The 54,313-nt window shown below is 68.3% G+C and carries 50 protein-coding genes (1 of these 50 running past the window's edge); 21 read left to right on the top strand and 29 right to left on the bottom strand.

Annotated features, from left to right (window positions below):
• Nucleotides 1-116: 116 nt before the first annotated feature.
• A complete protein-coding gene (locus ACIA58_RS10405; protein ID WP_396403286.1) occupies nt 117-734 on the top strand; it encodes a TMEM175 family protein in 618 nt (205 codons plus the stop codon).
• Here the strand turns inward: ACIA58_RS10405 and ACIA58_RS10400 are convergent.
• Complete coding sequence (locus tag ACIA58_RS10400) at nt 718-1,350, bottom strand: response regulator (protein ID WP_396403285.1); 633 nt, start codon at nt 1,348-1,350, stop codon at nt 718-720. The two genes, ACIA58_RS10405 and ACIA58_RS10400, sit on opposite strands and share 17 nt — an antisense overlap.
• Entirely contained in the window at nt 1,347-2,018 is a 672-nt protein-coding gene (locus ACIA58_RS10395; protein WP_396403284.1) for a sensor histidine kinase, read from the bottom strand. Before ACIA58_RS10395 ends, ACIA58_RS10400 begins: the two co-directional genes overlap by 4 nt.
• A 237-nt stretch (nt 2,019-2,255) precedes the next feature.
• Between ACIA58_RS10395 and ACIA58_RS10390 the strand changes: the two genes are divergently transcribed.
• Both ACIA58_RS10390 and ACIA58_RS10385 read left to right on the top strand, forming a co-directional pair.
• Entirely contained in the window at nt 2,256-4,013 is a 1,758-nt protein-coding gene (locus ACIA58_RS10390; RefSeq protein WP_396403283.1) for an ABC transporter ATP-binding protein, read from the top strand.
• A 191-nt stretch (nt 4,014-4,204) separates the two neighbouring features.
• Entirely contained in the window at nt 4,205-5,038 is an 834-nt protein-coding gene (locus ACIA58_RS10385; protein WP_396403282.1) for a protein kinase, read from the top strand.
• On the opposite strand, the gene ACIA58_RS10380 is transcribed toward ACIA58_RS10385, so the two are convergent.
• Together ACIA58_RS10380 and ACIA58_RS10375 are read right to left on the bottom strand one after the other, a co-directional pair.
• Entirely contained in the window at nt 4,986-5,465 is a 480-nt protein-coding gene (locus ACIA58_RS10380) for a GNAT family N-acetyltransferase (RefSeq protein ID WP_396403281.1), read from the bottom strand. The two genes, ACIA58_RS10385 and ACIA58_RS10380, sit on opposite strands and share 53 nt — an antisense overlap.
• Nucleotides 5,466-5,475: 10 nt before the next feature.
• Nucleotides 5,476-5,832, bottom strand: coding sequence for an SIP domain-containing protein (locus tag ACIA58_RS10375; protein WP_396403280.1), 357 nt, complete (start codon nt 5,830-5,832; stop codon nt 5,476-5,478).
• 243 nt (nt 5,833-6,075) lie between these two features.
• Here ACIA58_RS10375 and ACIA58_RS10370 point away from each other — a divergent pair, with 243 nt between their 5' ends.
• The 7 genes from ACIA58_RS10370 to ACIA58_RS10340 all read left to right on the top strand — a co-directional run bounded on the left by ACIA58_RS10370 (nt 6,076) and on the right by ACIA58_RS10340 (nt 12,318).
• The gene (locus tag ACIA58_RS10370; protein WP_396403279.1) at nt 6,076-8,673 is read left to right on the top strand and encodes a GNAT family N-acetyltransferase; all 2,598 of its coding nucleotides are present in this window, start codon (nt 6,076-6,078) and stop codon (nt 8,671-8,673) included.
• A gap of 51 nt (nt 8,674-8,724) precedes the next feature.
• Nucleotides 8,725-9,051 carry a PadR family transcriptional regulator gene (locus ACIA58_RS10365; protein WP_396403278.1) on the top strand — a complete coding sequence of 109 codons (327 nt, stop codon included), beginning with the start codon at nt 8,725-8,727 and terminating at the stop codon, nt 9,049-9,051.
• Nucleotides 9,048-9,404 (top strand): DUF1048 domain-containing protein, encoded by a 357-nt coding sequence (locus tag ACIA58_RS10360; protein ID WP_396403277.1) that lies wholly within the window; start codon nt 9,048-9,050, stop codon nt 9,402-9,404. Before ACIA58_RS10365 ends, ACIA58_RS10360 begins: the two co-directional genes overlap by 4 nt.
• Nucleotide 9,405: 1 nt before the next feature.
• Nucleotides 9,406-9,723 carry a DUF1048 domain-containing protein gene (locus ACIA58_RS10355; protein ID WP_396403276.1) on the top strand — a complete coding sequence of 106 codons (318 nt, stop codon included), beginning with the start codon at nt 9,406-9,408 and terminating at the stop codon, nt 9,721-9,723.
• Nucleotides 9,724-9,814: 91 nt separating this feature from the next.
• The gene (locus ACIA58_RS10350) at nt 9,815-10,549 is read left to right on the top strand and encodes a Type 1 glutamine amidotransferase-like domain-containing protein (protein WP_396403275.1); all 735 of its coding nucleotides are present in this window, start codon (nt 9,815-9,817) and stop codon (nt 10,547-10,549) included.
• 129 nt (nt 10,550-10,678) lie between these two features.
• Nucleotides 10,679-11,470, top strand: a complete 792-nt coding sequence (locus ACIA58_RS10345; protein ID WP_396403274.1) for an aminoglycoside phosphotransferase family protein — start codon at nt 10,679-10,681, stop codon at nt 11,468-11,470.
• 17 nt (nt 11,471-11,487) lie between these two features.
• Nucleotides 11,488-12,318: a nucleotidyltransferase domain-containing protein gene (locus ACIA58_RS10340; protein ID WP_396403273.1), complete on the top strand. Its 831-nt coding sequence runs from the start codon at nt 11,488-11,490 to the stop codon at nt 12,316-12,318.
• A gap of 56 nt (nt 12,319-12,374) precedes the next feature.
• Here ACIA58_RS10340 and ACIA58_RS10335 read toward each other — a convergent pair whose 3' ends face one another.
• On the bottom strand, nt 12,375-13,190 hold the full coding sequence (locus ACIA58_RS10335; RefSeq protein ID WP_396403272.1) for an SAM-dependent methyltransferase: 816 nt from the start codon (nt 13,188-13,190) through the stop codon (nt 12,375-12,377).
• A gap of 144 nt (nt 13,191-13,334) precedes the next feature.
• Between ACIA58_RS10335 and ACIA58_RS10330 the strand changes: the two genes are divergently transcribed.
• Entirely contained in the window at nt 13,335-14,003 is a 669-nt protein-coding gene (locus tag ACIA58_RS10330; RefSeq protein WP_396403271.1) for a LuxR C-terminal-related transcriptional regulator, read from the top strand.
• Between the two features lie 107 nt (nt 14,004-14,110).
• Here ACIA58_RS10330 and ACIA58_RS10325 read toward each other — a convergent pair whose 3' ends face one another.
• The 4 genes from ACIA58_RS10325 to glgX all read right to left on the bottom strand — a co-directional run bounded on the left by ACIA58_RS10325 (nt 14,111) and on the right by glgX (nt 20,704).
• Nucleotides 14,111-14,308: a hypothetical protein gene (locus tag ACIA58_RS10325; protein WP_396403270.1), complete on the bottom strand. Its 198-nt coding sequence runs from the start codon at nt 14,306-14,308 to the stop codon at nt 14,111-14,113.
• Nucleotides 14,309-14,464: 156 nt separating this feature from the next.
• Nucleotides 14,465-16,192: a malto-oligosyltrehalose trehalohydrolase gene (gene treZ, locus ACIA58_RS10320; RefSeq protein WP_396403269.1), complete on the bottom strand. Its 1,728-nt coding sequence runs from the start codon at nt 16,190-16,192 to the stop codon at nt 14,465-14,467.
• A gap of 1 nt (nt 16,193) precedes the next feature.
• Entirely contained in the window at nt 16,194-18,590 is a 2,397-nt protein-coding gene (treY, locus tag ACIA58_RS10315) for a malto-oligosyltrehalose synthase (RefSeq protein WP_396403268.1), read from the bottom strand.
• Nucleotides 18,587-20,704 (bottom strand): glycogen debranching protein GlgX, encoded by a 2,118-nt coding sequence (gene glgX / locus ACIA58_RS10310; RefSeq protein ID WP_396403267.1) that lies wholly within the window; start codon nt 20,702-20,704, stop codon nt 18,587-18,589. The genes treY and glgX overlap by 4 nt, the downstream gene beginning before the upstream one ends.
• A 380-nt stretch (nt 20,705-21,084) precedes the next feature.
• On the opposite strand from glgX, the gene ACIA58_RS10305 reads away from it, so the two are divergent.
• The 5 genes from ACIA58_RS10305 to ACIA58_RS10285 all read left to right on the top strand — a co-directional run bounded on the left by ACIA58_RS10305 (nt 21,085) and on the right by ACIA58_RS10285 (nt 26,517).
• A complete protein-coding gene (locus ACIA58_RS10305; RefSeq protein ID WP_396403266.1) occupies nt 21,085-21,837 on the top strand; it encodes a S1 family peptidase in 753 nt (250 codons plus the stop codon).
• Nucleotides 21,838-21,842: 5 nt separating this feature from the next.
• Entirely contained in the window at nt 21,843-22,211 is a 369-nt protein-coding gene (locus ACIA58_RS10300; RefSeq protein WP_396403265.1) for a cupin domain-containing protein, read from the top strand.
• Nucleotide 22,212: 1 nt separating this feature from the next.
• Complete coding sequence (locus tag ACIA58_RS10295; protein WP_396403264.1) at nt 22,213-23,520, top strand: hypothetical protein; 1,308 nt, start codon at nt 22,213-22,215, stop codon at nt 23,518-23,520.
• Nucleotides 23,521-23,593: 73 nt separating this feature from the next.
• Nucleotides 23,594-25,357 carry a hypothetical protein gene (locus ACIA58_RS10290; RefSeq protein ID WP_396403263.1) on the top strand — a complete coding sequence of 588 codons (1,764 nt, stop codon included), beginning with the start codon at nt 23,594-23,596 and terminating at the stop codon, nt 25,355-25,357.
• Nucleotides 25,358-25,383: 26 nt separating this feature from the next.
• On the top strand, nt 25,384-26,517 hold the full coding sequence (locus ACIA58_RS10285; RefSeq protein WP_396403262.1) for a DegT/DnrJ/EryC1/StrS family aminotransferase: 1,134 nt from the start codon (nt 25,384-25,386) through the stop codon (nt 26,515-26,517).
• Here ACIA58_RS10285 and ACIA58_RS10280 read toward each other — a convergent pair.
• The 12 genes from ACIA58_RS10280 to ACIA58_RS10225 form a co-directional block, all read right to left on the bottom strand.
• Entirely contained in the window at nt 26,452-27,456 is a 1,005-nt protein-coding gene (locus ACIA58_RS10280; protein ID WP_396403261.1) for a phosphotransferase enzyme family protein, read from the bottom strand. The two genes, ACIA58_RS10285 and ACIA58_RS10280, sit on opposite strands and share 66 nt — an antisense overlap.
• Nucleotides 27,457-27,728: 272 nt before the next feature.
• The gene (locus ACIA58_RS10275; RefSeq protein WP_396403260.1) at nt 27,729-28,505 is read right to left on the bottom strand and encodes an ATP-binding cassette domain-containing protein; all 777 of its coding nucleotides are present in this window, start codon (nt 28,503-28,505) and stop codon (nt 27,729-27,731) included.
• Nucleotides 28,498-29,475 (bottom strand): ABC transporter ATP-binding protein, encoded by a 978-nt coding sequence (locus tag ACIA58_RS10270; protein WP_396403259.1) that lies wholly within the window; start codon nt 29,473-29,475, stop codon nt 28,498-28,500. Before ACIA58_RS10270 ends, ACIA58_RS10275 begins: the two co-directional genes overlap by 8 nt.
• Nucleotides 29,472-30,416, bottom strand: coding sequence for an ABC transporter permease (locus ACIA58_RS10265; protein WP_396403258.1), 945 nt, complete (start codon nt 30,414-30,416; stop codon nt 29,472-29,474). Before ACIA58_RS10265 ends, ACIA58_RS10270 begins: the two co-directional genes overlap by 4 nt.
• The gene (locus tag ACIA58_RS10260) at nt 30,403-31,380 is read right to left on the bottom strand and encodes an ABC transporter permease (RefSeq protein WP_396403257.1); all 978 of its coding nucleotides are present in this window, start codon (nt 31,378-31,380) and stop codon (nt 30,403-30,405) included. The genes ACIA58_RS10265 and ACIA58_RS10260 overlap by 14 nt, the downstream gene beginning before the upstream one ends.
• Nucleotide 31,381: 1 nt before the next feature.
• A complete protein-coding gene (locus tag ACIA58_RS10255) occupies nt 31,382-33,178 on the bottom strand; it encodes a peptide ABC transporter substrate-binding protein (RefSeq protein ID WP_396403256.1) in 1,797 nt (598 codons plus the stop codon).
• A 139-nt stretch (nt 33,179-33,317) separates the two neighbouring features.
• Nucleotides 33,318-34,883, bottom strand: coding sequence for a malate synthase A (gene aceB / locus ACIA58_RS10250; RefSeq protein WP_396403255.1), 1,566 nt, complete (start codon nt 34,881-34,883; stop codon nt 33,318-33,320).
• An 11-nt stretch (nt 34,884-34,894) separates the two neighbouring features.
• The gene (locus ACIA58_RS10245; protein ID WP_396403254.1) at nt 34,895-36,895 is read right to left on the bottom strand and encodes an alpha-amylase family protein; all 2,001 of its coding nucleotides are present in this window, start codon (nt 36,893-36,895) and stop codon (nt 34,895-34,897) included.
• Nucleotides 36,896-36,915: 20 nt separating this feature from the next.
• Nucleotides 36,916-38,379: a hypothetical protein gene (locus tag ACIA58_RS10240; protein WP_396403253.1), complete on the bottom strand. Its 1,464-nt coding sequence runs from the start codon at nt 38,377-38,379 to the stop codon at nt 36,916-36,918.
• Nucleotides 38,376-39,191: a carbohydrate ABC transporter permease gene (locus ACIA58_RS10235; RefSeq protein WP_396403252.1), complete on the bottom strand. Its 816-nt coding sequence runs from the start codon at nt 39,189-39,191 to the stop codon at nt 38,376-38,378. Before ACIA58_RS10235 ends, ACIA58_RS10240 begins: the two co-directional genes overlap by 4 nt.
• Nucleotides 39,188-40,123, bottom strand: a complete 936-nt coding sequence (locus ACIA58_RS10230) for a carbohydrate ABC transporter permease (RefSeq protein ID WP_396403251.1) — start codon at nt 40,121-40,123, stop codon at nt 39,188-39,190. The genes ACIA58_RS10235 and ACIA58_RS10230 overlap by 4 nt, the downstream gene beginning before the upstream one ends.
• Nucleotides 40,124-40,128: 5 nt before the next feature.
• Nucleotides 40,129-41,442, bottom strand: coding sequence for an ABC transporter substrate-binding protein (locus ACIA58_RS10225; RefSeq protein WP_396403250.1), 1,314 nt, complete (start codon nt 41,440-41,442; stop codon nt 40,129-40,131).
• A gap of 135 nt (nt 41,443-41,577) precedes the next feature.
• On the opposite strand from ACIA58_RS10225, the gene ACIA58_RS10220 reads away from it, so the two are divergent.
• Nucleotides 41,578-42,582 carry a LacI family DNA-binding transcriptional regulator gene (locus ACIA58_RS10220; RefSeq protein ID WP_396403249.1) on the top strand — a complete coding sequence of 335 codons (1,005 nt, stop codon included), beginning with the start codon at nt 41,578-41,580 and terminating at the stop codon, nt 42,580-42,582.
• Here the strand turns inward: ACIA58_RS10220 and ACIA58_RS10215 are convergent.
• The 3 genes from ACIA58_RS10215 to ACIA58_RS10205 all read right to left on the bottom strand — a co-directional run bounded on the left by ACIA58_RS10215 (nt 42,579) and on the right by ACIA58_RS10205 (nt 46,968).
• Nucleotides 42,579-43,436, bottom strand: a complete 858-nt coding sequence (locus ACIA58_RS10215) for an LLM class F420-dependent oxidoreductase (protein WP_396403248.1) — start codon at nt 43,434-43,436, stop codon at nt 42,579-42,581. The genes ACIA58_RS10220 and ACIA58_RS10215 overlap by 4 nt on opposite strands.
• On the bottom strand, nt 43,433-43,996 hold the full coding sequence (locus tag ACIA58_RS10210) for a TetR/AcrR family transcriptional regulator (protein WP_396403247.1): 564 nt from the start codon (nt 43,994-43,996) through the stop codon (nt 43,433-43,435). Before ACIA58_RS10210 ends, ACIA58_RS10215 begins: the two co-directional genes overlap by 4 nt.
• A 95-nt stretch (nt 43,997-44,091) precedes the next feature.
• Complete coding sequence (locus tag ACIA58_RS10205) at nt 44,092-46,968, bottom strand: S8 family serine peptidase (protein WP_396403246.1); 2,877 nt, start codon at nt 46,966-46,968, stop codon at nt 44,092-44,094.
• A 159-nt stretch (nt 46,969-47,127) separates the two neighbouring features.
• Here ACIA58_RS10205 and ACIA58_RS10200 point away from each other — a divergent pair, with 159 nt between their 5' ends.
• Together ACIA58_RS10200 and ACIA58_RS10195 are read left to right on the top strand one after the other, a co-directional pair.
• Nucleotides 47,128-48,237, top strand: coding sequence for a glycosyltransferase (locus tag ACIA58_RS10200; protein ID WP_396403245.1), 1,110 nt, complete (start codon nt 47,128-47,130; stop codon nt 48,235-48,237).
• Nucleotides 48,155-49,384, top strand: a complete 1,230-nt coding sequence (locus tag ACIA58_RS10195; RefSeq protein ID WP_396403244.1) for a hypothetical protein — start codon at nt 48,155-48,157, stop codon at nt 49,382-49,384. Before ACIA58_RS10200 ends, ACIA58_RS10195 begins: the two co-directional genes overlap by 83 nt.
• Here the strand turns inward: ACIA58_RS10195 and ACIA58_RS10190 are convergent.
• Nucleotides 49,355-49,924 (bottom strand): TIGR03086 family metal-binding protein, encoded by a 570-nt coding sequence (locus tag ACIA58_RS10190; protein WP_396403243.1) that lies wholly within the window; start codon nt 49,922-49,924, stop codon nt 49,355-49,357. The two genes, ACIA58_RS10195 and ACIA58_RS10190, sit on opposite strands and share 30 nt — an antisense overlap.
• Nucleotides 49,925-50,090: 166 nt before the next feature.
• Between ACIA58_RS10190 and ACIA58_RS10185 the strand changes: the two genes are divergently transcribed.
• Both ACIA58_RS10185 and ACIA58_RS10180 read left to right on the top strand, forming a co-directional pair.
• Nucleotides 50,091-51,038 carry an aldo/keto reductase gene (locus ACIA58_RS10185; RefSeq protein ID WP_396403242.1) on the top strand — a complete coding sequence of 316 codons (948 nt, stop codon included), beginning with the start codon at nt 50,091-50,093 and terminating at the stop codon, nt 51,036-51,038.
• Nucleotides 51,035-51,379, top strand: a complete 345-nt coding sequence (locus ACIA58_RS10180) for a YciI family protein (RefSeq protein ID WP_396403241.1) — start codon at nt 51,035-51,037, stop codon at nt 51,377-51,379. Before ACIA58_RS10185 ends, ACIA58_RS10180 begins: the two co-directional genes overlap by 4 nt.
• Here ACIA58_RS10180 and ACIA58_RS10175 read toward each other — a convergent pair.
• The 4 genes in view from ACIA58_RS10175 to ACIA58_RS10160 are tightly spaced (at most 42 nt apart) and all read right to left on the bottom strand, a layout consistent with a single transcriptional unit that may run on beyond the window.
• A complete protein-coding gene (locus ACIA58_RS10175; protein ID WP_396403240.1) occupies nt 51,376-51,807 on the bottom strand; it encodes a GNAT family N-acetyltransferase in 432 nt (143 codons plus the stop codon). The genes ACIA58_RS10180 and ACIA58_RS10175 overlap by 4 nt on opposite strands.
• A 42-nt stretch (nt 51,808-51,849) precedes the next feature.
• Nucleotides 51,850-52,137, bottom strand: a complete 288-nt coding sequence (locus tag ACIA58_RS10170) for a hypothetical protein (RefSeq protein WP_396403239.1) — start codon at nt 52,135-52,137, stop codon at nt 51,850-51,852.
• Nucleotides 52,138-52,147: 10 nt separating this feature from the next.
• Nucleotides 52,148-53,281, bottom strand: a complete 1,134-nt coding sequence (locus ACIA58_RS10165; protein WP_396403338.1) for a VWA domain-containing protein — start codon at nt 53,279-53,281, stop codon at nt 52,148-52,150.
• Nucleotides 53,282-53,292: 11 nt separating this feature from the next.
• Nucleotides 53,293-54,313: the final stretch of a DUF5682 family protein gene (locus tag ACIA58_RS10160; protein ID WP_396403238.1), read on the bottom strand. 1,142 nt of this gene lie beyond the right edge of the window; the window shows 1,021 of its 2,163 coding nt (coding positions 1,143-2,163); its start codon lies off the right edge, out of view; it ends in the stop codon at nt 53,293-53,295.

Raw genomic sequence — 54,313 nt, 5'->3', positions numbered from 1 at the left:
CGCCTGGCTCCACCACTACAACCACCACCGACCCCACACCGCCACCAACAAACTCCCACCCATCACCCGCCTAACCAACCTCCCTGGGCAGTACAACTAGGTCAGACTGTGTGCTCGTGAGCACTCAGTCCGACCTTGCGGAGACCAACCGGCTGGAAGCGTTCAGCGACGGGGTCTTCGCGATCGCGATCACCCTCCTCGTCCTCGAGTTGCACAGTCCCGAGCTCGAGGAGGGGCAGCGGCTGTGGCCGGCGTTGCTGGCCGAGTGGCCGCAGTTCGCGGCGTACCTGACCAGCTTCGCGATCCTCGGCATCATGTGGGTCAACCACCACTCGATGTTCCGCCAGATCCAGCGCGCGGACCGCGGGCTGATGTTCCTCAACCTGTTGCTGCTGCTGTGGACGACGCTGCTGCCGTTCCCGACCAGCCTGTTCGCCGAGCACCTCGAGGACCACTCGATCAACGCCAACGTCGCGGCCGCCGTCTACAGCGCGAACCTGACGCTCGCGGCGATCGCGTTCAGCCTGATCTGGTGGCACGTCCTGCGCCACCACCTGGTCGAGCACGAGATGACCAAGTCGCAGATGCGCAGGTCCCTGGTCCGTTATTCGATGGGGACGGTGGTCTACGGAGCCTGCATCGGCATCTCGTTCATCTCGGCCCAGGCAACGCTGCTGATCGTCTTCCTGCTCGCCCTGTACTACGGCTTCGAGCAGGTCAGGACCCGCTCCTGAAGTCGGTGTGCCGTTGGGCCCAGAGCGCGGCCTGGGTTCGATCGGAGACGCCGAGTCGATGGAAGATGCTGGTCAGGTGCGCCTTGACGGTCCGTTCGCTGATACCGAGGCGCTGGGAGATGGTCCGGTTCGGCAAACCGGAACCGAGCATCTCGAGCACCTCCTGCTCACGGGTCGTGAAGCTGATCTCCTGAGGTGACAGGCGCCTGCTGGTCAGGAATTCATGGGCCGCCTTCGGATCCAGCGGCGAACCACCGGCGACCACTTCACGGATCGCGGTGAGAATCGCGTGTGCGCTGCTTTCCTTCAGCAGGTATCCCTCTGCCCCCGCGTCGAGCGCGGCCATGATCCGTTCGTGGTCGCTGAACGAAGTCAGCACCAGCACGTGCGTGCCGGGATTCTCGGTGACGATGCGCTCGGTGGCGGTGACGCCATCGGTGCCAGGCATCGACAGGTCCATCAGGACGACATCCGGATGGAGGTCGGCGGCCATCGCGATGCCGGCGTCGCCGTCTGCTGCGGTGCCTACCGGGTCGAGATCCTCGGCGCCGGCCAGCAACTGGTGCAGTCCGGCGCGGACGATGTCGTGATCGTCGACGACCAGCACGCGAATCATCCGACCGGGACCTCGACGTCGACCCTGGTGCCCTGGCCCGGCGCGGCCCGGACCCGCAGTACGCCGCCGCAGGCAGTCACCAGATCGCCGATCGACTGCAGACCGAAGTGCCCGGCATCGTGTCGTTCCAGCAGCCGGGCCTGGTCGAACCCCTGTCCGTCGTCCTCGACGAGCAGCGTTGCCTGCCCGCGCCGGCGTCCGGCCTTGATCAGCACCTCGTGCGCGCCGCTGTGCCTGGCGACGTTCCGGACGGCCTCCTGGGCGGCGCGGAAGATCAGAGCCGAGGTGACGGGTGGCAGGCATTCTGTCCGCGACACCTCGAGCCGGACGTCCATGCCGGCACGTTCGAGGGTTCGGGCCAGACCGGTAAGCGCGAGGCCGAGTCCCGCGTCGACCAGGTCCGGTGGGTAGCTGTCGATCAACAGGGTTCGGAGATTGCCGATGCTGTGCCGCAGCCGCACGGCGCTGTCGGCGATCACCTCGCCGCGCTGGTCGGCGGACACCCCGCCCAGCTGCAGCCGCTCCAACGCGTAGTTGATTCCGGCAAGGTCCTGCAGCACCCCGTCGTGCAGCTCACCGATCAGCCGCCGGCGTTCGACGTCGCGGACGTACTGATCGCGGCGGCACAGCCGCTCCCGCTGTACCCGCCGGATTCGTTCGAGCAACATGCCAACTACGAGAATGGCCGGTCCCACAATTGCGGCCCGGCCCCAGAGAATGGCCCCCATCGTTCAGTCCCCCATTGTCCCCACTCCGGATGATAGGCGCATTCCGCCCGGCTGAGCAGATGTCGGGCGATTACGGAATTCGCTGTAGCTGGGGGTTTACGGCAAGCAACACAATCCGTGAGGTGCTAGCCCAAATGTGCAATGGCGCAAGGGTGATCGCACCGCGATGGTGGAAGGATGAAGGCGCCGCTGAGCCTCAGCGTGGCGGGCCCCTCGGTCCGTCATCACTCCCCGGCGCTGGCTGCTGCCGCGATTCTCGTCGTACTGCAGGTAGGCATCACGCTGTTGCGTCCGTGGCCGTTGGCTTTGGCAGTGGACCATGCCCTCGGGGGCAAACCGCTGACCGGGCGCCTCGCATTCCTGGCGGGGACGGCGCCGGCCAAGTTGCTGGTACTTGCGGGCGCCGCCTCCGTCGTTCTCATTGTGGCCGACGGTCTGCTCGAGATGGTGATCATGCGTACCGCCGAAGGCGCGGCCGAACGGATCGGCACCGCGCTCCGCGCCACCATGTTCGAGCGGGCGATGACCCGATCGCTGCGATGGCACGACCGGGTGCGCAGTGGTGAACTCGTGTCCCGGCTGACCACCGACGTGGGCCGGGTGCTGGACGGCGTGGTCGCGATCACCACGTCCTTCCTGCCCGACGCCGTGATGCTGGTCGGTGTCCTGATACTGCTGCTGGCCTTCGATCCCGGTCTGCTCCTGATCGGGCTGGCGGTGGTGCCGGTCCTGGCCGGACTGGCCGTGCGTCAACGAGCCCGGATCAGAGCCGCCCAGCAAACGGCCCGGGCGGAGTCCGGGCGGCTGGCCGGAGCGACGACCGACCTGCTGCGCAACGTTCGCGCGGTCCAGGCCTTCGGCCGGATCGACCACGCCGCCGGCGAATTCGCCCAGCGCAACAACGCCGTACTCGATGCCGAGCTGCACGCGATCAGGGTGGACGCGCGCTGGACACCGGTCGCCGATGTGCTGTTGGCGATCGGCTCGGCGCTGGTTCTGGTGGTCGGCGGTATGTCCGTGCTCGACGGCGCGATGACCGTCGGCGAACTCCTGGTGGTGACTGCCTACCTGCGTGACCTCTATTCCCCGGTCCGTGGCCTGACCCGTCTGTCGGCCGTACTGGCGAAGGCGGCGGCCAGCGCCACCAGGGTGCGGGAAGTGCTGGAGTGCGACGAGGCGGTCACCGACCGCGTGGGCGCCTGGACCGCGCCGCCACTGGCCGAGGATGTCCGTTTCGAGAAGGTCGGTTTCCGGTACGACCCGGACCAGCCGGTGCTCGACAACTTCAACCTCCGGATCGCCGCCGGCGAGACGGTCTGCCTGATCGGGCCGAGTGGGATCGGCAAGAGCACAGTCCTCCATCTCCTGCTCCGGCTGTACGAGGTCAACACCGGCAGGGTTCTGATCGACGGCGTGAACGTGCGCTACTGCAAGCAACTCACGGTGCGCAGCCGGTTCGCCTACGTGCCACAGGATCCCTGGCTGCTCGACGCGACCGTCGCGGAGAACATTGCCTTCGGCAACCCGGCGGCTACCCGCGCCGACGTACTCGAGGCCGGCCGCAACGCGCAGGTCGACGAGTTCATCGGCCGGTTGCCGCACGGCTACGACACGCCTCTGGGGGAGAACGGCGTCCGCCTGTCGGGCGGCCAGCGGCGCCGGATCGCCATCGCCCGCGCCGTGGTCTCCTACGCCCCGATGGTGCTGCTGGACGAGCCGACGGCATCGCTCGATCCCCGGTCCGCCGCCGCGGTGGTCAGGGCGATCCAGACCGCCACAGCGCATCGCACGGTCCTGGTCGTCACCCACGACCGTGATCTGGCCGCCATCGCGGACCGCGTCGTCAGTCTCACCGGCGCGACTGTCCAGGACCGGATCGCGAAGCCCTCGACCGTCACAGATCTCCGACAGCGAACGGCAAGAGGAAGGGGGTGAACATCATGCCGCGCATCGCACCGACGATGTACCACAAGCGGCACAGACGGCACCACAAGCACAGTTGCTCGCGGAGCCGTAGCTGTAGCCGTAGTCGTAGCCGTAGCCGCAGCCGCTGCTGAGGTTCGGCAGTCCGCCGGCCGTCGGAGGTCCGTCGGCCGGCGGTCCACGTCCGTTCTTTGGAGGAACACATGATCGACCCGGAGGACGGTCAACCGGTGTGGGAGTTCGCGGAAGGTGCCGCGCTCCCGGGCGGAAACCTCGCGATCGAACGCCTCGGCGTCGGCGTGCGGTGTGAGACCTGGCTGGTCTGGAGTCCCCGCCTGTGGAGCCCGGCGGTGCTCAAGCTGGCCCGTCCCCACCAGGTCGATCACCCGCGCGGGGTGCAAACCCTGTGCCGGGAAACGGCCGCCCTGTCGGGGAACCTGCACCCCTCGCTGCCACGCCTGTTGATGGACGGCACGAGGGATCAGGTGCCGCACATCCTGGTCGAGTACGTCGACGGTCCGGCACTGGACGAGGAGATCGACGAGAACGGCGCGCTCGCCGCGGAGGAGGCCGCGGTACTCGGTGCGCAACTGCTGCCCGCTGTCGCCTCGTTGCACCAGCGAGGTCTGGCCCATCTCGATCTCAAGCCGGACAACGTCGTACTGCGCGACGCCCGCCCCATCCTGCTGGACTTCGGGACCGCGCGGCCGATCGGATCCACCCAACCTGCGGGTCACCCGGTCGGCACCACGGGCTACGCCGCGCCGGAGCAGGAGGCGTGCGAACCGGTCTCGGCCGCGATGGACCTTTACGGATTGGGAATGGTGCTGGCCGAGGCGGTGACCGGCGCACCGTTCGCGGACGATGGCGAACTCCCGCAATCGCCGCTCGCTTCCGTCATCCGGCAACTGCTGGCCGAGCAGCCTGATGAGCGCGGCACGACAGCCGAGGTGCTGGTCGCCCTCGCGGAGGTGGCCGCGGAACTCAGGCCTTGGCCGAAGTGGCTGGATCGGTACGCCGGCGCTGGAAGTGCGTGAGCTGCGTTCCTGGAGCGATCGTGGTGCGGCCGGTCTCGACGTAGCCGCGGGACTTGTAGAGGTTGACGGCCGGGGTGTTGGCGGAGCCGGTCGAGACCAGGCTGACCGGTCTCGGCTCGAGCTGGTCGAGGTGGTCGAGTAGCGCCTTGCCGTGGCCGCGGCGGGCGTGGGCGGGGTCGACGATCAGGCGGGAGATCTCGACGGTGTCGTCGTCCGGGAGCTCGTAGGCGACCGCGCCGACCAGCAGGGCTCCGTCGTATCGGCCGAGCCAGTCCTCGGTGGACTCGACGAGGCCGGCCAGGTCTTCCTGGAGCGGCGGGATGCCGTCGAAGCCGATCAGCTCGGCCTCCACGGCGTACGCGGCGTGCTGGATCTGCAGCAACCGCTCGGCGAGGGTGTGGTCGGTGAGGTCGAGCGGCGTGATCACGCCGGCAAGATTACGCGGCCTTCCAGTAGCCGAGGGACTTGACGCGATGCTTCGGTACGGCGAGATCCTTCAGGACGTACGACGTGAGCGCGCGCGTCGTCGCGGTGTCGCAGGCGATCCAGACGAAGGTGTCGGGAGTGATGAGCTTCTCGAGGTCCGCCTTGACGTGGTCGACCATCTGCGACCGCGGGACCGTCCTGAGCTCGTGATGCTCCTCGGTGCGGAACGGCAGCTCCTGGTCGAGGTCGTGAGTGGTCTCGAACCAGATCGTCGCCGGCTGAACGTGCCGGCCTGGAGGTCCGGATCGACCAGCGTGTACGCGCGCTGGTGCGGCTTGCCCGCGTTCTCGAACCAGAGCCGCACCCACATCGTCGGGTGGACGCCGACCGCCTGCAGGAGGCCGCCGTCGGTGAAATGCACCCGGCGGTAGCGCTCGGTGACCTGTTCGGCACCCGTCACGGTGAAGACGAAGTCCTTCCCGCGGAACAGCTTGAGCACCACGCCTTCCCAGCCGTGCCCCACTCCACACCTCCGGCGACAATTGCTGTTGCGAGACGGATCGCTGCTTTGTAAGTTAGCGCAGCCTAACCTAACCGAAACGAGGCACGTTGTGAATGCGAGAGTGTTCCGGGACACGTACGGCGTGCCACATCTCCAGGCCGGCGACCCTCTCGCGCTGGTGTACCTGCAAGGTGTGAACGCTGCCCGCGACCGGGCCTGGCAGCTCGAACTCGAACGCCGGCGCTACCTCGGGACGAGCGCTGCGTTCCTCGGCGCGGAGGCCGCCGGGTGGGACGTCTTCGCGCGGCAGGCGCGCTTGGCCGACACGGCTCAACGCTGCTTCGAGGCGCTCGACGACGAGACGCGGGAGTGGGTCAGGGCGTACGTCGAGGGCGTGAACCATGCGCTGCCGGGTGGGGCCGCACGGGCGCCGGAGTTCGCCGAGACGGGGTTGACGCTGCAGGAGTGGGAGCCGTGGGCGCCGCTCGGGATCTGGCTCGCGGTCCACGTGCTGTTCGCCGGGTTCCCCACGAAGCTGTGGCGGACTCACGTCGCGCGGCATCTCGGCGAGGAGCACGTCGACCTCTTCACGTCGGAGGGGCCGCACGGCGCCGGCAGCAACGGCTGGCTGATCCCGGGATCGCACACCGCCTCGGGGCAGGCGATCGTGGCGGGCGATCCGCATCGGTACATCGAGAGCCCGGGCGTCTACCAGCAGATCCGGCTGACGTGCCCGGAGTACGACGTACTGGGGCTTGCCGTGCCCGGTATCCCCGGCCTGGCCCATTTCGGCCACACCGGCGGGGTTGCCTGGGCGATCACCAACGCGATGGCCGACTACCAGGACCTGTACGCCGAGCAACTCCGCCGGACCGCCTCCGGAATCGAAGCCCTGGGACCGGACGGCTGGAAGTCCGCCGCGGCGCACACCGAGGTCGTGGAGGTCGCCGGCGCCGATCCGCTCGAGGTCGAGGTGATCGAGACCGAACGCGGTCCGGTGATCATGAGCGGCACCGCGGGCGCCGGGGCCGGGTCGGCGACCTCGCTGCGCTATCCACCCCGGGTCACGGGGCGGCTTGGTTTCGAGGTGATGGCTCGGTTGCTTCGGGCAACCACCGTGGCCGATGTCGACTCGGCGTTCGACGAGTGGGTGGAGCCGGTGAATGTCGTGCTCGCGGCCGACACGGCGGGTGGGCTGCTGCACCGTACGGCGGGGCTCGTACCGCGGCGGCACCCGAGCAACAGGTTGCGCGTCGTGCCGGCGTGGGAGGCCGACCATCAGTGGGACGGGTGGCACGACCCGATGCCACGGGAAGCCGTGAACGGGCCCGCAGTGATGGCGAATGCGCGCGAGCTGGCGGCGTCACTGGGTGTCGAGTTCGCCACGCCCCACCGCGCCGACCGGATCCGTGAGCTGGTGAACGCCCGCACCGACTGGTCGGTCGACGACATGCCGTCCATCCACACCGACACGTTCCTCGGCTCGGCCGGCGCCGTTCTCGACCTCCTCACCGACCTCGACGACCTCTCCTCGCAAGCCGTTGCCCTACGCACCGAACTGCTCGCCTGGGACCGGCACATGGACGCCGCGAGCACGACGGCCTCGTCGTACTCGGCGCTCCGCACGGCAATCGTCTCGCGGCTCACCGACCACTTCACCGTCCTCGAGAACGCCGAGGTCACCGAGTTGTTCGCACCGTGGATGGATCCGCTGACACACGTTTCGTACGCCCTGGAGAACCTCGTCGCCGCCCGGCTCCCAGGGATCGACCTCACCTGGTTGGCGCGCGAGGCGCTGGAAGAGGTTGCGGCCCGGAGACCTCGGCCACCGTGGAGCGAGACGCATCAGCTCTCGCCGCTGCATGCACTGCGTGGTCCGGTGTTCGCGCGGGACGAGGAGCCGCTCGATCTCGGGCTGTCGGGCGATCACCACTGCGTCATGTCGACGTCGAGCCTGCCCGGTCTGACCGATGTCTGCATCCGCGCGTCGGCGGCTCGGTACGCCTGGGACCTGGCGGATCGCACGTCCAGCCGGTGGGTGGTTCCGCTCGGCGCGTCCGGCGTACTCGGGGATCCGCATCATCATGACCAACTGCCGCTGTGGTTGCGCGGGGCATTGGCTCGGGCGGTCGGTGCGACGGAGCGTGAGGATCGCAGCTACACCGTTGCGGTGGACGGCTTCGGCACGGTCCGCGTCGAGGAGGCCGATCCGGAGCGGGACCTCGACCTGATTCACGAGTGGGTGACGGCCGAGCGCGCGACGTACTGGGGTATGGGTGAGCGTTCGCGTGCGGAGATCGCGGAGATCTACGAGTTCCTGGACTCGGTGCCGACGCATCACGTGTACGTCGTGCGGCTGGACGGCGCGCCGGTCGCGCTGTTGCAGACCTATGACCCACAGGCCGATCCGGCGGGTGCGGCGTACGACGTCGAGGCCGGTGATCTGGGGCTGCACCTGCTGATCGCACCCGGCGACCCGCGGCCGGGCTTCACCGCCGGCCTGCTGACGGGCCTTGCGCAGTTCGTATTCGTGCACCTCGGGCATCCACGCCTGGTGGTCGAGCCCGACGTCCGCAACACGCGCGCCATCGACCGTTTCCACCGCACGGGCTTCACCCTCGGCCCCGAAGCCAAGATCCCCCAGCCCGACGGCACGACGAAGACGGCCCGGTTCGCCTTCCTGCGCGCCACCTCAGCTACTCGGTGATACCGTATAGTGGTACTCGGTGCTACGCAGTACTGGGAAGAGGACAGCGCGATGGATGACCTGACCGAGATGTTGAAGGGCACGCTCGAGGGGTGCGTGCTCGAGATCATCGGCCGGGAGGAGACCTACGGTTACGCCATCACGCGCCGGCTGAACGAGCTCGGCTTCGTCGACGTCGTCGAGGGGACGGTCTACACCATCCTGCTGCGACTGGAGAAGAACGGGCTCGTGCAGGTGACGAAGCGGCCGTCCGGGGTGGGGCCGCCGCGCAAGTTCTATTCACTCAAGGACGCGGGGCGCGACGAACTCGGCAGATTCTGGGCGAAATGGGACTACCTCTCATCGCGAATCGACAAACTCAAGGAGGGTGAGAGATGAGTTTCTGGGACACCATTACCGGCAACGACCTCACCAGGGAATACAAGGCGTTCGAGGTCCGGGCCGCGGAACTGCCGGCCGACTACCGCGCCGCGTGGGAACAGATCAAGGCTCACCTCTCGCCGTACGCGGGCTTCACGGGTCGCAACCTGATGCCGATCCTCGACGGCGCTCTGGGACTGCTCGAGGAGACGGCGGCGGACGGGCAGAGCATTCACGACGTACTGGGTGACGACGTGCAGGGATTCTGCGCGGCGCTGGCCGGCGGAGAAGGCGCCCGCACCTTTCGCGACCGCTGGCGCGCGCAATTGAACCGGAACGTCGCACGGAAATTGGGCCGGCTAGGAGGCTGACATGGGCATCCAGGACATCATCGAAGGCAAGAAGCAGTGGCGAGCGCACCTGGCCCGGGTCAAGGCGCTCCCGGCTGATTACCAGATCGTCTACAAGGAAATGCAGAGGTACTTCTTCAAGGTCGGACCGACCGACCTGACGGACGGAAATCTCCTGTCCGGGATCGTCGACTTCTTCGAGGAGGGCGTCGCGGCCGGCAAGGGGGTCCTGGAGCTCATCGGTGACGACGTCGCCGCCTTCTGCGACGATCTGATCAAGGATTCGCGCACCTACGCCGACATCTACCAGGAGTCCGTCGCCAAGAAGTCCGGTAGCTAGGTTCGCCGGCGGTGTCGGATCGGGGCTGGGCCGTTCGTTGCAGGGGTGAGCGGCGTTCCCTGCCCTCGCCGGACAACCAAGGAAAGGCATCATGAAGCTTCTGCTGACTTCTGCCGGCATCAAGAACGCGAGTATCGAGGACGCGCTGGTCGAGCTGCTGGGCAAGCCGATCGCCGAGTCGAGCGCCCTGTTTGTGCCGACCGCCATCTACCCGTTCCCCGGTGGCCAGTTCGGGGCCTACCGGGCGATCTCCGGCACCGGCCCGTCGCGGTTGTCCAACCTGGGCTGGAAGTCGTTGGGGGTCCTGGAGCTGTCGGTGCTGCCGAGCATCGAAGAGTCGGCCTGGATCCCGACCGTCCGCGAGGCCGATGCCCTGCTGTTCTGGGGCGGCGACCCGCTGTTCCTCGCCAACTGGATGCGCCGCTCCGGCCTCACCGACCTCCTGCCGACCCTGCGCCCCGAGGCTGTGTACGTCGGGGTCAGCGCCGGCGCCATCGCCGCCGCCTCCACGTTCGTCGAGACCTACACCGAGCCGCCCCGCGGCACCGACGGACCGCTCAAGGCCGAGGACGTCGTGTTCAGCACACCTGACGGCGACCTCGACCGGACCCTCGTCACCGGTCAGGGAGCAGGCCTGGTCGAGTTCGCGGTCATCCCGCACTTCGAACACCCGGACCACACCGACGCCTCGTTGGCCAACGCCGAGATCTGGGCCTCGCACATCCCCTCGCCGACGTACGCGATCGACGACGACTCCGCCGTCAAGGTGGTCGACGGCAGCGTCGAGGTCGTCTCCGAGGGGCAGTGGAAGCTCTTCACTCCCTAGACCCCTACCCGTTGTCGTGCCAGGATCTCCGAGTGCGGGACGGGTAGAGGTGCAGGCGGCGCGCAGCCGACCGAGCGGACGTTGAGTTGGGCCGTCGATGCGATCGGCGGCGACGCGAGGATCACGTCGGTGCGAACGCTGCACGAGGATCAGGGTCCCTGGCGACTGAGCGTCGGTGGCACTACACGACATCTGGTACTGCGTGCGCCGACTCCACGCATCGACGCGGACCTGATCGCAACGAATGCCGCCGCGCTCGAGATCGCCGAGCGACACCAGGTGCCGGCTCCGCGGCTCGTCGCCAGGGACCTCCTCGGCGGTGCGGCCGGCGTGCCGGCAACGCTCGAGACCGTCGTCGCCGGTAGTACGACCTGGCCGCCGGCGTTGTCCGCCGTACGACGCCGCGCGGCCGGTGCCGCACTCGCCCGCGTCCATGCGATCCCGCTGGAGCCGAGCCGTCATCTGCCGCTCAGAACGCGCCCGATCGCTGTCGACGACTTCGCCAGGGACCGCCGGGAGGGCCGGATGGAGACGTCGCCGCTCCTGCGAAGAGCAGACGAGGTGATCCGCGGGATGGCTCCGCCGGGAGGCGAGACCGTTTTCGTTCACGGCGATGTCTGGCCGGGCAACATAGCCTGGGCGGACGGCCGCTGCACGCTGATCGACTGGAAGACAGCCGGTGTCGGCGACCCGGGCGTCGACCTCGGCGAACTCCGCAAGCAGATCGCCATCACATACGGGCCTAAGGCAACCAAAGGCATCGTCACCGGTTGGGAAGAGGCCGCCGGCGCGTCGGCGACTAACATCGCGTACTGGGATGCCGTCGCTGCTGTCAACACCCCGACCGTTCTGTACAGCCCGCTTGCCACCGTGAGGCGCGACGGCTTTCTCCAGGCTGCCCTCGAGCGTCTGCGGGCCTAGGAGCATCATGGGTGGTCATGACTCGCGATTACTCAGCAAGTGACGGTACGGCGGACCATGGGCAGCAGGACCTGATCGGACGAGCCAGACAGGTTCTCAGCCAGGACGATCGGGTGCTTGGCGTGTGGCTGGTCGGCAGTCATGGGAGGGGCACCGAGGATCAGTTCAGCGATGTCGATCTGTGGGTCGTCGTCTCTGCGGATGATGTCGAGGGTTTCTGCGACGACTGGCCGAAGATCGCGGACGAGATCGCGCCTACGGTGTTCCAGCGGGCGATCGGCCGGCGGATCTTCAACCAGATCACGCCGGACTGGCTCCGCTTCGACGTGACGGTCGGCACCCCGGACGCGATCGGCAACCGCAGCCGGTCGACCGCCAAGCCGCTGTACGACCCGAACGGCTTGAGCGCCGGCCTGGGCGAACAGGGCGCACCCAAGCAGCCGGACCCTGAGCGCGTCGAAGCGATCACCCGGGAGTTCCTCCGGGTACTCGGCCTGCTGCCGGTCGTCGTCGGGCGCGAGGAGTTCGTGGTGGGCGAGTCGGGCGCCGGTCTGTTGCGGCAGATGCTGGTCGACCTGATGCTCGAGGACGTCGCGGTCGAGGACCGAGGCGGGGCGCTACACCTCAACCTCTTGCTGCCGGTCGAACGGCAGCAGATCCTGATCGACCTCCCGCCGCTGCAAGCCACCCGTGAATCGGTGATCACCGCCCACGTCGCGTACGCCACCGCGTTCCTGCCGCTGGCCCGCACGCTCCACACCACCTGCGGCCGCCCGTGGCCCGAGGCCCTCGAAACCGCAGCCCGCCGGCACCTGTTCACAACGCTGTCGATCGACCTGCCCGCCTAGCTGTACGACGGCTCGACAGCACGCAACACCCGGCAGCAGCCGGGTGTTGCGGGGTGTCAGTTCTTGATGGCGAGGACCGCGGCGATGAGGCGTTGGTAGTCGTTGGGGTCCTCGGGGGGCTCGTCGTTGCGCCATTCGGAGGCGGGGACGATGCCGGGGGGCTGGACCGTGAAGCCGTCGCCGAAGAGGGCGAGGATCTGGTCGTCGGTGCGCCAGCGGCCGCGGCCGAGCGAACCCTGCAGGACGGTTTCGAGCTCCTGGCTGCGGGGGTCGTTCTCGCTGCGGAAGTGGCTGATGAAGACGTAGCTGCCGGAGGCGATCCGGTCGTGCCAGAAGCGGACGATGCCGGCTGGGTCCTCGTCGTCGTTCACGTGGTGGAGGGTGGCGCTGAAGATCACGCCGACGGGCTTGCCGAAGTCGATCAGCCGCACGGTGTCGGGGTGCTCGATGATCGCCTTGGGCTCGCGCAGGTCGGCCTGGATGACGGTGGTGTTGTCGTTCTCCGCGAGCAGCGCGCGGCCGTGGGCGAGCACGATCGGGTCGTTGTCGACGTACACGACCTTCGCGTCCGGTGCGTACCGCTGGGCGACCTGGTGGACGTTGTCGGCCGTCGGCAGACCGCTGCCGAGGTCGATGAACTGCCGCACCGGCGTGTTCGTGACGATCTCGCGGACCGCGCGGATCAGCGCGCCGCGGTTGTCGTACGCGATCATTCGGGAGCCGGGCAGCTCGTTGATGAACCGGTCCCCGAAGGCGCGGTCCACCGCGAAGTTGTCCTTGCCCCCGAGCAGGTAGTCGTACGTCCTCGCGATGCTCGGCTTGCTGGTGTCGAACGGGTACGGCGAGCTCGCCCGCTCGTCTGCGTCAGCCATCGCTCGGAGTCCTTCCTGTCGAGATAACTGTCACTCTATGCGACACCGAAATCACCGCGCTCCCGGCCCTGGCCTGTCGCCTCCAGATCGGCCCCGTTCGCGCGTGTCATCAAAATGTCATCGCCGCCACGGATCGTAGGCGGCATGACCGTGACCATGCTCAACCGGCCGTCCGGGTTCCAGCAGATCCCTGCCCACACAGGCGTAGCCGAGCTGCTCGCCTCCGCCGAGGACGAGGTGATCGCAATGAGCACGCTGACCCCGGCCGGGCCGGCGTTCGGGCCGCGCGAGGTCAAGCACGGCGTGCGCTACCGGGCGATCTACCCCGACCACGCACGGACCACGCCGACCGCGCGCCGGCGTCTCGGTGCGCTCTCGCCGGCGGGCGTCGCGGTGCGGACGATCCCGCACGTGCCGATGAACGCGATCGTCATCGACGGCGCGGTCGCGGTGCTGCCCGCCGACACCACCAACGGCAGCGTCGCGGTACTGCGGCTCACCAGCGTCGTGGTCACCGCTCTCGAGTTGTTCGAGCGGATCTGGCCGGCCGCCGTACCGCTGTCCGACAGCGACCTGCCGGACGACACCGACCTGTCCTTGCGGGAGCAGGAGATGCTCCGGTTGCTCGCCCTCGGCGCGACCGACGAGGTCGCCGCCGCCCAGCTCGGCATCTCGGTCCGGACGGTACGCCGGATGGTCGCCCAGCTCATGAACCGCCTCGGCGCCCGCAGCCGCTTCCAGGCCGGCATGAAGGCCGCCGACCGAGGCTGGCTGCAGGAGCGAGAGCCGTTCGGGCAGGCCCGAGCCGGGTAGATCCCGACGTGCCGAAGTGGCCGTCGGACTCGCGGCGACGGCCACCGTACGGCTGTTTCAGAGTTGGAACGGTGACCTGGTCTGGCGGGCCCTGTCACCGGTTGTCGTCAGTTCAGCGTGCTCTTCTGTACGTCGTGGTCGCGGCCGGGTGCGCGCCGCTCGCGGGTGGTGTCACGCGCCGCGTGGTCCGCGGTGCGTGGGGCCGGGCACACCGGGCCGCGACGGATCGGGCCGCCACCCAGCCTCCGGCTCTTCCACTGCTTTTCTTCGTAGTCGTAGTAAGTGTCGACGCCTCCGACTGTCATCCGGTCCTCCCGTCAAACCCCCGTCCCCTGCTGGCCCATCAACAGTCCGTCACGACAGCCCTACCAGACAAGCAATTCCGGAAATCACCATCGATCAACACGCTCGAACGCCGGGTTGTGTTGGTTTGCCCCACAAATTTGCAGCGTTGGAAAGTCTCAGACGGAGACGATCCCGACGCCGTGACCGGGCAACCACAGCCCGCCGTCGGTCAGCTCGGCCGCGCCGAACGCCATCACCAGGTACTCCGGGGGCGCGTCGACCGGCACCACGGCGTCCTCGGCGGCCAGATTCGCCACCACCCGCAGGCTGCCGCGCGTCACCACCAGCCAGGCCCCGGCCGGGTCGAACGAGATCCCGACCGACTCCAGCCGGTCGTCGCGCAGTTCCGGCATCCGGGCCCGAAAGGTGAGCAGATGCCGGTACCAGGTCAGCACCTCGTGATGCGGTGACTCGTCCGGCTCGGACCAGTCCAGCACCGAGCTGCGCCAGGTCTGCGGATCCTGCGGGTCCGGGATCTCGTCGGCGTCCCAGCCGAACTCCGCGAACTCCCGCCGCCGCCCCGTCCGGACCGCTTCGGCCAGCTCCGGCTCGCCGAAGTCGGTGAAGAACCGCCACGGCGTGGAGGCGCCCCACTCCTCGCCCATGAACAGCATCGGTGTGTACGGCGACGTCAGGACGAGCGCGGCGCCGATCGCGAGCTGTCCCGGGGTCAGCGCCGGCCGGTCGCCGAGCGCGCGGTTGCCGATCTGATCGTGGTTCGACGTGTACGCGAGGAACTCACCGCCGTGATGCTTGCGGGGATCGACCGGACGGCCCCAGACCTTGCCGCGGAACGTCGAGTACGTCCCGTCGTGCAGGAACACCCGCGTCAACGTCTTCGCGAATACGGCAGGGTCACCGAAGTCCACGTAGTACCCGAAGCGCTCGCCGGTCAGCAGGGAGTGCAGCGCGTGGTGGAAGTCGTCGCTCCACTGCGCGGTCATACCCATCCCACCGGTGGACACCGGCTCGACGGTCCGCGGGTCGTTGAGGTCTGACTCTGCTACCAGGGCCAGCGGGCGCCCGAGTCCGATCGAGAGCTCTGCGGTCTCCGTCGACAGTTGCTGGAGCAGATGTGTCGGGCTGTCGTCGACGAGCGCGTGGACGGCGTCCAGTCGCAACGCGTCGAGGTGGAAGTCGCGGAACCAGCGCAGCGCGTTGTCGCAGATCCACCGCCGTACCTCGGTGCAGCCGGTGTCGTCGAGGTTGACCGCCGGCCCCCACGGGGTGGAGTGGCGGTTGGTGAAGTACGGACCGAAGCCGGCGAGGTAGTTCCCACTCGGACCGAGGTGGTTGTAGACGACGTCGAGACAAACGGCCAGTCCGGCCTCGTGACACCGGTCGACGAAGCGCTGCAGTGCCTCCGGTCCGCCGTACGGCTCATGGACGGCGTAGAGGTCCACACCGTCGTACCCCCAGCCCTGTACGCCAGGGAACGCGGCGACCGGTAATAGCGACACCACCTCCACGCCCAGCACGGCCAGGTAGTCCAGATGCTCGGCGGCCGCGTCGAGCGTGCCCCCTGCAGTGAACGTGCCCAGGTGCAGCTCGTAGAAGACGGAACCGCGCACGTCCCGGCCGGTCCAGTTGTCGTCGGTCCACTCGAAACGGTCCGCGTCGAAGACCCGGCTGAACCCGTGCACGCCGTCCGGCTGCCACGGGCTGCGCGGATCGGGCATCGGCTCGCCACCGTCGACGGAGTACGCGTAGTCGGTGCCGTGGTGCGCCTCGACCACCTCCCGCTCCCACCAGCCGTCCGGGGCGAAGCGCATCGGCAGGACACCGTCGCGCAGTACCAGGTCGACGTTGGTTGCCTCAGGCACCCAGACACGGAAGGTGTGCATGTCAGCTCCTGACCAGCAGGGCGACCGGCAGGTCTGTCAGCAGATCCTCGATCCGGGCGGCGCCACTACCGACCTCGCGGCCGGTCAGAACGTTCTTCCACTGGCCGCTCGGCAGCACCACCGTGCTGTCGCCCCAGCCACCCAGCCGCTGCAACGCAGCGGGCAGTCGGGTCGCCACGGTGATGACCGCGTCGCCACGCGCAAAAGCGACCGCGTGTCCGTTGGACGTCGGCAGCGGCGCATAGCTCCCGGCGAACGCATCTGGGTACTGACGACGGATGCGGAGCGCGCGTGAGGTGATGAGCAGCTTCTCGTCGGACAGGTCCTCCGGCTTGCCGCCGCCGTCCAGATGCTGCAGCCGCTCGATACGCAGCTCGTAGTCCACCGGCCGCCGGTTGTCCGGGTCGACCAGGGACAGGTCCACCAGCTCGGTGCCCTGATAGACATCCGGTACGCCGGGCATCGTGAGCTGCACCAGCTTCTGCCCCAGCGTGGCTGCGCGGATATAGCCGCTCTGATCGTCGGCGAAGCGGCGTACCGAGTCGAGCACGCTGTCGTCGTGCAGCACCGCGGTGACGAACGCAGCGACCGTTTGCTCGTACTCCTCGTCCGGTGAGGTCCAGGAGGTGTTGCGCTTGGCTTCACGGATCGCCTTCAGCAGATAGGCCTGCAAACGGTCCTCAGCGAGCGGTCCGTCATCCCAGGTGCCGAAGATCGTCTGCCAGAAGAGGTACTCCGTGCTGCCGTCCAGCAACGGACTCCGGTGGTCTTCCGACAGCCGGCGCCACTCGCGGACCGCCTCGGACCAGGCCGCCGGCTGCTCGGACAGTACGCCGAGCCGCGCGCGCACGTCCTCGGAGCGCTTGGTGTCGTGCGTGGACAGCGTGGTCATCGTCTTCGGCCAGTGCCGGTTCAGCTGGGTCGCGTACCCGTGGAACTCCTCCGGCGTGACACCGAAGTGCTCGGGGTCGCCACCGACCTCGTTCAGCGACGTCAGCCGGAACCAGCGGTAGAACGCGGTGTCCTCGACGCCCTTCGCCATCACCGGACCGCAGGTCTGCTGGAAGCGCACGATCAGCTCGCTCCGCGCCCGCTCGTCGATCGTGCTGGTCTCTCGACCGAGCAAGAGATGCAGCACCAGGTCCAGCGTGGCCTGCCGGTCCTCGTCGAGGTTCGCCCGTGCCTTGTCCGCCGCCCGCTCCAGCGCGGCGACCGCCGTCGGCGACGGCTCCTCCCCTGGTACGACGTACGCCCGGTAGACGTCGAAGTGGACCAGCAGCTCGGCGACGACCTCGTGGAACGCCCGCCTGGTGTGGTCACGCAGTCGTACGTCGTCCTGGCAGATGCGGGCCAGCAGCTCGACCAGTCGATGCACCTCGGCGTACTGCCCGTGCTGGACGATCTCGCGCTTCGCCTCCTCCACAACCGGCCCGAAGTCGGCCGGCGCCCCTGTGAGCTCGGAGTGCAGGGCTGCGAGTGGTGCGGCACCGGACGGGTCGACGAACAGACCGCCGACGCGCAGGAGAGCGTCGTACCCGGTTGTGCCGGCGCAGGGCCAGTCGCGGGGCAGCTCCTCGTCGCCCTCGAGGATCTTCTCCACCACGACCCAGGCGCCGCCGGTGCGCTCGGCCAGCCGGCGCAGATACCCGCGCGGGTCGGCCAGGCCGTCCGGGTGGTCGATGCGGAAGCCGTTCAGCTTGCCTTCGTTCAGCAGTGCCAGCAGGAGCTGGTGGGTCGCGTCGAAGACCTCCTGCGTCTCCTGACGGATTGCGGCGAGGGTGTCGACGTCGAAGAAGCGCCGGTAGTTCAGCTCCTCGTCAGCGACCCGCCAGTGCGCGAGGCGGTACCACTGCTCGGTGACGAGCGCCGCGATCGGCAGGTCCTCGGTGCCCGGGCGGAGCGGGTACTCGTGCTCGTAGTACCGCAGTACGCCGTCGTCGACGGACAACTCACCGTCGGCCAGCACCTTGCCGATCCGCTGACCCAGCACAGCCATCAAGAGCGGCTGGTTGCCCGAACCCCAGTCCACGTCGAACCACTCCGCGTACTGCGAACCCGGGCCGAGCCGCAGCACCGACCAGAGAGCCTTGTTCAGGCTGGCCGGTGTCGGCACGGCGACATGGTTCGGCACGACGTCGGCCACCGCACCCATGCGGCTCTCGGCCAACCGCTCCGCCAGCCGCTCGAACGCGGGCCGCCCGCCCATCGGCTCGGACAGCCGGCTGTGGTCCACCACGTCGTATCCGTGGGTGGAACCGGGCGCGGCCTGGAGGATCGGGGACAGGTAGGCGTGGGAAATCCCGAGGCTCTGCAGGTACGGGACTACCGCGGCGGCGGCGTCGAAGCCGAACTCGGCGCGGAGCTGGAACCGGTAGGTGGCCTGCGGGACCCCCGTCATCCGGCGGCCTGCCTCGGGCGGGTGAGGACGAGCGTGCTGCGAGCCTCCAGCTGGATGGTGTTGCCGGCGGGATGCGGCTCGTCGCTCGCGCCACCGGTGGCGGTCGACGTGTCCACAGCCACTGTCCAGCTCTCGCCGTACTCCTCGGGCGGCAGCAGGAAGTCCACCGGCTCGTAGTTGCTGTTCATCAGCACCAGGAACGAGTCGTCGACCACCGGCTCGCCGCGTGGGTCCGGCTCGGAGATGGCGTCACCGTTCAGGAACACCGCGATCGCGCGGGCGTCGTTCTGCTGCCAGTCGCCGTTCTGCATCTCGGTGCCCTTCGGCGTGAACCAGACCAGGTCACCGAGACCGTCGACGCCGGTGTCGCCGTGGAAGAACCGGCGGCGACGCAGCACCGGGTGGTTGTTGCGCAGCCGGACCACGGACCGGGTGAACTCCAGCAGGTGCTTCTGCGGCTCGGACAGCTCCCAGTCGACCCAGGCGAGCTCGTTGTCCTGGCAGTACACGTTGTTGTTGCCCTGCTGCGTCCGGCCCAGCTCGTCGCCGTGGGCGATCATCGGCACGCCCTGCGAGATCAGCAGCGTGGTGAGGAAGTTGCGCTGCTGGTTGGCCCGCAGTCGCAGTACCTCGGGGTCGTCGGTCGGGCCCTCGACGCCGCAGTTCCAGGAGCGGTTGTGGCTCTCGCCGTCGTTGCCGCCCTCGCCGTTCGCCTCGTTGTGCTTGTCGTTGTACGAGACCAGGTCGCGCAGCGTGAACCCGTCGTGGGCGGTGATGAAGTTGATGCTCGCCAGCGGCCGGCGGCTGTCGTCCTGGTAGAGGTCCGACGAGCCGGTCAGCCGGGAGGCGAACTCGGCCAGCGTGTACTGCTCACCCCGCCAGAAGTCGCGCACGGTGTCGCGGAACTTCCCGTTCCACTCGGTCCACAGCGGTGGGAAGTTGCCCACCTGGTAGCCGCCGTCGCCGACGTCCCACGGCTCGGCGATCAGCTTCACCTGGCTCACCACCGGGTCCTGCTGGACCAGGTCGAAGAACGCGGACAGCCGGTCCACCTCGTGGAACTGGCGGGCCAGTGTGGCCGCGAGGTCGAAGCGGAAGCCGTCGACGTGCATCTCGGTGACCCAGTAGCGCAGCGAGTCCATGATCAGCTGCAGCACGTGCGGGTGCCGCATGAGCAGGCTGTTGCCGGTGCCGGTGGTGTCGTAGTAGTGCCGCTTGTCCTCGTCGACCAGCCGGTAGTACGCCGCGTTGTCGATGCCCTTGAACGACAGGGTCGGACCGAACTCGTTGCCCTCGGCGGTGTGGTTGTAGACGACGTCGAGGATGACCTCGATGTCCGCCTCGTGCAGCGCCTTCACCATCGCCTTGAACTCGGTCACCTGCTGGCCGCGGGTGCCGGTGGACGAGTAGGCGTTGTTCGGCGCGAAGAAGCCGATCGTGTTGTAGCCCCAGTAGTTGGACAGGCCGAGCTCCTGCAGGTGGCCGTCCTGGGCGAACTGGTGCACCGGCATCAGCTCGATCGCCGACACCCCGAGCTCCTTCAGGTGCTCGATGGTGGCCGGGTGGCCGATCCCGGCGTACGTGCCGCGGATGTTCTCCGGCAGTCCGGGGTGGGTCTTGGTGAGGCCCTTGACATGCGCCTCGTAGATGACCGTCTCGTGGTACGCGTGGCCCGGCGGGCGGTCGTTGCTCCAGTCGAAGAACGGGTTGGTGACCACCGAGAGCATCGTGTGCTCGCGGTTGTCCATCGTGTTCAGCTCGTCCGGCTTGGCGAAGCGGTAGCTGAACAGCGACTCGTCCCCGTCGATCTCTCCGTCGACGGCCTTCGCGTACGGATCCAGCAGGAGCTTGGACGGGTTGCACCGGTGACCCTCGGCAGGGTTGTACGGCCCGTGCACGCGGAAGCCGTACCGCTGGCCCGGCTGGACCGCCGGCAGGTACGCGTGGTGAACGAACCCGTCAACCTCGGTCAGCTGCACCAACTGCTCGGTCCCGTCGTCACCGATCAGGGCCAGATCCACTCGTTCGGCAACCTCCGAGAACACCGCGAAGTTCGTCCCGGCGCCGTCGTACGTGGCACCGAGAGGATAAGGACGACCAGGCCATTTCTGCACCTGACGACAGTAGCCACCTCCACCCCCACACGCCGAACGGGCGGGGTGATTTAGGTCCGGCAGTTCACCGTGTGATGCCGTCGAGGAGGCGGTGGAGGCCCCAGTGGTACTGGTGGTGATGAAGCGGGCCATGGTGGGCACGGCGGCGGCTGAGCGGGGGAAGACATCGGCCGGGATCTGCTCATAGGTGGCGCGCGGGCGGGCTACACGGGCAGCTTCGGACGGCAGCGGGCCTTGGTCAGCGTGCTCGTGCTGCAATCGGCTGCGTCCCGGTGTGGGATGCGGCCGGGCTGCTCGGGAGTTCGGCGTGGGGGCTGTGGACGATCTTGCTCGGTGTGGGAGTTTACTTGCAGCGATCGTTGTCTCACTTGGAGTAGTGAATGTTGAAGCGGGCTGCACTTGTTGCCGGGGTTCTGCTGGCCGTCACCGCCGGCGCGAAACCGGTGGTCGTCGGTGGGACGTTGGCGAGCGCGACGGAGGCCCCCTGGGCGATCGCGCTGAACAACACCCAGTCCGCAGACTCCAGCGGCCGGTACTGCGGGGCCGCGCTGGTAGCGCCGAACAAGATCGTCACCGCCGCGCACTGCATGGACGAGGACATCTCGACGTACTACGCCGTCCAGGGGCGGGCGAACCTCGCGGACGAGTCGGTCGGGCAGACGTCGGCGATCAGCAAGGTGTGGATCCACCCCGGGTACAACACGAAGGACAACCGCTACGACTTCGCCGTACTGACGCTGGCGAAGCCGTTCGCCGGAGTGCCGGTGTTGCCGCTCGAGACGCGGTCACGGGCCGACCGCAAGGGCGCTGTGCCGACGGTCTACGGATGGGGTGACACGGAAGGAACCGGGCTGGACGACACGCTGCAGAAGGCGGCGGTTCCGGACCTCGGGGACAACACCTGCCTGGCGGTCAAGAGCTACGTCACCAACGGGTACGCCGCGGCGACCAACGTCTGCGCCGGCTACCTCAACGGCGGCATCGACGCCTGCCAAGGCGACTCCGGCGGTCCGCTCGTCCTGAACGGCCGGCTGCTCGGTGTCGTCTCGTGGGGCCAGGGCTGCGCCCAGCCCGGCAAGCCCGGCGTCTACGCCGAGACCGCACCGGTCGCGAAGGGGTTGCTGCAACACTGAGAGGTATGCCCGACCCAGTCCGCGTCATCAAGGCCGGCGATCTGGTCGCCGCCGATCCCACCGACGGCATGCTCCGGATGCGAGCCTTCGAACTCCCGATCCTGTGGGCCAGCCAGGTCGTCACGCAGCCCGGCGCGATCTCCGGCTGGCACCACCACGACAAGAACGAGAGCAGTCTCTACATCGTTCGCGGCGTACTCCGCCTGGAATTCGAGGGCACCGACGAGTACCTCGACGCGGTGGCCGGCGACTTCGTGCACGTGCCGGCGTTCACGATCCACCGCGAGAGCAACCCCAGCCGCGACCCGTCGCTGGCGATCATCGCACGGGCCGGCGGCGGCATCCCGACCGTCAACGTCGATCCGCCGCGCTGACGTGGCGACCCACGAACAAGTCACGGTCGGGGTCGTCGGCGCCGACCAGATCGTGCACCGGATCATCGACCTGGCCCGCGAGCTCGACAACCCCGCCTTGCGGCTCGTCACCGCCGTGTACGCCGACGAGCACGACGCCGGCGAACAGGCGGCCAAGATCGCCTCGCGGGTCGACGTCTTCCTGTTCGCCGGACCGCTGCCGTACGACATGGCGGTCGCGGGACAGCTGCCCGTGCCGGCGACGTACGTGCCGAGCGGGGGGCCGGCGCTGTTCTCGACGCTGCTCCGGGGAGTGCTCGAGAAGGTCTTCGATCCGGCCCGGATCAGCGTCGACACCGTGTTGCGGCGCGACCTCACCCATGTGTACGAGGAGATCGGCCTGAGCGCGTCCGGCGTACGGCTGAAGGAGTACACCGGACCGGAGTCGGCCGAGGAGTTCCTCGAGTTCCATCGCAGCCTGTACGAGCGCGGCCGGACGACCGGTGCGGTGACCACGGTGCCGACCGTCGACGTCGCGCTGCGCAAGGCCGGCGTACCGACGCTGCGGATGACGCCGTCGTCGATGACGATCCGGCAGGCGTTGACCACGGCGATCCTGATGGGCAGCGGCGCGAAGCTCGAGGAGTCCCGGATCGTAACGATGATCGTCCGGGTACCCGCCGCGGCCCTGCCGGCGCACGCCAGCGCCAGCGCCTACTGGTACCAGGAGTTGAAGCTCTCGCTGCACCGGGAGTTGCTGCGCGACGCCCGGCCGATGGATGCCGCGGTGGTGCCGCGCGACGAGCACAGCTTCCTGATCGTCACGACGATGGGCTCGTTGCGGCTGGCCACCGACAACCTCTCGATGGCGCCGTTCCTCGACCGGATCTCCGAGGAGCTGGGGATCCGGCTCGAGATCGGCATCGGACTCGGTACGTCGACCCGCGAGGCGGAGGTGAACGCGCAGTCCGCCGTCGACAAGGCGACCGGCGGGGAGACCGCGTTCGTGGTCGGACCGCACGGCTTCGTACTGCAGGTCCCGGGTGAGCGCACCCGCGCCGCTGAGCGGCCCGCGCAGGCCGATTCCCGCGCCACTCAGATCCTTGCCACGCTGGCCGAGCAGCTGGACGACGCGAACGACACCGAGCGGATCGTCGACGCGGAGAAGGTCGCCGAACTGCTCGGCGTCACGTTGCGCACCGCGCGGCGGACCCTGCACACGCTCGTCGACGAGGGCTTGGCCTGGCCGATGCCGCCACCCCGGCGCTCGAGCAAGATCGGCCGGCCGCCGCGTCCCTACCAGCTTCTGGTCGAGAAGATTCTGCGCTAGTTGGTTATTACGGGCGTCCATAACTGATATTCGGGCCTTGCCGAAGGTCAGCGGGTACGGCAGGGTTGGGCGCGTGCCAGAACGTCATGCGGTCGCGGTCGTGGACAACCAGGTGGCGACGGAGCGGGCCCACCAGACGGGTCAGGACGCTTGGTGGGTCTACCTGGACGAGGTGCTCGGGCATCTGCGCCTGCCCTACCGCACTGTTGCTCCGGGCGAGGCGATCGACGACGTCGCCGTCGTGGTCTTCGCGACCACGCCTGACGCCGACGCCCCTGGGCTCGAGCAGTGGGTGCGCTCTGGCGGCATGCTCGTGCTGGTGGGCGATCCTGGCCCGCTCTCCGAGCTCGCCGGGGTGTCCGCGGACGGTTCAGTGTCGGAGGACCATGTCGCCTTGGCCGACAGCCCGGTCTGGTCGTCGCCGCCGCCGACTGCTTTGCATGCTGTCGGCGGGTGCAGGCTCGTCGGGGATGTCGAGGTGCTCGCCCACTGGCAGGCCGACGACGCTGCTGCGGTCACCCTCCGTCGGCTCGGTGCGGGTGTCGTACTGACGTACGGCGTCGACCTCTGGCAGAGCATCGTCCGGATCCAGCAGGGGTACGCCGTCACCGCCGACGGTGAGCCGGCCGCCGACGGCACCGCGCCGATCGACGACGGCCTCCTCAAGTGCGAGGACGGGATGACGCTCAGCTTCGACCGGGACCGCGCGATGCCGCCAGGCGAGCCGGAGCTGGTTGAGCCGTTCGAGCACACGTATCCACCGCCGAGCGCTGTACCGATGTTCGACCAGCCGCAGGCCGACTGGTGGTGCTCGCTGTTCGCGCAGAGCCTGTGGTGGGGCGCTGAACTGGCCGGTGCCGTGGTGCCCTGGCTCGGGTACTGGCCGGCCGGCGTCGACGCGGTCGCGCATATGTCACACGACTCCGACGGCAATATCGAGGCCGAGGGGCAAGCGGCCCTCGACGCGTTCGCCGAGGCGGACGTCGAGGTGACGTGGTGCCACGTGTTCCCTGGTGGGTACTCCGTCAATCTGCACGCGGCGATCACCGCCGCCGGGCATGAGAACGCCCTGCATTACAACGCGATGGGCGATGCCGACCTCGCGGTGTGGGGCTGGCCGCAGATGCGCGCGCAGTACGCCTGGGCGCAAGCCGTCACCGGTACGGAGCAGATCCGCTCGAACAAGAACCACTACACCCGCTGGGAAGGCTGGACCGAGTTCTACCTCTGGTGCGAGCGGCTCGGCATCCAGATCGACGAGTCGCGCGGGCCGAGCAAGCAGGGCGATATCGGCTTCCTGTTCGGCGCGGCGCACGTCTCGTTCCCGATGGGGCCAGTTGCTGAGGGCAACCGATTCTTCGACGTACTCAATCTTCCGCTGCACACGCAGGACCTAGCCTGGGCCGGGCACGCCGCCGTACGGGACGTCATCTTGGACGGTGCGCAGGCGGTGCACGGCGTCGCGCACTTCCTGTTCCACGGTCCGCATCTGCACAAGCGTCCGGTGACTCGGGCGGCGTGTATCGAGCTGGCTGCCGAGGCCCGGCGGCGCGGGATGCCGTGGTGGACAGCCGCCCGGATCAACGCCTGGGAGCGGAGCCGGCGCGGAGTCACGCTGTCGGTCGAGTCGCACCCGGACGGGATCGCGGTGTCTGCTCGGGCTGACGAGGCTGTGGAGGGCGCCGCGGTGCTGCTCGCCGTACCGAGTCCGGCGGCAAACCCGATCGTCAAGGCGGGCGAGGGATCGGCCCGGACGGTGGTCCGGCACGGCCGCTCCTTCGTCGAACTGACCGCGGACATCGTTGCCGGAGACAACAGATGGGTGATCACACCATGACATCGGGGACATCGGGGACATCGGGCATGCCGGAGTGGCCGGAGTACGGCGATGACGAGGCGAAGGCGCTGCTGGAGGTCCTGAACTCGGGGCACTGGGGCAGTACCAGTGGCGAGGTCGTCGCCACCTTTGAACGGGAGTTCGCCGCCTACCAGCAGGCCGACTTCGCGATCTGTCTGAGCAACGGGACGCTGGCGATCGCGGCCGCGCTGCGGGCCGCGGGCGTCGGCATCGGCGACGAGGTGATCGTGCCGCCGTACACGTTCATCGCGACCGCTTCGGCGGCGTTGTTCGTCGGTGCGGTGCCGGTGTTCGCCGACGTGGATCCGGAGACACACCTGCTCGATCCGGTCGCTGCGGAGGCCGCTGTCACGTCGCGGACGAAAGCGGTTGTCGTCGTCCATCTCGCCGGGCGGCCGGCGGACCTCGACGCCTTCACCGCGCTCGGTGCCCGGCACGGCCTGACGATCATCGAGGACGCGGCCCAGGCGCACGGCGCGGCGTACAAGGGCCGGCCGGTCGGCGCGATCGGCGACGTCGGCACGTTCAGCTTCCAGAGCAGCAAGAACATCACGGCCGGCGAGGGCGGCGCCGTACTCACCGACGACGACAAGCTGGCCGGGGCGCTGTATTCGCTGGTCAACGTCGGGCGGGTGCCGGGAGGTGGCTGGTACCAGCACGAGGCGGTCGGCTACAACCTGCGACTGACCGAGTTCCAGGCGGCGATCCTCCGCGTCCAGCTTCGGCGGCATCCGGCGCTGCAGGAGGTGCGCGAACGCAACGCGCGGCTGCTCACCGACCTGCTGAGTCGTGTCGAGGGGATCTGCCTGGCGCCGGAGGATCCTGCGATCACCGCCCACGGCCGGCATTTGTTCATGATGCGGATTCCCGGCCGGCGCGAGACCGTCCTGGAGTCCCTCACCGCGGCAGGCTTCGCCCGAGCTTCGTCCGGCTATGTACCCCTGCACCGGAACGCCGCCGTACTCCGCGAGTCGAAGGCAATCACCGACAAGCTCGGCCAGCCGTATCCCGAGGCGGACTGCCCGAACGCGGACACGGTCTCCACCGACACCATCTGGCTGCCGCAGACCTACCTACTCGGCACCGAAGCCCAAACCCGATCCATCGCCGACACCATCACCAAGGCGGTCACGGGCTAGCCCCGAGAGCGCCTCGAGCTTTGCGGGAAGCTCCCGCAGGAGGTCGGCGATGGCGGCCTCCCTCGCCGCGCGATCACCCATCCAGCCGATCGCCGTCGCCTCGCCGAGTGAGACCCGGATCTGCTCGGCCAGGACCTGGATGTGATGCCTGGCCACGCTGAGGAAGAGGTCAGGTCCGGTCCAACCCAGCTCGCCCCCGGCAGCGACGTACGCGTCGAGGATCCTGTTGGTCTGCTCGGCTTCACCGTCCCCGAAGATGTACGCCGCCCGCCCCGCCTCGAGCGCGGCGCTGTCTGTGCGCACGCTGTCCCAGTCCACGAGCACCGGCCCGGACGCGGACATGACGAGGTTGTGCGGCTTGAAGTCCCCATGGGTCGTGACGATGTCCGGAGCGACGTCGCAGAGCTCGGTTATGCGCTCCGTGACCGCAAGGATGTGCGGAACGCTGTCCGCACGCAGCCCTGCCCATGCCGCGCCACCTTCCTCGGCTCTCGCGAACCATCCCTCCCAGGTCGCCGCCGGGTGAACCGCCGCCCGCCACCACTCCGGCAACCCAACCTGTCCAACCGGCTGCACCTGATGAACCCGCGCCATCGTCCGCCCCAACCACACCGAGACGTCCCGCTCTCCCACACCCTCGACCCACCGATAAACCCGAACCGGCCGCGCCCCGATCCGAGCCACCCACCCCAGCAACGGATCGATCGGCGCGATCGGCTCCGGCACATCCACTCCCGCCTCCCGGACCCGCCCCTCGAACCCCATCCCGACCGCAACTCGCCGCCGGTCGAACCCCACGAAGCCTTTGACGAAGTAGCTCCCGCCCACCGTCTCAAGCCGCCAAGTGTCCGCGTCCCCACGCCTGACCCGAACCAGCTCCCCGACAGGCTCCCCCAACCCGAACGCCACCGCGATCTCCTCCGCCGCCGGCGTGTACAAGCTGTCCCTCCCGCCTCCCGAGTCCGTCACTGCTCCAACGACACCCCACGAGGGTTCCCTCCAGGGGTTATCCACGCGAGTTGCCCCTTCTCCCCCGGCATACAAGCAGACAACCGCCCACTAGAAGGGATAACCCCTCAAGTTGCCCAGGACTTGCGGCCGCTCCGCATACAAGCGGCCGGGCGATAAGCCGGGGGCGGGTGGAGTGCGTGTGTAACAGGGGCTGAGGGAAGCGCTGCTGAAAGGTGCGGGGGACTGTAGTACCCGGAGGGTTAGTCCTGGCGGACTGGGAGTACGGCGGATAGGAGTTGGCGGGTGTAGTCGTCTTTCGGGGTGCGGAAGAGGTCCGCGGTCGGGCTTTCCTCGACTACGCGGCCTTTGTTCATCACGGCGACCCGGTCCGCGAGGCGTTCGACGACGGCGAGGTTGTGGGAGATGAAGAGCATGGACAGGCCGAGGCGGTCGCGGAGGTCGGTGAAGAGTTCGAGGATCTGCGCCTGGATGGAGACGTCCAGTGAGGAGGTCGGCTCGTCGCAGACCAGTAGGTCTGGTTCGAGTGCGAGCGCCCGCGCGATCGCGATCCGTTGCTGCTGGCCGCCCGAGAACTGCCGCGGATACAACTCCGCGTTGTGCGTGTTGATGCCCACCAGGTCGAGCAGCTCGAGTGCGCGTGTACGGCGCGATGCCTTGTCGCCGCGCTCGTGCAACCGCAGCGGCTCCATAACGTTGCCGATGGCACTGAAATGCGGCAGCAGCGAACCGTACGGGTTCTGGAACACCATCTGCATCCGCGGTCGCAACACGCGCAGCTCGCGCGCAGGCAGCGTCCCGAGGTCATGACCGTCAAACACCACCCGGCCAGAAGTGCAGCCCTGCAGCCCCATGATCAGCCGCGCGACGGTCGACTTGCCGCTCCCGCTCTCCCCGACGAGCCCCAGCGTCTGCCCACGATGCACAGTGAGCGACACATCGTCGACCGCGCGGACCTCGCCAGCACGAGTCCGGAAGACCTTGCTGACCGACTCGGTGCGGACCAGTTCGTCAGGCATCGACAGTCACCTTCCAGCACGCGGCGTCCCGCCCGGGGCCGATGGTCAGGATCTCCTGCTCGGTCTGGCATCTCGGCAGTTCGGCCCGCGGGCACCGCGGATGGAACGCGCACCCGGCCGGACGCCGCGACAGGTCAGGCGGGCTACCCGGGATGGGATGCAACGCCAGTTCCCGTCCACCGACCTCGACGCTCGATCCGAGCAGACCGACGGTGTACGGATGGCGCGGGTCGTCGAGCAGCGAGGCCATCGGCGCCCGCTCGACCACGCGACCGGCGTACATCACGACCGCGTCGTCGCAGAAGTAGCGGGCGACCCCGAGGTCGTGGGTGATCATGATGACGCCGGTACCGCGGTCCTTGAGCCCCTTCAGCAGGTCGAGGATCTGCCGCTGCACGGTGACGTCGACCGCGGTGGTCGGCTCGTCGGCGATCAGCAGGTCCGGCTCGGTCACCATCGCCATCGCGATCATCGCCCGCTGCCGCATCCCACCGGACAGCTGGAACGGGTACGTGCGGATCCGCTTCTCCGGGTCGGGGATCCCGACATCGCCGAGGGCCCGTACGGCGCGCTTGCGGGCCTCGGCCTTGTTGCAAATGCCGTGCCAGAGCAGGTGTTCGGTGAGTTGGCGCTCCAGCGTCAGCGTCGGGTTCATCGCCTCCATAGCGCTCTGGAAGACCATCGCGATCTCGCGGCCGCGGACCCGGCGCAGTTGCTTGTCGCCGATCGCCAGCAGGTCGCGTCCGCCGAAGTACGCCTGCCCGTCGGTGATCCGCGCGGTCCGCGGCAGGATGCCCATCACGCTGCGCATGGTGACGCTCTTGCCGCTGCCGCTCTCGCCGACGATCGCGAGCGCCTGCCCACGCTGTACGTCGAACGACACCCCGTCGACCGCGGTCAGCGGCTCAGCGCCGTCGCGCCGGAACGTCGTCCGCAATCCACGCACGGACAGCAGGGCCTCGTCGCTCATCGCTGCTCTCCGCTCGGGTCGAAGGCATCTCGTACGCCGTCACCGATCCAGGTGAACGCCAGCAGCGTCAGCGCGAACAGCACCGCCGGGGCGACCAGCATGTGCGGCGCGGCGAGCAGGTACCGACTGCCTTCGCTGATCATCGCACCCCACGACGGCGTCGGCGGCTGAACGCCCAGCCCGAGCAGGGCCAGACCGGCCTCCGCGGCGATCGCGGCCGGGATGGCGAAACTGGTGGTGACCAGGATCGGCCCGATCGCGTTCGGCAGGATGTACCGGATCGCGATCGTGCTGCCCTTCGCGCCCATCGACCGGGCCGCCTCGACGTACTCGCGTTCCTTCAGCGTCATCACCTGGGCCCGGACCAGCCGCGCCTGGGTGACCCACGAGGCGATCCCGATCGCCACCACCAGCGCGAAGATGCTGCGGCCGAGCACCGTCACCATCACCACCGCGAACAGGTAGCTGGGGAACGCGTACATCACGTCGGTGAATGCCATCAGCAACGATTCGACCCGGCCACCGAGGTACCCCGCGAGCAGCCCGATCGCCAACGCCAGCACGAGCGCGGTCAACTCGGCGCCGAACGCGACTGTCAACGCCGTCTGCAGCCCGTAGATCAGCCGGCTGAGGATGTCCCGGCCGAGCAGGTCGGTGCCGAGCAGATGTCCCTCGGAACCCGGGCCGGCCAGCTTGTGCTGGATGTCGGTCTCCTCATAGCCGTACGGCGCGATCAGCGGCGCCGCGATCGCGGTGATGATCAGGAGCGTGCAGAAGATCAGGCTGCCGAAGGCCAACCGGTGCTTGCGGAACCGGGACCACGCCCGCGACCACGGCCCGCGCGCAGCGGTGTCCCGGTCGAGCGGCCCCGGCTCCCCCACAGAGCCGGCTGATTCGGACGCGACCGCCCCGGCGGCCTCGATGCCTTCAGTTGCCGTCATGGGATCCACCTCCCACGGTGCGGATTCGGGGGTCGAGCAGGCCGTAGACCAGGTCCACGACCAGGTTCGTCACCATCAGGATCAGCGCGAAGAACAACGCCGTACCCATCAGCAGCGGCATGTCCCGGCTGGCCGCCGCGTTCGCGAAGTACAGCCCGAGGCCAGGGATCCGCAGCAGCGCCTCGACGAACACGGTGCCGGTCATCAGCGCCGCCAGCAGCGGGCCGGCCACGGTGACGAGCGGGATCAGCGAGTTGCGCAGCGCATGCCGGACGATGACCGTACGCCGTGGGCCGCCCTTGGCGATCGCGGCGGTGATGTACTCCTCGCGGAGCGTCTCCAGCATGCTCGACCGCACGTACCGCGCGAGCACGGCAGCCGGGCCGAGGCTGAGTGCGAGCACCGGCAGGATCAGGTCCTTCGGGCCGTTCCAGCCTCCGGAAGGCAGCAACTTCAACGTGGCGGAGAACAGCAGGATCATGAACGCCGCGCTCAGATAGCTGGGCAACGCATGGCCGAGAGTGACCACGAACATCGTCCCGTGATCGGACTTGGAGTTCTGCCTGAGCGCGGCGAACACCCCGACCGGTACGGCGATCAGCAACGCGAGCAGTACCGCGAGCAACGCCAACGTGGCCGAGATCGGGAACGCCTCCGCGATGATGTCCTGGACGTTGCGGCTGGCGTACTTGTACGACGGCCCGAAGTCCCAGACGGCGGCGCCCTTCATGAAGATCAGGTACTGCTTCCAGACCGGCACATCGGCGCCGTACCGGGACTCGAGCTCGCCGACCATCGACTCGGTGCCGACGCCGCCGAGGTTCGTGGCGCCGCTGTTCACGCGCTGCAGGTCCGCGAAGTTGCCCGGTGCGAGCTGCAGCAGGGTGAAGGTCAGGATCGAGACCGCGATCAGGGACAGGACCAGCCGTACGATCCGCTTGCCGATGTACCCGGCGAGCCCCACGTCAGCTCCCTACGCTCAGCGGCTTGAGGTAGAAGTAGTCCGGATACGCCCGCAACTGCAGGCCGTGCACCTTCGGCTTGACCGCGTGGAAGAGGCTCAGCCAGAGCACCGGCAGGTACAGGTACTGCTCCTCCCGCAGCTTCGCGGCCTGCTTGTACAGGTCCATCCGCTTCGCGTCGTCCGGCTCGAGGTTGGCCTTGTCGACCAGCGAGCCGATCTCGCGCGCGGGAGCCGACGCGTGCGCGGCGAGGACGGCGTTGAGCTGGGCGGTCTTGTCCGCCGGCTTGAGCTTCTTGTCGTCCTGCAGAGCCTGGTACTTCTGCCACTGATCGCTCGGCAGGCTGATCTCCTGGACGTTCTTCGGCGACCAGAGTGAGCCGACCATCGTCGGCCACGTCGGCAGCCCGGCGAAGGTGCCGTAGTAGAAGCCGATGTAGTTGCCCTTCTGGACCTGCCACCGCCGCTCGGTGTACACACCGGCCTCGACGTGGTCGACGCTGGCCTTGATGCCGAGCTGCTTCGTCCAGCTGTCGACGATCGCGTCGGCGAGCGTGGTGTCCGGTACGCCGACCAAAAGCCGCACCGGCGGCAGGCCCTGGCCGTTCGGATAGCCGGCCTCCGCGAGCAGCTGCTTCGCCTCGGCGACGTCCTCCTTGATGCCGATGCTCGCGTCCCAGCCCGCGGTCCGGCTGGTCACCAGCGAGACCCCCGGCTCCTGGCCCGGCTGCACGCCGGCGAGCGTCTTGCGGTCCAGCGCCAGCGACAGCGCCTTGCGGACGCGGACGTCCTCCATCGCCTTGTGCTGGCTGCGCAGCTTCGCCAGGTAGAGGATGCTGTAGTTCTCGGTCTGCTGCAGCTGCTTCGACAGGTTCGCGTCCTTCTGGAACCGCAGTACGTCGGGGCCGGCCAGCTGGACCAGGTCGGTCTCGCCGTTCTCGTACGGCACGGTCGCGGTCGCTGCCGCGCTGGGCTCGACCAGGTTGACCTGGATCCGGTCCAGCTTGACGTCGTCGCGGTCCCAGTACTTCTCGTTCGGCACCAGGATCAGCCGCGAGTTCGCGACCCATTCGGTCACCGTGTACGGGCCGTTGGACACGTAGTTCGGCGGGTTCTGCCAGTCCTTCGGCTTGCTCTCGACCAGGTCCATCGGCAGCGGCAGCATCGCCGGATGGGTGAGTGCCAGCAGGAAGTCCGGGTTCGGGTTGGACAGGGTGAGGACCAGCTCATGGTCCCCGTTCGCCTTGACGCCAACCTTCGACCAGTCGGTCAGCACGCCGGACAGGAAGTCCTGGGCGCCCTTGATCCCGGTGGCGGTCTGGTAGCTGTTGGCGCCGAGCGTGGTGCCTCCGGCCGAGCCGCCCGCCGGGCTGAACAGCCGCTTGTAGGTCCGCTCGAAGTCCTGGGCGACGACCGGCTTGCCGTCGGACCACTGGGCGTTGTCCCGCAAGGTGAACGTGTAGGTCAGGTGGTCGTCGGAGACCTTCCACTCGGATGCGACGGCCGGCTGGACCTTGTCGCCCTTCTCCGTCTGCGTGACCAGGCCCTCGGAGATCCCGCGGCTGAGGATCCACATCCCGTTGGTGATCACCTGCGGATCCAGGACCTCGACCGGAACGTAGTCGATCTTGAGCGTCGACTGACCGGCGGAGGCCTTGTCCTTGTCGTCGCCGAACAGGCCGCAGCCGGTCAGCGACCAACTCCCGCCGAGAGCGGCCAAGGTCAGACCGGACAGTCGCAGGAAGTCTCGCCGGGTCTGACCGACCGGCGGCACCGAGCTGGTCCACACACGCTTGGGCAAGGGAGTGCCGCCTTTCTGGCGTCCGGAACTCGACTTATGGTCGCGACCGTAGGGCCGTCAGAGCGTCGATGTCAACGCTTTACGGCCATTACCGAAATTGATCGTGACCTGCGAGCCCGGACGGGCGGCGGACTCCTCGTCAGTTGAAGCGTTCGTACGCGGGAAGCGTCAGGAAGTCGATGTAGTCGTCGGCGAGAGCCACGTCCAGGAACAGCGAGCGGGCCGCGTCGTACCGCTCAGGCGTGCCCAGCTTGGCGATCTCCTCGTCGGCGATGCGTTCGACCAGCTCGGTGGTGATGGTGTCGCCGGTGTCGAGGACGACCTGGTTCTGGCGCCACTGCCAGATCTGGGAGCGGGAGATTTCGGCCGTGGCCGCATCTTCCATCAGGTTGAAGATGCCGACCGCGCCGGTGCCCTCGAGCCAGGCGGCCAGGTACTGGACCGCGACGCTCACGTTGTTGCGCAGGCCGGCTTCGGTGACCTCGCCCGGCGTCGCCGCGACGTCGAGGAGATCGGCCGCGGTGACGGCGACGTCCTCGCGGAGCTTGTCGACCTGGTTCGGGCGATCGCCGAGCACGGAGTCGAACACGGTCCGGCAGGTCTCGACCATGCCGGGGTGCGCGACCCACGAACCGTCGAAGCCGTCGCCGGCCTCGCGGGTCTTGTCCGCCTCGACCTTCGCGAAGGCCTGCTCGTTGACCGCCGGGTCCTTGCTCGGGATGAACGCCGCCATCCCGCCGATCGCGTGCGCGCCGCGCTTGTGGCAGGTCCGCACGAGCAGCTCGGTGTACGCGCGCATGAACGGCACCGTCATGGTCACGCTGTTCCGGTCGGGCAGCTGGAAGTCCGTGCCGCGGGTCCGGTGGGTCTTGATCACGCTGAACATGTAGTCCCAGCGGCCGGCGTTCAACCCGGCGGAGTGCTCGCGCAGTTCGTACAGGATCTCCTCCATCTCGAACGCGGCCGGGTACGTCTCGATCAGCACGGTCGCCCGGATCGTCCCGCGCGGGATCCCGAGCGCGTCCTGCGCGGTCACGAACACGTCGTTCCAGAGCCGGGCTTCGAGGTGCGACTCCATCTTCGGCAGGTAGAAGTACGGTCCCTGGCCGCGATCGAGCTGCGGTTGCGCGGTCGCCGCGAAGTACAGCGCGAAGTCGACCAGAGAACCGCTGGTCGGCTCCCCGTCGACCTGGATGTGCTTCTCCGGCAGGTGCCAGCCGCGTGGTCGTACGACGATGGTGGCGAGCTCCTCGTCCGGCTTCAGGGCGTAGCTCTTCGTGTCCGTACTGAAGTCGATCCGCCGGGTGATCGCGTCGAGCAGGTTGAGCTGGCCGCCGACCACGTTCTCCCAGGTGGGCGTGTTCGCGTCCTCCTGGTCGGCCAGCCAGACCTTGGCGCCCGAGTTCAGCGCGTTGATGGTCATCTTCCGGTCGGTCGGGCCGGTGATCTCCACCCGGCGGTCGACCAGGCCCGGAGCGGCGGGCGCGACCCGCCACTCCGGGTCGTCCCGGACGTCCTTCGTCTCCGGCAGGAACTCCAGCGACGCCCCGGCCGCGATGTCCGCGACCCGCTGCTCGCGGCGCTCCAGCAGCTCCTTCCGCCGCCCGTCGTACGCGCGGTGCAACGTCTCGATGAGCCCGAGCGCACGCTCGGTGAGAATCTCGTCGTACCGCTCGTTCATCGGGCCGGTGACGTCGACTGACACTTGGGGACTCCTTAGCTCAGTACTACGACTTCGTGATCGGTGATCCGGTCTATGCCGACCGTAATCCAGCCGTCCTGCTCCTTCACTTCTACCTCATCACCCGAGACGAGGAGCCGCGCCCGCTCACCGCTCGCCCTGAGCGACACCGTGAACGGTCCGGCGGGGGTGAACTCCTCCAGACGGCCGCGCCACGCGCCGCCCTGGTCGAGGTTGACCAGGTGCAGGATGTGCCGGTCGCCCTGCCGGTACAGCTGACAGTCCAGTACGCCGGCGCCGTCGACGCGCAGCGGGATGCCGTCGTGCCGCACCAGGTTCGCCAGCACCTTCCCGTGGTCCGGGTGGTGATGCTTCGCGTACTGACGGTCCAGGTCCGCCGCGAGGTACGCCGTACGCTCGCCGAGGACCAGTGCGGGGATGTCGCTGCGCGGCTCGTCCATCCACGACTTCTCCGGCGGATAGATCGGGAACGGCGGGATCCAGGTCAGCGCTTTCCCGTGGTCCGCCTCCACCACCTCGAGCTGCCCGCCGAACGGCAGCACGTCAGTGTCCCCATCGAAAACCGAGCGGTCCTCGATCCGCAGGTAGCTGTGACTGTCGTAGTTCTCCCAGTCGGTGACTGTGCCGTCACCCAGTCGCTTGCCCGCGTGCCGGACGCCGAGCAACTCGCCCAACGCCCATCCGTCACGGCGATCGCCCCACTCGTCGTAGAGCCCCGACTCCCCGGACACGACCAGACGCCCGGTGTAAGCCTGCAGTTGTGCGAGCTGCTCGTCGGTCAGGACACCTACGTTGGGGACCACCAGCACGTCGAAGCGGTTGTCGACCACGGCTGTGGGCAAGTAGGGGATTCGCGCCCGGACCAGTGCATCCACCCACCCCCGGTAGGGCAGTTGGCTGACCTCCTCCGGGGCGTCCTTCCCATAGAAGTCCACACTGCGCTGGCTCCACAGCAGCCCGACCGACGCGACCGGCTCGCGATCGACGAGGTACTCCTCGTTGGCCTCGTGCCACTCGAACAACGGCTGCGCGGTCGCGTACTGCCGCCGGTCGTCGTGCACCGACCCGATGTGGTGCCACCACGGCTGGATCCCACCGGCCCAGCCTTCGATCGCCCACATCCGTGCCTCCGGCTCAGGTTTGCTCCCGAGCCGGAAGGTGGGCACACCGGCGTCGTACATCGCCGTGCTCTCCGGGATCAGCGTGTCCCAGCCGAGCAGCCCGTGCAGGCGCTTCCCGGAATCCGCGTTCGCCTGGAACCCGGACTCGTCGTGCCGCCACTGCGAGTCCAGCATGAAGATCGACGCCCGCTTGCAGATCTCGACGTCATCGCGCAGCCTCTTGCTCTGGGCAACGACCTCGCCCCCGTTCATCCCGATCCACAAGCAGTCCGGACCGCCCGCGCGCCGGGTCACCTCGTTGTTCAGGTCCCAGACCGCGAGCCGCTGGTCGTAGCTCCAGCGGATCCATTGCCGGTAGACCGGATCGGCCCAGTCCGGCGCCGCCGGCAGGTCCTGGCCGAAGTTGTCGCGGCAGTTCGGGCAGTAGCAGATCGAGTCCCGCCCGAGTCCGCTCCAGCTGTTGTCGGTCAACCCGTCCGGCGAGGTCCGCTCGATGATCTCCTCGAGGATGCCGGTCAGGAAGTCCTTGTAGTACGGCCCGGTGACGCAGGCGACGTACAACTGGCCGGCCCGATAAGGGTTGCCGTCGGCATCGATCGCGAACCAGTCCGGATGCGCGTCGTACAGGGGCTGATGGGCGCGGTTGGAGTCCATCCGGGCGAGGACCGTCAGCCCGTCCTCCTGCGCGAGCTCGGCGATCTCGCCGTACAGGTCGCGATCGCCGAGGTACTCCGCCCGGTGCTGCAGCTCGAACTTGCTCGGGTAGTACGCGACGATCCCGCCGGCGTTGACGATCACCCCCTGGACCTTGGTACGACGCCAGTGCTCCCGCCACCAGCCGGCGTCGTACCGCGCCGGATCCTTCTCGGTGAGGTTTGTCTGCGCCCACCTCAAAGTTCTTTGATACCAAGGCTTCACTTAAGACTCCGCACCGCGTCGCCGGCTCCGGACAGGTTCTCCAGCAGCATCTCGGAGTACTTGCGGCTGAGCACGACGCCCTCGGCGCCGCCCGCGAACGCGGCCAGCGTCGCGTCCCGGACGGACTCGCGAGTGCAGGCGGTCAGCTCGCCCTCGTTGTCGTCCCAGTTGATCTTGGTACCGAGGTCGCGAGGCTTCTCCAACCCGCGCTGCTTGGCGACGCCGACCGGGATGTCGATGTCGATACCCGGGTAGATCTTGCTCTGCCCGCCGACACCGGCAACGGCGCGGGCGGTTTCCTTGCGGACGTACTCCGAGGTGAATCCGGCCTGCGGCAGCTTCTCGTAGTCGCCCTCGTCGAGCTGCAGCAGCTTCATCATCAGCGGGTAGACGTCCTCCGGATCGGCGTCCGCGAACAGCGCACCGCAGATGCTCTTGATCCAGGTGAAGAACCGCGGCCCGGCGCAGTTGTTGTAGATGACCACCTTGATGAAGTCGGAGAACTTGGCCATCTCGGTGTAGTCCTGGTCGGCGCGATAGAACGGGCTGAACGAGATGTTGTGGTACACGTGCCAGCCCACCTCGACCTCCGGCGAGATCGACTTCGTCACGCCGTAGATGTCGCGGTACAGCTGCCGTTGACTCTCGGTCCACAACGTCTGCCACGCAAGCACTTCGGGGAAGTTGAGCAGGATCCGCCAGAACGTCACGAACGCGCCGTCGACCGGCCGCTCACCGGCTCCGACCCGTGCGTTCCAGTCGACCAACTCGCGATACCCATGCATGGCGCGGTTCACGTCGATGCCCCGCTCGCGCCCGACCTCACGGCAGTGCGGGCAGAAGCAGCCGATCTCCGCCACGTCCGGCGTGCTCTGCATCAGCAGGTTCAGCGGACCGGGCCGCTCCGAGCACCAGGCCAGCCCGTCGAGCTCGTAGCTCTGCACATAGTCCTCGACGAAGCCGAGGTGCCAGTTCCGGTAGTCGGGGTTGTTGAAACACGGCCGGCGCCCCGGACGGCCCCAGGCGTCCACCTCGAGCACCTTGGCGAAGTTCGGGTAGGTGCGAAGTTGCCGGGCGCCGCCGCTCTCCTCCATCCAGGCGTAGGACTTGATCCCGCGCTCCTTGGCCTTCGGAATCACCTGCTCGAAGAGGTCGAGCTCCGGGTGCTCCGGCGCCTGCCCGGCCGAGCCGAGCACGGTGTTGCCGTAGTACTGCGGATGCGGGGTCGCGTAGTTCCCGCCGACCCAGCCGAGGTCGTACTCCTGGACGCCGTGGTCGGGAATCGGGTGGCCCGGAATCTGCCGCCCGCCGGTGCCCCGGGTCCAGGTCGGTGTGGCCAGGAACAGCGCGTTGACCGTGCCGCGCTCGGCCAGGATGTCTAGTGTCTGGTCGACGCCTTCGTCGACGAACGAAATGGCTCCGATCTGCATGGCAACGACCCGATCGGGCACGATGCTCACCCCTTCATTCCTGTCATCGTGATGCCTTGGATGAAATAACGCTGGGCGAAAAGGAAGACGGCGATGACCGGTACGACGGAGATCGTCGCGCCTGCCATCAGCAGACTGATCTGGGTGAAGTACTCGCCCTGGAACTGGGCGAGGGCCACCGGCAGCGTCTGCAGGTTCTCGGACGTGATGTAGATCAGCGGGCCGAACAGGTCGTTCCACGATTCGAGGAACGTGAAGACCCCGATCGCGGCCAGCGCCGGTTTGGTCTGCGGCAGCATGATCCGCCAATAGATGCCGAACGTGGACGCGCCGTCGATCTTGCCGGCGTCCTCGAGCTCGTTCGGAATGGTCAGGAACGACTGCCGCATGAGGAAGGTCGCGAACACGGGCGTGAGCACCTTCGGCACCCACAGCGGGTACTGCGTGTCCACCCAGCCGATGTGCTGGAAGACGATGTACTGCGGGATCAGGTACGCGATGCCCGGGATGATCGACGTGGCCAGCAGCACCATGAACGCGATGTCCCGGCCGGCGAACCGCAGCCGCGCGAACGCGTACCCGGCCATCGAGGCGACGATCAGAATGCCGATCACATTCAGACCGGCGAGCTTCACGCTGTTCCAGAGGAACACCGGGATCAGCTCGAAGACCTGGCTGTAGTTGCTCCACTGCGTGTCACTGGGCAGGAACTTCGGCGGCACGCTGAGCACCTTCGCCTCCGGCCGCAGCGATGCGCTGATCATCCAGACCAGCGGCGCCAGGAACGCCACCGCGAACAACGTCATCACGACGTACTGCGAAGTCTTTCCGACGATTCTCATGTGTAGAACACCCACCTCTTCTGCAGCTTCCACTGCAGGAAGGTGACGGCCGCGATCACCACGAACAGGATCCACGCCATCGCCGAGGCGTAGCCGACCTTCCCGTAGCTGAACGCGTTCTGATAGATGTTGTAGATGTAGACGCTGGTGGCGTGGCCGGGGCCGCCCTTGGTCATCACGTAGATCAGGCCGAACACCTGGAACGACGAGATGAACTGCGTGATCAGCAGAAACAGGAAATGCGGTGTCAGCAGCGGCAAGGTGATGAATCGCAGCCGCTGCCAGGCCCCCGCGCCGTCGATCCGCGCGGACTCGAAGTACTCGTTGGGCAGGCCCTGCAGGCCCGCGAGCAGGATGATCATCGGGTAGCCGATGCCCTGCCAGACGCTGACCATGATCACGGCCGGCATCGCCCAGCTCGAGCTCGACAACCACTGCGGGCCGTTGATCCCGACCTGGTTGAGCAGGCCGTTGATCACACCGTTGTCCGGTTGGAAGAACCAGAACCAGACGAACCCGATCGCGACCACATTCGTCACGTACGGCGCGAAGTACGCCGTCCGGAAGAACGCGACACCCTTGATCGGACGAGCGCACAGCAACGCCAGGATCAGCCCGATGCCGATCGTCAGCGGGATGCTCGCCAGCGTGAAGTAGACGGTGTTCTTGAACGTCTGCAGGAACAACGGGTCGTCGGAGAACATCTCGGTGAAGTTCTTCAGGCCGACGAACTTCGGCGCCGAGATGCCGTTCCAGTCGGTCAGCGACGCGACGATCGAGACCAGGATCGGGAAGAACTGGAACGCCACCACCCCGACCACGATCGGACTGATGAACAGCCAGCCGGTGAGGTTCTGCTTCCGGCGGGCCCGGCGTACGTCGGCGGTGTTGACCCTGCCGGCGGTGTCCTGCGCCATCGTGATGGTTGCCATCGACATCAACCCTTCAAGGCGTTCTCCACCTGGGACTTGACGCCCCGGAGAACGTCACCGACCGGCTTCTCGCAGTTGTAGGCCGTGTCCAGCGCCGGCCGGTACAGCTCGCGGGCGCCGATCGTGTTCTTGGTCTGGTTGGTCGCGGTCAGGTGCTTGGCCGCCTCGGCGAACAGCCCGATGTGCGCGGGCGCCTTGCCGTTCGGCGCCAGCTCGGCGGCGGCCTTCAGGTTGATCGGCGTGAACGCCCCGCCCTGGAGCAGGATCTTGCCGCCGTCCTCGCTCGCGAGGTACTTCAGCAGGTCCCAGGCCGCGTCCGGGTTCTTCGCCTTCTTCGGGATGCAGAACACGATCACGCTGGACTCGGTCTTCTGCTCCACGTCGGCAGGCGGCGGAGCGACGTCCCAGGTGAAGTCCTTGATCGTCTGCCGCATGTACGGCACGGTGCCGAAGGTCGCGAACATCATCGCGATCTTGCCCTGGGCGAACATCTGGTTCTGCACGTTGTCCTGCTGCAGCGCGGACCACGGCGGCTGCACCTTGTCCTTGCAGGTCAGGTCGGTCGCCCATTGCAGCGCCTCGGTCTCCTTGTCGTCGGGCAGCGTGAACTGCGTGCCGTCCTTGGAGAAGATCCCGGTCTGGCTGCCGTGGTTGACGGTGAATGTCTGCTCGTAGCCGGTGTCCAGGTAGACCAGCGCGCCGTACTGCTTCTTCGCCGGATCGGTGAGCTTCTTCGCCCGCTCCGCGAAGTCGGACCAGGACCAGTTCTCCGACGACCAGGTGGTCGGCGGCAGCGGTACGCCGGCAGCCTTGAAGAGATCGACGTTGTAGAAGATCAGCCGCGGCTCGTACCCGAGGACCCACGCGGTGTGCGAACCGTCCGGCTGCTGCGGGAAGTCGAAGGTCTCCTTGGCGAACTGCGCGGTGTCGAGCTTGTCCTTGTCGATGTACGGCTTCAGGTCGAGCAGCGCTCCCTGCTGGGAGAAGCCGCGGACGAAGTCGTCGTTGATCCGCATCACGTCCGGCGGACTGCCGCCCGCGATCAGCGTGCGCATCTTGGTGTCGTACTCCTGGGTGACAGCGGGCTGGATGGTGACCTTCGTCCCCGACTCCTTCTCGAAGGCCTGGATCGCCTGCTCCAGCGGGTTGCCCTTGACCTGCTCCCAGTTGAGGAAGGTGAGGCTCTTGCCCCCGCCTCCGCTCGAGTTGCCGTTGCCACCGCAGCCGGCGAGAACGCCGGCAGCCGTGAGTCCCGTCAGTCCGGCGAGAAACCTGCGGCGGCTCAGGTCGGAGAAGTGTGCCAGGGAATTGTTCTGCACCGGAATCTCCCATCCACTTCGGGATGAATACGTATACAATGAATACGTATACACATTGCCTCCGGCGTGGTCAACGGCCTGGGGCGACACTCTTGAGTAAGGTTCAGCATTTGGACGACGAGGGGAGGCGGGGTCATGGCGCGACCACCGACGAGTAGGGATCTGGCCCGGCTGGCAGGGGTGTCCCAGGCGACAGTCTCGCGGGTGCTGACCAACAATCCGAAGGTCAACCCGGAGACGAGGGCGCGAGTCCTCCAGGTCCTGAAGGACGCCAACTACACGCCGAACGCGCTGGCCCGCGCGATGAAGACCGGGCGGACCGACACCATCGGCGTGTTCATGACGCGGGTGACCAGCCCGTTCCATGCCGAGCTGCTGGACGAGATCGGGCGGGTGCTCAGCTCGATGGGCCTGCACATGATCCTGTGGAACATCGAGCACGATCCCGAGGAGACGGTCGCGGAGGTGCTGCAGCAGCGCCTCGTCGACGGGTTCCTGCTGACCTCGGCGACGTACGACTCGAAGCTGCACACGATGGCGGTCGCCTCCGGGACGCCGACGGTGCTGCTGCATCGCGGGATCGACGGGCTCGACTGCGACCAGGTCGTCGGCGACAACTGGCAGGGCGCGTACGACGCCGGCCAGTACCTCGTCGACGCCGGCCACACCGACATCGGACTCGTCACGCTGACCCACACCGGGAACACCTCCCGCGACCGCGACCTCGGTTTCCGCGCGGCACTGGCCGACGCCGGCGTGAAGATCAAGCCGAACAACGTCGTCTCGGTCGGCGTACCGCACGCCGACGGCCACGCCGCGGCCGAGAAGCTACTCTCCCGGAAGAAGCCGCCGACCGCGATCTACACCGTCACGGACCTGCTCGCGTTCGGCATCCTCGACGGCGCCCGCGCGGTCGGCGCCCGGGTCCCCGACGACGTCTGGGTGATCGGCTTCGACAACACCGAGATGGCCGCCTGGGAAGCCTTCGACCTCACCTCCGTCGAACAACCCACCCACACCATCGTCGAAACCGGCATCGACCTCCTCCGCCAACGCATCACCGACCCCGACCGCCCCACCGAGGTCGTAACCCTCCCCTGTCCCCTGACAATCCGAGGCTCAACCGCGAACCGGCACTAGGTCAGCTTCGGCAGGACCTCGGCGAGAAGCTGGGCGTGGTCCTCTGGGTTCTGGAGGCCGAGGTTCATCGTGTTGACGGAGAGGTGGGTGGCGCCGAGGGCGCGCCAGGCGTCGGCGAACGCGCGGCGGTCGTGCTCGGGGACGGCGGCGAGGGTCAGTCTGGCCTCGATGCCGATGGACTGTGGGTCGCGGCCGGCCTTTTCCGCCGCTTCGCGGATCGTGGCGATCTGCTGGCGGGCGTGGTCGTCGGGCGCGGACTGTGGCATCCAGCCGTCGCCGATTCGCCCGGTACGTCGCAGTACGGCGTCTGCGCTGCCGCCGAACCAGACCGGGATCTGCCGACCGGGCATCGGGTTCAGGCCGGCCTCGACGATCTCGTGGTACTTGCCGTCGTAGGAGATCACCGGCTCGGTCCAGAGCTTGCGCAGTACGTCGACCTGCTCCTCCAGGAGTGCCCCGCGCTGCTTGAACGGCACGCCGAGCGCTTGATACTCGACCTGGTTCCACCCGATGCCGACGCCGAGCCGCAGGCGACCACCACTCAGCACGTCGACCTCGGCCGCCTGCTTCGCGACCAGTGCGGTTTGGCGCTGCGGGAGCACGAGCACGCCGGTCACGAGCTCGAGCGTTGTCGTGATCGCTGCCATGTACCCGAGCAGGACGAAAACCTCGTGGAACAAGGACTTGTCGGTGTACCCGGTCCAGCCCGGCCGGTTCGCCGGATCCGCGCCGAGGACGTGGTCGTAGGCGAGCACATGGTTGTATCCGGCCTGCTCCACCGTGGTGGTCCAGTCGCGCACCGTCCTCGGGTCCGGACCGATCTCCAGCTGGGGGAACACCGCACCGATTTTCACTTCGTAGCCTCCGGCAACAAGTCGATCAATCCCTGGACAGCCAGCTCGAACGGCTCGACCGACCCGGCCGCCCGGGCAAGCACATACCCGCCCTGCAACACCGCCGCAACGGTCGCCGCGATCCGCGTCGGGTCGAGGGACTCCGGATACTCACCCGATCGCTTGCCCTCAGCAATCACTTCGGCCAGCCGCTTGCGCAACCATTCGAACGTCTCGGCAACCGGTGCCCGCAACACCGGATCCGCAATCACGTCCGGATCCGCGGCCAGCCTGCCGACCTTGCACCCCTTGAGCACCTCCCGCTCACGCCCGAGATACGCGGCGATCCGCTCGCCGGCCGACCCGTCTCCAGCCAGTTGCACGTCAGCCGCCGCTCGCAGCTCGGACCCCGACCGCTCGATCGCCGCCTTGGCCAGCTCGGCCTTCCCGGCGAAGTGGTGATACATGCTCCCCTGCCCGGCATCGGCCGCGCGCTGAATCGCTTTCGGCGAGGTCCCGACATACCCCCGCTCCCACAACAACTCCTGCGTACTGCGAATCAACCGCTCCACCGTCTCCACCCACCCAACTGTACCCACAGGTACAGCAGCGGGAAATGAAGCTGGGGAGGATCCTGCGCCCGAATCGGGCCAGGATCCTCCCCAGCTCGTCGACGTCAGCTGATGGTGACGATCTTGTTGACGGTGTACGCGGGGGCGTGGTCGGCGTCGCCGGGGAAGTAGACGCGATAGGCGATCTGGCCGCGAACAGCCGGCTTGATACCGAAGGCGTACTTGCCCGAGGTGCTGAGCTTGACCGCGGCGATCGACTTCCAGACCTTGCTGCCGTACTGCTGCAGGTAGACGGTCTGGCCGGCGTGCGCGGGAGCGACGTACCCGCTGAACGCGGTCGCCTGGCCCAGCTTGATCGCGGCCGGCGCGAGCGTCGCCGAGATCGTCGGCGCCACCCGCACGGTGACGTCGGCGGTCCGAGTGCCCATCAAGGTCTCGTTGCCCGGGAACGTCAGCATGTACACCGACGACACGAGCGGCTTGTGCGTCAGCGACAGCGTCCCGGTCGACGACGTCTTCATCGCCCCCAGCAACGTGAACTTGGTCGACGTCGTCGGCCGCACGTAGACGTTCACCGGCAACCCGGCGTACGCCAGGTTGTCGATCCGCAACGTGCTGCCCTTGATCGTGATCGAGCCGCCGTAGCTGAGCAGCGTGGACGAAACCGAGATGCCCGACTTCATTCCGAGCACCTGCTTCACCGCGATCGGGCTGTAGTGCCCGGTCCGGTCGACGACCCAGCCCGCGTAGGTGTACGTCGTACCCTGCGCCAGCCCGGTGTTCTTCACCGCAGTCCCGGTGCCCGCGTACACGAGTGTGCCGGTGGTCGGCGTCGGCGCCTTGCTCCCGACGTTCCGCCGGACGATCACCTGGTCGAGGTCGTTGGTCGGCGGGATCTTCCAGGCCAGGTTCACGGCGAGGTACGCGCCGCTGCCGGTGAAGGTGGTGAGCTGCTGCGGCGCCAGGTCGACCGTGGTGAAGACCGTCCGGAACCACGACATCGGCGTACCGTCCGCCTCGTACAGGTACGACGTGCCCTCGATCTTGTACGGCCGGTTGTCGAGGAGCGGCTGCTGCGGCGTGATGGTCGCCGTCCGCGTTGCGGCGTCGTACGTGGTGACCGCGCTGACCTGCAGGTCGGTCTTGCCGTCGCGCAGCAATACGGTGCCGGTGGTGACGGAGGCCGGGTCCATGTCCCGCGCGAACGTCACCGTCGGCTTCGTGGACGCCGTCGCGGTGGTCAGGTTGGCTGGGAACACGTCCCGGACCTGGTACGCCGGACCCGTGGCGGTCGCGCCGGTCCCGCCGCCGGCCACGGTCAGTGTGTACGGCCGGGTCACCTTCGAGCCGTTGTAGTTGCGCACGGCAACATATAACGTCCCGGCCGGAGCCTTGACGTCGGCCAGGGCGGTCACTGGACCCCACTTCGGGCCGGTGACCGGGTCGACGACCGGGAACTCGTTCTCGCCGTGCCCGAGGAACCTCAGGTTCGAGTCGTAGACGTCCACGACCGGACCGACGTTCGAGGAGTAGCTGCGTTCGTCGAAGGACGGGCCGGTGAGAACGGCCCGCATGTTCTGGGCCGAGGCCACGTCGACCGAGTACCAGTCGACGTCACCCTCGGCGTCGATCGCGCCCGTGGTCGAGCTGAACCCGCTCAACTTCTTGGCGCGGATCGGCTGGTCGTTCCCGTCCGGGTACGGCGCCGGGAAGTCCGGGGCGAAGCGGCCGCCGAGGGCGGCGTACGCGTCGAGGATGCCGTGGCCGTAGTACGGGTCGGTGCCGCGCGGACCGGCGTCGCGCGAGAGCCCCTCGAGGCGCTGCGCGATCTGGTCCGGCGTGAGCGCCGGCCACTTGTTCTTCACCAGCGCCGCGACCCCCGCGACGATCGGCGCCGAGCAGGAGGTGCCGGTGCAGTACCAGTACGGCAGGTACCCCGGGTCCGTCAGCGCACGCGAGCCGGTGGTCAGGATGTCCCAGCCCGGTGCAGCGATGTCGACCCAGTCACCGAACGAGCTGAAGTCGGTCAGCGAACCGCCGGCGTCGGTCGCCGCGACCGCGATGGCCTCGGGGTACGACGCCGGGTACTGCAGGTCGGAGCTGCCGTCGTTGCCGGCCGCCGCCACCACGGTGACGCCCGCGTTGACCGCGTCCGCGATCGACTGGTGCAGAATCGGGTCGTCGTCCGGACCGCCGAGGGACATGTTGATCACCTTGGCGCCGTGGGCGACGGCCCAGTCGATGCCCTCGGCGATGTCCACGTCGTACCCGCTGCCGTTGGCGGCGAGGACCTTGACCGGCATGGCCTTCACGTTCCAGCCCACTCCGGCGACGCCCTCCACGTTGTTCGCGGCGGCGGCGATGATGCCGAGCGTCATGGTGCCGTGGCCGTTGTCGTCGATCGGGCCGCGGTTCGGCGAAGTGGCGTTGTAGCCGGTGACCAGATGACCGACGAGGTCCGGGTGCCCCGCGTCGACGCCGGTGTCGAGGACGGCGACGATCTGACTGCCGGTGGTCTTCGAGAGGTCCCAGGCCTGCGGCATCCGGACCGTGTTCAGGTACGCCGCCTGGTCGGTGCCGTAGAACTCGTCGTTCGGCACGGCGGTGGCGTACCGCTTGTAGTTCAGCGAGGCGAGCTCGACGGCCGGGTCCGCCTTCACCTTCTTCAGCAGGTCGGGCGCGGACAGGTCGCCGGTCAGCTTGACCACGTCCGAGGCGACCGACTCGCCGACGGTCGCGCCGGCCCGGGCCGCCGCGGCCTTGCGGGCGGAGGTGGTCGCTTTCGGCTTGAACTTCACCAGGACGGCGTTCGGCTCGAACTCGGCCGTCGCCTTCGCATGCGCGTGCTGCGCGGCGAACGGCGGACGATAAGGGCGACGCGGCTCGGCAGCGGACCCGGCCGAGCCGGTCACCGCCACCAAACCACCGGCCACGACGGCCGCGGGCACGACCAGGCGCAGCAAACGGGCAGAACGGGACACCACAAGAACCCCCAAGGAGCCAACCGGGCCAACGACCGAGATACGGTCCGACACTTAATCGCTCAAGCACCCCGCGGCGTTACACGGTCCGTGCTCTACCTCGACGAGCCTGCCGGCGCGGAGCGGTGGGCCTGGGGGAACCGATGTCGCAGCTGTTGGATGGGCGGTTGTTGGTGGGGACCGATAGTCTCGGGCGCCATGAGCACCTGCGTCGCCATTGCGGTGATTACCTTCAGGCGACCTGCTCTGTTGCGGGGGTTGTTGACCAGTTTGCAAGCGCAGGAGTTGCCTGCGGACTCCGATTACGCGATCCGGATCGTGGTGGTGGACAACGACGCGGACGGGTCGGCGGCGAAGGTGCTGGAGGAGTTCGGCGAGGGCAGGCCGTACCCGATCCAGTCCGTGGTGGAACCGGAGCCGGGGATCCCCTTCGCCCGGGAGAAGTCGGTCGAGCTGTGCTGGAACGACGACGCCCTGATCTTCGTGGACGACGACGAGGTCGCCCCACCCGGCTGGCTCGGCAAGCTGCTGGCAGCCTGGGAGTCGACCGGCGCCGACGTTGTCACCGGCCCGGTGAAGGGCAACCTCCCGCCCGGCGCCCCGCCGTGGAACCACTACAGCGACGTTCACGACTCGACCGGCAAGCACACCACCGGCGAGGAGCTCCGCAAGGCGTACACGAACAACACCCTGGTCAGCCGCCGGGTGTACCACGCGGTGACGCCCGGGTTCCATCCCGCGTTCCGCTACACCGGCTCCAGCGACCTGCATTTCTTCCTCCGCGTGCACCGGGCCGGGTTCCGGATCGTGTGGTGCGAGGAGGCCTGCATCGCGGAGGAGGTGCCGGTCGGCCGGACCACGCTGCGCTGGCTGGTACGCCGCGCGTTCCGCTCCGGCAGCGGCGACACGATCAGCCGGCTGCTGATCCGCCCGGGCGCGATCAGCTACGCACTCGTGCTGGCCTATGCTTCGGCGCGGGTGATCTCGGCGATCGGGTTCGCCCTCGCCGGGCTGCTGCTCGGCCGGAAGACGCACCTGCTGAAGGCAGTCCGCCGGTTCTTCTCCGGCGTCGGCAGTCTCGCGGGGATAGTTGGGATCAACCATGACGAGTACCGGGAACGGCACGGATCCGGCGACGGCCCCGGGCCGGCCGACGGTGGCGGAGCTGTGCCGGGCGATCTGGCAGGTGGAGACGGACCTGGGGCTGCTCGAGTGGCAGATCAAAGGCGCTCACCCCTGGCCGATCATCCGGATGCGCGTCTTCCATGAGCTGACCCGCCGCACCGGCATCCACGGCGCACCCCATCCGGTCCGACGTACGCCGTACGACAAGGCCGCCCTGATCGCGAAGCACGTCGCCGGCATCGTCACCCGCTCCCCGTTCCCCGGCCGGTACGACGCCCTCGTCGTACCTCATCCGCGGAAACCGAATGGTGTCGAGATCTACACCGACGAACTCCGCACGACGCTCGGCGACACCGCGCTGATCCTGGACTCGGGCATCAACGGCACCCCGCTCCCCGGCAGCAAGAACCTCGACTTCTTCACCTCCGCCGCCGGCGCGATGCACCCGCGGACCGCTGACGACCGCGGCATCGGCCGAGCGCTGGAGAAGCTCACCGGTGTCCGCATCCCGGTAGGCGCGATCGTCGCCCGCGAAGTACCGAAACATCTTCGGCTGCGCACCCTCTACCGCGCCCTGCTCAAGAAGCACCGGATCAGGACCGTCTACCTGGTCGTCGCGTACTTCCACCAGCACATCGTCGGCGCCGCCCGCGACCTCGGGATCCGCGTCGTCGAACTGCAGCACGGCGCGATCAGCCCGTTCCACCTCGGCTACAGCTACCCGGGCCGCCCGGTCGTCGCGGACCAGCCGGACGAGCTGTGGTGCTTCGGGTCGTACTGGACCGATGTCGCCGACCTCCCCGCCGGGATGCGGACCGAGGTGATCGGCGCGACGTTCCTGCCGAAGCCCGGCCCGAAGGACCCGCGGCGTGTGGTCTTCCTGTCGCAAGGAACGGTCGGGTCGGAGCTGATCCAGACAGCGAACGCCGTCGCCAAGCAGCACCCGGACCTGGAGGTCCTTTACCGGCTGCACCCGAGTGAGCGCCCGGAGGACTACGCGATCCCGGCCGGGCTGCAGGTGTCGACCGGCGGGAGCACGCTGGATCTGCTCGCGACGGCGACGTACCAGGTCGGGGTCTCGACGACCGCGCTGTTCGAAGGTATGGCGCTCGGTTGCCGTACGGCGGTCGCCGATCTCCCCGGGCACGAGTACCTCGACCCGGCGATCGCCAAGGGTCACGCGCTGCTGATGACGCGACCGGCGGAGCTCACCGAGGCACCGCTCTGCGACGACCCCGGCAGCTACTACGCCCCCAGCGACCTAAGGCTCGCGGCCGAGCAATCCCAGTAGCCGGTCCTGGAGCGGGGCGTCGGGCGCGACGGGCACCTCGGCGCCGTACACCTCGATGCCCTCGCCGAAGGCGCCGGGCGTCCGGTACTTCGCCATCATGTCCGGCGGGATGGCGACAGCGGTTGCCCAGAGTCGATCGAGGTCGACCGGCTCGATCGTCTCGTCCTGTCCGGTGGCGCGGGCCAGGTCCCAGCCGTGGAGGACGAGGTCGTCGGACACCACCTGGTCGATGTGCCGCTCGGCCGTCATCCGCCCGCCCGGCGTGTCGCTCTCGGTCAACGCGGAGACGGGATCGTCGAGCACGTCCTCGACCGCGGCCCGCGCCTCCTGGAACGCGATCAGCGGGTCGTCCGACCGCTCGAGCCTGCGCGCGACCGGAGTCAGCATCACCCCGTGCATCGTGACGACGTGCTCGACCACGTCGCGCGCGGTCCATTTCGCGCACGGCGACTGGCTCGCCCACTGGTCCGGCGCGACCGCGGCGACCTTGCGCTCGAACGCATCGGCCCGCCGCCGGTACCGCTCCGCGATCTCGCCCATCCCCGCATCTTGCCGCCCCACCGCCACCCGGCGGAAGAGTGCGGATCGCCACGCCATCACAATCGCCCGGCACCCACCGAGCCCCGCGGCGAGGCGCCCCGACCGCCGATCGTGATGGCCTGGGGATCCGCCGAACTTGTCGGTGGGGGCGCATAGCGTCGCGGGTATGCGGACGGTGGAGTTGGGGCGGACGGGGTTGCGGGTCAGTGAGCTGGGCTTGGGGCTCGCCTCCATCGGCGGGATGTTCGCGGCGGTTCCGCAGCAGCAGGCGGTGGCGACGATCGATCGGGCCTGGGAGCTCGGGGTGCGGCTGTTCGACACCGCGCCGGTGTACGGGTACGGGGTGTCCGAGCAGCGCGCCGGGCTGGCGTTGCGCGGGCGACCGCGGGCCGACTTCGTGCTCTGCACCAAGGTCGGGCGACTGATCGAGCCGGGCGGGCCGGATCTGCAGCCGATCTGGGCCGAGCCGCCGGCCGGGCTCGGACCGAGGCTCGACTACTCGTACGCCGCGACGATCCGCTCACTCGAGATGAGCCTGGAGCGGATGGGCATCGACCGGATCGACATCCTGCACATCCACGACCCCGATCTCGACTACCTGACCGCGTCCACCGAAGCGTTCCGTGCGCTCACCGAGCTCCGCGGCCGCGGCACGATCGGGGCGATCTCACTCGGTGTGAACTACGCGGACGTCGCGGCGCGCTTCCTCCGCGAGGTCCGAGGTGTCGACTGCGTCCTGCTCGCCGGGCGGTTCACGCTCCTCGATCAGACCGGCGAGGACGAGCTCCTGCCCCTGTGCGAGAAGCTCGGCGTCGCGGTGCTCGCGGCCGGGGTGTTCCAGGGCGGGGTACTCGCGGACACCGCGGACGGCGCCCCACACGGGTACGAACGGGTTCCTAAGGAGGTTCTCCGCCGCATCGACGTACTGCGGGAGCTCTGCGGAGCGTATGACGTGCCGCTGCTGGCTGCCGCGGTGCAGTTCCCGTTGACGCATCCCGCCGTACCGGCCGTGGTCGTCGGTGCGCGGAGCCCGCGGGAGATCAGCGAGATCGCGGCGTGGCTCGATTTCGAGGTGCCGGAAGCGTTCTGGGGCGCATTAAGGTCTCGGCTATGAGGTTCATGCTGCTGCACAAGACCAATGACAGCCTCGAGGCGGGCAACCCGCCGGATCCGGAGATCCTCGAGCGGGCGGACGCCATCCTCGAGGAGATGCGCCAGGCCGGCGTGCTGGTGCTCGGCGAGGGCTTGATGCCGAGCTCCCGGGGTGCGCGGGTCACCTTCCCGACGCCGGGTCAGCCGCGGGTGATCGACGGCCCGTTCGCGGAGACCAAGGAGCTCGTGGCGGGCGTCTCGATCATCCGCGTCAACACCAAGGAGGAGGCGGTCCAGTGGGCCCTCCGCTTCGCCGAGGCCGACCCGTACACCCCGATCGACATCCTGGAGATCGCCGGCTAACGCGTCAGGTGCAGGAGCGGGTAGGGCTTGCCGGTCGAGTCGGTCTCGCTGCGAGAGTGCCGAACGAAGCCGTGGTGTTCGTAGAAGCCGATGGCCTGCGGGTTCTGCTCGTTGACGTCGACGGTGGTGGCGGCGAAGTTCGTGAAGGCGTGCTCCAGCAGCAGGCTCCCGCCGCCCTGCCCGCGGTACGCCGGGTCGAGGAACAGCATCTCGACGTTCCCGCTCTCGACCCCGACGAACCCGATCAGCAGCCCGTCGTCGGTCCGCAGACCCGCGAGCTGTGCGACCTGCGCGAAGGACCCGCGCACCAACGGCCGGAACACATCCAGATCCGCCTCGGTGACGAAGTGGTGGGTCGCCCGTACGGACGCCTCCCACAGTTCGGCCGCCCGGCCGTACTCGTCGGGGCGGATGTCGCTGATCTTCATGCCGTCCACGGTCGCACCGCCGTGCCGCGACTGTCAGGCGAATTACCCCGCGATTACGCCTTCCTCGGCGACCACCAGCGAATCAATCGCGGCGAAGAACCGAGCTATTCCGGGAAGGTTCGGCCCCTTCTTGCTCGAGGTGGCGTAGTCCTCCGGCGTCGCCCACTCGACGATGTCCAGCCATTCGTTCTCCGGCAGTTGGACGAGCCGCGCACCAAGGAACCCGGCGCGGTCGGCCTCGAAGTCCTTCACCATCTCCGCACGGGCAGCCAGCAGTTCCTCGGTCTTGTCCGCCAGCACGCGGAAGCGGGTCAGTTCGACGGTGGTCATCGGGTTCCTCTCAGGTCAGGTTGGTGGCTGCCCAGCCGGTGATGTCCTCGTGCCGAATCGCGGCGGCCATCAGGTCCGGGAACAGGTCCGGTGTGCAGGCGAACGTCGGTACGCCGAGATCCGCGAGCGCGGCCGCGTTCTCGGCGTCGTACGACGGGGTGCCCGAGTCCGCCAGCGCCAGCAGGGCAATCACCTGTACGCCGGACTCCACCAAAGAACGCGCTCGTCGCAGCATCTCTTCCCGGACTCCGCCCTCGTACAGGTCGGAGATCAGCACGAGCACCGTCTCGGCGGGCTTCGTCACGAGCTCCTCGCAGTACGCCAGCGCCCGGTTGATGTCCGTCCCACCGCCCAGCTGCGTCCCGAACAGCACGTCGACCGGGTCCTCGAGCTGATCCGTCAGATCAACCACGGCCGTGTCGAAGACGACCAATGACGTTCGCAGCGTCCGGATCGACCCGAGCACGGCGCCGAACAGCGACGCGTACACGACCGACTCCGCCATCGATCCCGACTGGTCGATCGCCAGAACGATGTCCCGCTGGACGCTGTGATTCCGCCGCGCGTAGCCGACCAAGCGGTCCGGCACGATCGTCCCCAGGGCCGGCGAGAAGTGCTTCAGGTTCGCCCGGATCGTCCGGTCCCAGTCGATGTCCGCATGCCGCGGCCGCGTCGTCCGCCCGGCCCGGTCGAGCGCGCCCGTCACCGCGGCTCTGGTGCGCTCCGCCAGCCGAGCCTCCAATTCGGCCACGACCCGGCCGACCACGTCCCGCGCGGTCTGCTTGGTCTCCTCGGGCATCACTTCGTTGAGCGCGAGCAACGTGCTGACCAGATGTACGTCGGGCTCGACCGCGCCGAGCAACTCCGGCTCCATCAGCATCCGGGTGATGCCCAGCCGCTCGACCGCATCCCGCTGCATGACCTGTACGACGGTGCTCGGGAAGTACTGCCGGATGTCGCCCAGCCACCGCGCCACCCGAGGCGCCGACGACCCCAGCCCGGACGAGCGCTGACTGCCGGACTCGCCCTCGGCAGCGTCGTACAGCGCGGCCAACGCGGCGTCGACGGAGCGATCCGCTGCCGACAGCGTCGTACCCGTCTCCGGCTCTGCCTCCCCACCCAGCACCAGCCGCCAGCGCCGCATCCGATCGTCGTTCACGAGACCCCCAGCAATTGCGCAACCACCGGCAGCGCGGTCGCCGCCAACTCCGCGTCGAGATCGTTGTCATCAGCAACGACGAGTGAAGCGGGATCCGCCAGCACCCGTGCCCGCGCTCCGATAGACCGCCGCTCGGGTGCCGCGAACGTCCCGAAGGTACGTCGCAACAACGGCAGCACCTCGACGAACGCATCGTCCGGGATCGCGCCCAGCCACTCGTCCACCAGCGCGAGCAACCGCTCGTCGTGCACCAGCAACAACCCGCCGCCGGCAAGGAATCCCTCGACGTAGCCTGCCGCCTCCGCAGTCGCCGTACCGGGAGACAACGCGCGCCCCAGCCGCAGCGCGACCTCATGGTCCGGCAACCGCGACGTGTCCAGCATCAATCGCGTCAACCGCCCCCGGATCAGGGGCGGCACCGAAGTCCGATCACTCAGGGCCTCCAACGTGTTCAGCCACTCCGCCCGCACGTCCTCGGCCAGCAGCACGGTCGCATCCTGTACGCCGTCGATCAGCTCCTGTACGGCGGCAGCCGCATCCGGATCGAGCCCGTGGACCGTCCGTCCGAGCCCCGCACACACCCGCGACACCATCCGCCCCGCGACGGCACCCAGCCCGGAAGTCCCGCGTACGTCGCCGTAGCGGGAAGCTCGCGCGAGCGCGGGCAGCGCCGCCATCAAGTGTCCGACGTCGGCGTCCGCAGCCGCACGCGTGTCGATCCCTTGCAGCAAAGGCGGAAGCGCGTCCGCGAGGTCGGCGAGCAAAGACTTCTCGAGCGCGGCCGTCACGTCGGCCAGCGTCGTTGCGTCGGCGGCTTTCAGCATCACGGTCGTCGCGGCGCCGAGGACCGTCGTACCGTGGGCGCCCGCGGCAACCAATTCGACCTCGAGCCCGGGATCCCAGGCCAGCCGCCACATCTCACGGAAGGTGCCTTGTGCCCGCCGCTCGTCCACGGCCGGCACGCCCCAGTGCACACCGAGAATCCTCAACCTGTGCAGGAGTCTGGACTTCTCCAGG

It is taken from the genome of Kribbella sp. NPDC051586, assembly GCF_044453965.1.
Lineage (GTDB): Bacteria > Actinomycetota > Actinomycetes > Propionibacteriales > Kribbellaceae > Kribbella.
This window is presented reverse-complemented; position numbering and strand designations above follow the sequence as displayed.

Coding starts and splice junctions, on each gene's coding strand:
- treY (WP_396403268.1), bottom strand. CDS start 18,590: ATGACGGGGGTCCCGCAGGCCACCTACCGGTTCCAGCTCCGCGCCGAG.
- ACIA58_RS10360 (WP_396403277.1), top strand. CDS start 9,048: ATGAGTTTCTGGGACACCATTACCGGCAACGACCTCACCAGGGAATAC.
- ACIA58_RS10365 (WP_396403278.1), top strand. CDS start 8,725: ATGGATGACCTGACCGAGATGTTGAAGGGCACGCTCGAGGGGTGCGTG.
- ACIA58_RS10180 (WP_396403241.1), top strand. CDS start 51,035: ATGAGGTTCATGCTGCTGCACAAGACCAATGACAGCCTCGAGGCGGGC.
- ACIA58_RS10335 (WP_396403272.1), bottom strand. CDS start 13,190: ATGGCTGACGCAGACGAGCGGGCGAGCTCGCCGTACCCGTTCGACACC.
- ACIA58_RS10200 (WP_396403245.1), top strand. CDS start 47,128: ATGGGCGGTTGTTGGTGGGGACCGATAGTCTCGGGCGCCATGAGCACC.
- ACIA58_RS10300 (WP_396403265.1), top strand. CDS start 21,843: ATGCCCGACCCAGTCCGCGTCATCAAGGCCGGCGATCTGGTCGCCGCC.
- ACIA58_RS10400 (WP_396403285.1), bottom strand. CDS start 1,350: ATGATTCGCGTGCTGGTCGTCGACGATCACGACATCGTCCGCGCCGGA.
- ACIA58_RS10175 (WP_396403240.1), bottom strand. CDS start 51,807: ATGAAGATCAGCGACATCCGCCCCGACGAGTACGGCCGGGCGGCCGAA.
- ACIA58_RS10395 (WP_396403284.1), bottom strand. CDS start 2,018: ATGTTGCTCGAACGAATCCGGCGGGTACAGCGGGAGCGGCTGTGCCGC.
- ACIA58_RS10170 (WP_396403239.1), bottom strand. CDS start 52,137: ATGACCACCGTCGAACTGACCCGCTTCCGCGTGCTGGCGGACAAGACC.
- ACIA58_RS10235 (WP_396403252.1), bottom strand. CDS start 39,191: ATGAGAATCGTCGGAAAGACTTCGCAGTACGTCGTGATGACGTTGTTC.
- ACIA58_RS10330 (WP_396403271.1), top strand. CDS start 13,335: ATGACCGTGACCATGCTCAACCGGCCGTCCGGGTTCCAGCAGATCCCT.
- ACIA58_RS10385 (WP_396403282.1), top strand. CDS start 4,205: ATGATCGACCCGGAGGACGGTCAACCGGTGTGGGAGTTCGCGGAAGGT.
- ACIA58_RS10165 (WP_396403338.1), bottom strand. CDS start 53,281: ATGCGGCGCTGGCGGCTGGTGCTGGGTGGGGAGGCAGAGCCGGAGACG.
- ACIA58_RS10220 (WP_396403249.1), top strand. CDS start 41,578: ATGGCGCGACCACCGACGAGTAGGGATCTGGCCCGGCTGGCAGGGGTG.
- treZ (WP_396403269.1), bottom strand. CDS start 16,192: ATGCACACCTTCCGTGTCTGGGTGCCTGAGGCAACCAACGTCGACCTG.
- ACIA58_RS10340 (WP_396403273.1), top strand. CDS start 11,488: ATGACTCGCGATTACTCAGCAAGTGACGGTACGGCGGACCATGGGCAG.
- ACIA58_RS10285 (WP_396403262.1), top strand. CDS start 25,384: ATGCCGGAGTGGCCGGAGTACGGCGATGACGAGGCGAAGGCGCTGCTG.
- ACIA58_RS10305 (WP_396403266.1), top strand. CDS start 21,085: ATGTTGAAGCGGGCTGCACTTGTTGCCGGGGTTCTGCTGGCCGTCACC.
- ACIA58_RS10275 (WP_396403260.1), bottom strand. CDS start 28,505: ATGCCTGACGAACTGGTCCGCACCGAGTCGGTCAGCAAGGTCTTCCGG.
- ACIA58_RS10190 (WP_396403243.1), bottom strand. CDS start 49,924: ATGGGCGAGATCGCGGAGCGGTACCGGCGGCGGGCCGATGCGTTCGAG.
- ACIA58_RS10390 (WP_396403283.1), top strand. CDS start 2,256: ATGAAGGCGCCGCTGAGCCTCAGCGTGGCGGGCCCCTCGGTCCGTCAT.
- ACIA58_RS10270 (WP_396403259.1), bottom strand. CDS start 29,475: ATGAGCGACGAGGCCCTGCTGTCCGTGCGTGGATTGCGGACGACGTTC.
- ACIA58_RS10350 (WP_396403275.1), top strand. CDS start 9,815: ATGAAGCTTCTGCTGACTTCTGCCGGCATCAAGAACGCGAGTATCGAG.
- ACIA58_RS10265 (WP_396403258.1), bottom strand. CDS start 30,416: ATGACGGCAACTGAAGGCATCGAGGCCGCCGGGGCGGTCGCGTCCGAA.
- ACIA58_RS10185 (WP_396403242.1), top strand. CDS start 50,091: ATGCGGACGGTGGAGTTGGGGCGGACGGGGTTGCGGGTCAGTGAGCTG.
- ACIA58_RS10325 (WP_396403270.1), bottom strand. CDS start 14,308: ATGACAGTCGGAGGCGTCGACACTTACTACGACTACGAAGAAAAGCAG.
- ACIA58_RS10230 (WP_396403251.1), bottom strand. CDS start 40,123: ATGGCAACCATCACGATGGCGCAGGACACCGCCGGCAGGGTCAACACC.
- ACIA58_RS10355 (WP_396403276.1), top strand. CDS start 9,406: ATGGGCATCCAGGACATCATCGAAGGCAAGAAGCAGTGGCGAGCGCAC.